At 65.7% G+C, this 55258-nt stretch carries 54 protein-coding genes and 1 other RNA gene (1 of these 55 only partly in view); 22 read left to right on the top strand and 33 right to left on the bottom strand.

Going from position 1 to position 55258, the window contains the following annotated elements:
• Nucleotides 1-40 precede the first annotated feature (40 nt).
• The 4 genes from ADAD_RS0104775 to ADAD_RS0104790 are packed head-to-tail and all read right to left on the bottom strand — an operon-like array spanning nucleotide 41 to nucleotide 4294.
• Nucleotides 41-955: a GNAT family N-acetyltransferase gene (locus ADAD_RS0104775; protein ID WP_010410374.1), complete on the bottom strand. Its 915-nt coding sequence runs from the start codon at nucleotides 953-955 to the stop codon at nucleotides 41-43.
• On the bottom strand, nucleotides 955-1932 hold the full coding sequence (locus tag ADAD_RS0104780; protein WP_010410377.1) for a polysaccharide deacetylase family protein: 978 nt from the start codon (nucleotides 1930-1932) through the stop codon (nucleotides 955-957). The genes ADAD_RS0104775 and ADAD_RS0104780 overlap by 1 nt, the downstream gene beginning before the upstream one ends.
• Before the next feature lie 59 nt (nucleotides 1933-1991).
• The gene (locus ADAD_RS0104785) at nucleotides 1992-2750 is read right to left on the bottom strand and encodes a competence/damage-inducible protein A (RefSeq protein WP_010410380.1); all 759 of its coding nucleotides are present in this window, start codon (nucleotides 2748-2750) and stop codon (nucleotides 1992-1994) included.
• Between the two features lie 20 nt (nucleotides 2751-2770).
• Nucleotides 2771-4294: a flavin-containing monooxygenase gene (locus tag ADAD_RS0104790; protein ID WP_033193207.1), complete on the bottom strand. Its 1524-nt coding sequence runs from the start codon at nucleotides 4292-4294 to the stop codon at nucleotides 2771-2773.
• 126 nt (nucleotides 4295-4420) lie between these two features.
• Here ADAD_RS0104790 and ADAD_RS0104795 point away from each other — a divergent pair, with 126 nt between their 5' ends.
• Nucleotides 4421-6439, top strand: coding sequence for a TonB-dependent receptor (locus ADAD_RS0104795; protein ID WP_050803698.1), 2019 nt, complete (start codon nucleotides 4421-4423; stop codon nucleotides 6437-6439).
• On the opposite strand, the gene ADAD_RS0104800 is transcribed toward ADAD_RS0104795, so the two are convergent.
• From ADAD_RS0104800 to tsaD, 11 genes are all read right to left on the bottom strand, one after another.
• Nucleotides 6436-6969 (bottom strand): DUF421 domain-containing protein, encoded by a 534-nt coding sequence (locus ADAD_RS0104800; protein ID WP_010410388.1) that lies wholly within the window; start codon nucleotides 6967-6969, stop codon nucleotides 6436-6438. The two genes, ADAD_RS0104795 and ADAD_RS0104800, sit on opposite strands and share 4 nt — an antisense overlap.
• A gap of 115 nt (nucleotides 6970-7084) precedes the next feature.
• Complete coding sequence (locus ADAD_RS0104805; RefSeq protein WP_010410391.1) at nucleotides 7085-8095, bottom strand: fumarylacetoacetate hydrolase family protein; 1011 nt, start codon at nucleotides 8093-8095, stop codon at nucleotides 7085-7087.
• Nucleotides 8092-8742: a maleylacetoacetate isomerase gene (gene maiA / locus ADAD_RS0104810; protein ID WP_010410393.1), complete on the bottom strand. Its 651-nt coding sequence runs from the start codon at nucleotides 8740-8742 to the stop codon at nucleotides 8092-8094. The genes ADAD_RS0104805 and maiA overlap by 4 nt, the downstream gene beginning before the upstream one ends.
• A gap of 180 nt (nucleotides 8743-8922) precedes the next feature.
• On the bottom strand, nucleotides 8923-10098 hold the full coding sequence (locus ADAD_RS0104815) for an acyl-CoA dehydrogenase (RefSeq protein WP_010410397.1): 1176 nt from the start codon (nucleotides 10096-10098) through the stop codon (nucleotides 8923-8925).
• Between the two features lie 101 nt (nucleotides 10099-10199).
• The gene (locus tag ADAD_RS0104820; protein WP_010410401.1) at nucleotides 10200-10622 is read right to left on the bottom strand and encodes a response regulator; all 423 of its coding nucleotides are present in this window, start codon (nucleotides 10620-10622) and stop codon (nucleotides 10200-10202) included.
• A gap of 99 nt (nucleotides 10623-10721) precedes the next feature.
• The gene (locus tag ADAD_RS0104825; protein WP_010410404.1) at nucleotides 10722-11351 is read right to left on the bottom strand and encodes a hypothetical protein; all 630 of its coding nucleotides are present in this window, start codon (nucleotides 11349-11351) and stop codon (nucleotides 10722-10724) included.
• A 156-nt stretch (nucleotides 11352-11507) separates the two neighbouring features.
• A complete protein-coding gene (locus tag ADAD_RS0104830; protein ID WP_010410407.1) occupies nucleotides 11508-12200 on the bottom strand; it encodes an OmpA family protein in 693 nt (230 codons plus the stop codon).
• Nucleotides 12201-12297: 97 nt separating this feature from the next.
• Nucleotides 12298-13998: a vWA domain-containing protein gene (locus ADAD_RS0104835; RefSeq protein WP_033193190.1), complete on the bottom strand. Its 1701-nt coding sequence runs from the start codon at nucleotides 13996-13998 to the stop codon at nucleotides 12298-12300.
• Between the two features lie 109 nt (nucleotides 13999-14107).
• A complete protein-coding gene (locus tag ADAD_RS0104845; protein ID WP_010410412.1) occupies nucleotides 14108-15631 on the bottom strand; it encodes a polysaccharide biosynthesis protein in 1524 nt (507 codons plus the stop codon).
• Nucleotides 15628-16632 (bottom strand): NAD(P)H-dependent glycerol-3-phosphate dehydrogenase, encoded by a 1005-nt coding sequence (locus ADAD_RS0104850; RefSeq protein ID WP_010410415.1) that lies wholly within the window; start codon nucleotides 16630-16632, stop codon nucleotides 15628-15630. The genes ADAD_RS0104845 and ADAD_RS0104850 overlap by 4 nt, the downstream gene beginning before the upstream one ends.
• On the bottom strand, nucleotides 16632-17660 hold the full coding sequence (gene tsaD / locus ADAD_RS0104855) for a tRNA (adenosine(37)-N6)-threonylcarbamoyltransferase complex transferase subunit TsaD (protein WP_010410416.1): 1029 nt from the start codon (nucleotides 17658-17660) through the stop codon (nucleotides 16632-16634). The genes ADAD_RS0104850 and tsaD overlap by 1 nt, the downstream gene beginning before the upstream one ends.
• Before the next feature lie 45 nt (nucleotides 17661-17705).
• Here tsaD and hemC point away from each other — a divergent pair, with 45 nt between their 5' ends.
• The 3 genes from hemC to ADAD_RS0104870 are packed head-to-tail and all read left to right on the top strand — an operon-like array spanning nucleotide 17706 to nucleotide 20367.
• Nucleotides 17706-18647: a hydroxymethylbilane synthase gene (gene hemC / locus ADAD_RS0104860; protein WP_010410417.1), complete on the top strand. Its 942-nt coding sequence runs from the start codon at nucleotides 17706-17708 to the stop codon at nucleotides 18645-18647.
• Nucleotides 18648-18654: 7 nt separating this feature from the next.
• Nucleotides 18655-19335: a uroporphyrinogen-III synthase gene (locus ADAD_RS0104865; protein ID WP_010410418.1), complete on the top strand. Its 681-nt coding sequence runs from the start codon at nucleotides 18655-18657 to the stop codon at nucleotides 19333-19335.
• A 57-nt stretch (nucleotides 19336-19392) separates the two neighbouring features.
• A complete protein-coding gene (locus ADAD_RS0104870; protein WP_010410419.1) occupies nucleotides 19393-20367 on the top strand; it encodes a hypothetical protein in 975 nt (324 codons plus the stop codon).
• Nucleotides 20368-20406: 39 nt separating this feature from the next.
• Here the strand turns inward: ADAD_RS0104870 and ADAD_RS0104875 are convergent, their stop codons facing one another.
• Nucleotides 20407-21639 carry an FAD-dependent monooxygenase gene (locus ADAD_RS0104875; RefSeq protein ID WP_010410420.1) on the bottom strand — a complete coding sequence of 411 codons (1233 nt, stop codon included), beginning with the start codon at nucleotides 21637-21639 and terminating at the stop codon, nucleotides 20407-20409.
• Nucleotides 21640-21695: 56 nt separating this feature from the next.
• On the opposite strand from ADAD_RS0104875, the gene ADAD_RS15550 reads away from it, so the two are divergent.
• Entirely contained in the window at nucleotides 21696-23762 is a 2067-nt protein-coding gene (locus tag ADAD_RS15550) for a protein-disulfide reductase DsbD family protein (protein ID WP_010410422.1), read from the top strand.
• On the opposite strand, the gene ADAD_RS0104885 is transcribed toward ADAD_RS15550, so the two are convergent.
• The 4 genes from ADAD_RS0104885 to uvrB form a co-directional block, all read right to left on the bottom strand.
• Complete coding sequence (locus tag ADAD_RS0104885; RefSeq protein WP_029139920.1) at nucleotides 23698-24276, bottom strand: hypothetical protein; 579 nt, start codon at nucleotides 24274-24276, stop codon at nucleotides 23698-23700. The genes ADAD_RS15550 and ADAD_RS0104885 overlap by 65 nt on opposite strands.
• A gap of 95 nt (nucleotides 24277-24371) precedes the next feature.
• Nucleotides 24372-24920, bottom strand: a complete 549-nt coding sequence (locus ADAD_RS0104890) for a CIA30 family protein (RefSeq protein WP_139020344.1) — start codon at nucleotides 24918-24920, stop codon at nucleotides 24372-24374.
• A gap of 92 nt (nucleotides 24921-25012) precedes the next feature.
• Nucleotides 25013-26347, bottom strand: a complete 1335-nt coding sequence (locus ADAD_RS16295) for a pentapeptide repeat-containing protein (RefSeq protein WP_010410427.1) — start codon at nucleotides 26345-26347, stop codon at nucleotides 25013-25015.
• A 477-nt stretch (nucleotides 26348-26824) separates the two neighbouring features.
• Nucleotides 26825-28999 carry an excinuclease ABC subunit UvrB gene (gene uvrB, locus ADAD_RS0104905; protein WP_029139921.1) on the bottom strand — a complete coding sequence of 725 codons (2175 nt, stop codon included), beginning with the start codon at nucleotides 28997-28999 and terminating at the stop codon, nucleotides 26825-26827.
• A gap of 121 nt (nucleotides 29000-29120) precedes the next feature.
• Between uvrB and ADAD_RS0104910 the strand changes: the two genes are divergently transcribed.
• The 3 genes from ADAD_RS0104910 to ADAD_RS0104920 all read left to right on the top strand — a co-directional run bounded on the left by ADAD_RS0104910 (nucleotide 29121) and on the right by ADAD_RS0104920 (nucleotide 31148).
• Nucleotides 29121-29672, top strand: coding sequence for a DUF3617 domain-containing protein (locus ADAD_RS0104910; RefSeq protein WP_010410434.1), 552 nt, complete (start codon nucleotides 29121-29123; stop codon nucleotides 29670-29672).
• Nucleotides 29673-29733: 61 nt separating this feature from the next.
• Nucleotides 29734-30219: a DUF3617 domain-containing protein gene (locus ADAD_RS0104915; RefSeq protein ID WP_010410436.1), complete on the top strand. Its 486-nt coding sequence runs from the start codon at nucleotides 29734-29736 to the stop codon at nucleotides 30217-30219.
• 104 nt (nucleotides 30220-30323) lie between these two features.
• Nucleotides 30324-31148, top strand: coding sequence for an esterase/lipase family protein (locus ADAD_RS0104920; RefSeq protein ID WP_010410438.1), 825 nt, complete (start codon nucleotides 30324-30326; stop codon nucleotides 31146-31148).
• On the opposite strand, the gene ADAD_RS0104925 is transcribed toward ADAD_RS0104920, so the two are convergent.
• Entirely contained in the window at nucleotides 31149-31841 is a 693-nt protein-coding gene (locus ADAD_RS0104925) for an extensin family protein (RefSeq protein ID WP_010410440.1), read from the bottom strand.
• Between the two features lie 131 nt (nucleotides 31842-31972).
• On the opposite strand from ADAD_RS0104925, the gene ADAD_RS0104930 reads away from it, so the two are divergent.
• Together ADAD_RS0104930 and ADAD_RS0104935 are read left to right on the top strand one after the other, a co-directional pair.
• On the top strand, nucleotides 31973-32758 hold the full coding sequence (locus tag ADAD_RS0104930) for an SDR family NAD(P)-dependent oxidoreductase (protein ID WP_010410444.1): 786 nt from the start codon (nucleotides 31973-31975) through the stop codon (nucleotides 32756-32758).
• A 13-nt stretch (nucleotides 32759-32771) separates the two neighbouring features.
• Nucleotides 32772-33530, top strand: a complete 759-nt coding sequence (locus tag ADAD_RS0104935; RefSeq protein ID WP_010410447.1) for a hypothetical protein — start codon at nucleotides 32772-32774, stop codon at nucleotides 33528-33530.
• Here the strand turns inward: ADAD_RS0104935 and ADAD_RS0104940 are convergent.
• Nucleotides 33518-34549, bottom strand: a complete 1032-nt coding sequence (locus ADAD_RS0104940; protein WP_010410450.1) for a DUF4424 family protein — start codon at nucleotides 34547-34549, stop codon at nucleotides 33518-33520. The two genes, ADAD_RS0104935 and ADAD_RS0104940, sit on opposite strands and share 13 nt — an antisense overlap.
• A 72-nt stretch (nucleotides 34550-34621) precedes the next feature.
• Nucleotides 34622-35008, bottom strand: a complete 387-nt coding sequence (locus ADAD_RS0104945) for a VOC family protein (RefSeq protein ID WP_033193191.1) — start codon at nucleotides 35006-35008, stop codon at nucleotides 34622-34624.
• 89 nt (nucleotides 35009-35097) lie between these two features.
• Between ADAD_RS0104945 and ADAD_RS0104950 the strand changes: the two genes are divergently transcribed.
• Nucleotides 35098-35409, top strand: a complete 312-nt coding sequence (locus ADAD_RS0104950; RefSeq protein WP_010410456.1) for a metalloregulator ArsR/SmtB family transcription factor — start codon at nucleotides 35098-35100, stop codon at nucleotides 35407-35409.
• Complete coding sequence (locus ADAD_RS0104955) at nucleotides 35406-36074, top strand: SdpI family protein (protein ID WP_010410459.1); 669 nt, start codon at nucleotides 35406-35408, stop codon at nucleotides 36072-36074. The genes ADAD_RS0104950 and ADAD_RS0104955 overlap by 4 nt, the downstream gene beginning before the upstream one ends.
• Nucleotides 36075-36377: 303 nt before the next feature.
• Here ADAD_RS0104955 and putP read toward each other — a convergent pair whose 3' ends face one another.
• On the bottom strand, nucleotides 36378-37859 hold the full coding sequence (putP, locus tag ADAD_RS0104960; RefSeq protein WP_010410462.1) for a sodium/proline symporter PutP: 1482 nt from the start codon (nucleotides 37857-37859) through the stop codon (nucleotides 36378-36380).
• A gap of 85 nt (nucleotides 37860-37944) precedes the next feature.
• Entirely contained in the window at nucleotides 37945-38664 is a 720-nt protein-coding gene (locus tag ADAD_RS0104965; protein WP_010410464.1) for a hypothetical protein, read from the bottom strand.
• Between the two features lie 451 nt (nucleotides 38665-39115).
• Between ADAD_RS0104965 and dcm the strand changes: the two genes are divergently transcribed.
• The 3 genes from dcm to ADAD_RS16585 are packed head-to-tail and all read left to right on the top strand — an operon-like array spanning nucleotide 39116 to nucleotide 42063.
• Nucleotides 39116-40375, top strand: coding sequence for a DNA (cytosine-5-)-methyltransferase (gene dcm / locus ADAD_RS0104970; RefSeq protein WP_010410467.1), 1260 nt, complete (start codon nucleotides 39116-39118; stop codon nucleotides 40373-40375).
• On the top strand, nucleotides 40368-40850 hold the full coding sequence (locus ADAD_RS16580; protein ID WP_010410470.1) for a very short patch repair endonuclease: 483 nt from the start codon (nucleotides 40368-40370) through the stop codon (nucleotides 40848-40850). Before dcm ends, ADAD_RS16580 begins: the two co-directional genes overlap by 8 nt.
• Nucleotides 40825-42063 carry a type II restriction endonuclease gene (locus tag ADAD_RS16585; RefSeq protein WP_202796486.1) on the top strand — a complete coding sequence of 413 codons (1239 nt, stop codon included), beginning with the start codon at nucleotides 40825-40827 and terminating at the stop codon, nucleotides 42061-42063. The genes ADAD_RS16580 and ADAD_RS16585 overlap by 26 nt, the downstream gene beginning before the upstream one ends.
• Here the strand turns inward: ADAD_RS16585 and typA are convergent.
• Nucleotides 42060-43886: a translational GTPase TypA gene (gene typA, locus ADAD_RS0104985; RefSeq protein ID WP_010410479.1), complete on the bottom strand. Its 1827-nt coding sequence runs from the start codon at nucleotides 43884-43886 to the stop codon at nucleotides 42060-42062. The genes ADAD_RS16585 and typA overlap by 4 nt on opposite strands.
• A 290-nt stretch (nucleotides 43887-44176) precedes the next feature.
• Between typA and ADAD_RS0104990 the strand changes: the two genes are divergently transcribed.
• A complete protein-coding gene (locus ADAD_RS0104990; protein ID WP_010410483.1) occupies nucleotides 44177-46855 on the top strand; it encodes a TonB-dependent receptor in 2679 nt (892 codons plus the stop codon).
• A 208-nt stretch (nucleotides 46856-47063) separates the two neighbouring features.
• Complete coding sequence (locus ADAD_RS0104995; RefSeq protein WP_010410486.1) at nucleotides 47064-47522, top strand: DUF805 domain-containing protein; 459 nt, start codon at nucleotides 47064-47066, stop codon at nucleotides 47520-47522.
• 48 nt (nucleotides 47523-47570) lie between these two features.
• Here ADAD_RS0104995 and recF read toward each other — a convergent pair whose 3' ends face one another.
• The gene (recF, locus tag ADAD_RS0105000) at nucleotides 47571-48656 is read right to left on the bottom strand and encodes a DNA replication/repair protein RecF (RefSeq protein ID WP_010410489.1); all 1086 of its coding nucleotides are present in this window, start codon (nucleotides 48654-48656) and stop codon (nucleotides 47571-47573) included.
• Nucleotides 48657-48899: 243 nt separating this feature from the next.
• Here recF and ADAD_RS17075 point away from each other — a divergent pair, with 243 nt between their 5' ends.
• Nucleotides 48900-49019 (top strand): hypothetical protein, encoded by a 120-nt coding sequence (locus tag ADAD_RS17075; RefSeq protein WP_010410495.1) that lies wholly within the window; start codon nucleotides 48900-48902, stop codon nucleotides 49017-49019.
• 163 nt (nucleotides 49020-49182) lie between these two features.
• Complete coding sequence (locus tag ADAD_RS0105015) at nucleotides 49183-49398, top strand: PspC domain-containing protein (protein WP_010410499.1); 216 nt, start codon at nucleotides 49183-49185, stop codon at nucleotides 49396-49398.
• A gap of 73 nt (nucleotides 49399-49471) precedes the next feature.
• Here ADAD_RS0105015 and ADAD_RS0105020 read toward each other — a convergent pair whose 3' ends face one another.
• The 6 genes from ADAD_RS0105020 to ADAD_RS0105045 all read right to left on the bottom strand — a co-directional run bounded on the left by ADAD_RS0105020 (nucleotide 49472) and on the right by ADAD_RS0105045 (nucleotide 53603).
• Nucleotides 49472-50254, bottom strand: coding sequence for an SDR family oxidoreductase (locus ADAD_RS0105020; protein WP_010410503.1), 783 nt, complete (start codon nucleotides 50252-50254; stop codon nucleotides 49472-49474).
• On the bottom strand, nucleotides 50239-50787 hold the full coding sequence (locus ADAD_RS0105025) for an NUDIX hydrolase (RefSeq protein WP_010410507.1): 549 nt from the start codon (nucleotides 50785-50787) through the stop codon (nucleotides 50239-50241). The genes ADAD_RS0105020 and ADAD_RS0105025 overlap by 16 nt, the downstream gene beginning before the upstream one ends.
• A 128-nt stretch (nucleotides 50788-50915) precedes the next feature.
• Nucleotides 50916-51587 (bottom strand): TPM domain-containing protein, encoded by a 672-nt coding sequence (locus ADAD_RS0105030; protein ID WP_010410510.1) that lies wholly within the window; start codon nucleotides 51585-51587, stop codon nucleotides 50916-50918.
• Nucleotides 51587-52411, bottom strand: a complete 825-nt coding sequence (locus ADAD_RS0105035; protein WP_010410513.1) for a TPM domain-containing protein — start codon at nucleotides 52409-52411, stop codon at nucleotides 51587-51589. The genes ADAD_RS0105030 and ADAD_RS0105035 overlap by 1 nt, the downstream gene beginning before the upstream one ends.
• The gene (locus ADAD_RS0105040; RefSeq protein ID WP_237700767.1) at nucleotides 52408-52935 is read right to left on the bottom strand and encodes a TPM domain-containing protein; all 528 of its coding nucleotides are present in this window, start codon (nucleotides 52933-52935) and stop codon (nucleotides 52408-52410) included. Before ADAD_RS0105040 ends, ADAD_RS0105035 begins: the two co-directional genes overlap by 4 nt.
• Complete coding sequence (locus tag ADAD_RS0105045; protein WP_010410519.1) at nucleotides 52932-53603, bottom strand: LemA family protein; 672 nt, start codon at nucleotides 53601-53603, stop codon at nucleotides 52932-52934. The genes ADAD_RS0105040 and ADAD_RS0105045 overlap by 4 nt, the downstream gene beginning before the upstream one ends.
• Before the next feature lie 140 nt (nucleotides 53604-53743).
• Between ADAD_RS0105045 and mscL the strand changes: the two genes are divergently transcribed.
• The 3 genes from mscL to ADAD_RS0105055 form a co-directional block, all read left to right on the top strand.
• Nucleotides 53744-54208, top strand: coding sequence for a large conductance mechanosensitive channel protein MscL (gene mscL, locus ADAD_RS0105050; protein WP_010410522.1), 465 nt, complete (start codon nucleotides 53744-53746; stop codon nucleotides 54206-54208).
• 113 nt (nucleotides 54209-54321) lie between these two features.
• Nucleotides 54322-54676, top strand: a transfer-messenger RNA (tmRNA) gene (gene ssrA, locus ADAD_RS16590).
• A gap of 104 nt (nucleotides 54677-54780) precedes the next feature.
• A protein-coding gene (locus ADAD_RS0105055; protein WP_139020345.1) for a hypothetical protein crosses the window boundary here: on the top strand, nucleotides 54781-55258 show its 5' portion. 32 nt of this gene lie beyond the right edge of the window; 478 of the gene's 510 nt are visible here — the first part of the coding sequence; it begins with the start codon at nucleotides 54781-54783; its stop codon lies beyond the right edge, outside the window.

Genomic DNA, 55258 nt, shown 5'->3' on the forward strand with positions numbered 1-55258 from the left:
AAATTTCAAGGGGCCGGGGCGGAAACGCTCCGGCCTTTTGCTATGCCCTGAGCAGCCTGCGCGCCGAAGCGAGCGAGCGATTGCCCTGCACCAGCGCCTTGCCCCGGGCCACGCCCGCATCGAAGCCCGCCCGCGCGCCAAGCAGCACCCGGTTGGCCAGCGTCCGGCGCAGTAGCACGAACGAACAGCACGCGACGCTGTGCGTGCCGAACAGCGCCTTGTGCGCGCCATCGCCCTCGGTGAAATCGAAGAAGCGGAACCGCTCTTCCGCGAACAGCATGCGCAGCGCTTCCATCTGGAGGACGGTTCCGGGCGAAAGCTGCGCGTGGGCAGGGTCGTAGCCCAGATGCGCGTAGACCAGCGTCTTTCCGCGAACGGGCAGGGAGAGGTAGGCGACCGGTTCGCCCCCGAGGAACAGCAGGAAGCAGCGCATGCGCCCCGCCGCCGCCTCGGCCAGCATCTCATCGCGCGCGCAATCGCCGTCTGGCAGCCCGGCGTCGAGCAGGCGCGCCTGGTAGGTCTTTCCGGACAGCGGAAGCGCGAGCTGGAGGAAGCGCTCGACCTCCTCCGCCGCGGTGTAGGCGCGGATATCCAGCGCGCCGCCATCCGCCTGGGCGAACTTCCTCGCCTTGCGCCGCAACGTGCTGCGCGTCTTGCCGGAGAAGCGGGCCAGGTAATCCTCGAAGCTGCCGTCCATCGCGATATAGTGGCGGTGGAATTCCTCCCGCGCACCCGCGATGTGGCCCGGAAAGGCGGCGACAATCTGCCGCTCCATGGAGAGCGGGGCTGAAAGCACCCTGATCCCGTCGCAGTGCGAGCTATCCGGTGGTTGGGTTGGCGCAATGCCTGCCAGGGCTTCCTCCAGCGAGAACGCGAAGGGATCGAGCACCCGGTCGGTCGTGAACAGCCGGCGTGCCCCGATCGTGAACGCGATCTGGGTACTTTCGCCAGCCATTACAGCGCACCGTAAAGCGTGTTCGATACGGCCTGCTCGGCATACCGCAGGCCCACCGCAATCGTGCTGGCCGGCACCGGGCGCGGCATTTCGGCGCGGTTAAAAACCTTCACCGGTGGGGATTGTGCGAAGTCGGCGGTCCATATCCCGTCGATATCCTGCAAGGCCCTGCACAATCCCTCGAACCGCGCGCGGACCACCTTGTTCACGGCCAGGCTGCGGCGGTTGATGAGTTCGAAACTGTGCGAAACCAGCGTGAAGCAGGTCATTCGCCCGTCGCGCGCATGCAGCAGGGCCGCGCGCATTTCCTTGAGCGAGAGGGCCGTGATCTGGGCGTGGCGCAGACGCCCCCCAAGGTCGCCGACACACGATACGGGCACCTCGATGATGCCTTCGTACAGAAGGGGCTGGGTATCGGTGGCGCGCAGATCCAGCGCGCTGTCGCCGCCCACGATTCCGGGCGTGTGGCTGCTGTCGTAATACAGGCCGATTTCGCGCAGCGCCCGCAGCGTGTCTCTGTTTGCCCCGTAATTGCCTGCGCGAAAGGCGACCGGATCCGGCGCGCCGGCGGCAACCAGCGTATCGCGAGCCCATTCGAGGATGCGGCACTGCTCCTCGAAGGCAAAGTCCTTGATATTGCGGCCTTCGAGGCCGGCGAACGGGCCCCCCGGCGGTGCGAATTTGAGCCACTCGGTGTGGCAGTGGAGCTGCACGTCCTGCCCTGCCGCCAGTATTGGTGCGACGACATCCTCTATCGCGGCGACGCCCCAGACAAGCGCAGGCATCGGATCGACGAAGAACACCGCGCGCTGCCCGTAGCGTTTCAGCAGCTCGAGCTTGTGCGTGATACCCGCCGGGCCATCGGGCGTGAGGCAGGCGATAGAGCGCGCGAAGTTCTCCGCCCGGTCAACCGGGCAGGGGCTGTTCGCCAGGGCCGAGGAATACTCGGTATCAATGGTCAGGTAGACGCTCGTCATGACGCCGCAGCGGTAGCACTACTGAGTTAATACGCGGTTCGCCTCTGTCGCTGCCCTGCTCAGATGCCGCCCGGGACCGGCGAATAGCCGGCGTCTGTCAGCGCCTCGCGCAGGTCCTTCGCGCAGGCGGCCAGCGCGCTCGCGTCGGTCGACCGGATGACGAAATTCGCGCCGACCTTGCCTTCGCGGAAGAAGGGGTAGCTGCCGATCTGGCATTCGGAATTGCGCTTCACGACCTCGCGCAGGAGACCTGCCACCTCGCTCTCGGCGGTCCAGCAGCCCATCGTTTCGCTCTGCAAAGGCGCCCCGCCTTCCAGTGTGCCGGTCAGCGCGTCGAGCATGCCTGCCGTGATATGCGGCACACCCGCCATCAGGTAGATCGCACCGATGCGGATACCCGGCGCGCCGGACATGCGATTGGGGATCAGCTCTGCCCCTTCGGGAACGCGCGCCATGCGCAGGCGGTCTTCGGTCAATCCGCCCGGCTTGTCCGCATAATAGCGTTCCAGCGTGGCGCGCGCTTCGGGATGGACAACAACGCCCACGCCAAGCGCGGCGGCAACCGCGTCCACCGTGATGTCGTCGTGCGTGGGGCCGATGCCGCCGGTGGTGAAGAGGTAATCGTTGCGTTCGCGCAGCGTGTTCACCGCCTCAACGATCCGGTCTTCCTCGTCCGGTACGACGCGCACCTCGGCCAGGCGGATGCCCTGCACCTGCAGCCATTCGGCCACCTGCGCGATATTCTTGTCGTGCGTGCGGCCGGACAGGATTTCGTCGCCGATGACGACGAGCGCGGCGGTCCAGATACGATCGGTCATGGAAAAAAGGGCTCGCGTTCTCAGGTTGGGCTGCGCGCGGTGCTGGAAGGTGCCGGTGCCGCATGATCGTCCGGTGCGTGGCTCACGCCCTTGAAATGCAGGATGCCGTCGTCGATCGGGTCGCGCTTCATCTGCTTGCGGTCGACCCGGTAATCCTGGTTGAGCCGCCAGGGGAAGGAAACCGCGTTTCTCGGCATGATCGCCTTGGATCGCTGGATATACCCGGAGGAGAAATCGAAGATATCGTCCTCCTCCAGCGCGTTTTCTTCTGCCTGGCTGAGCGCGGGCACCGCGATATCGGCGCCTTTCTCGTCCATCAGGTTGAGCACTTCGCACACGTATGCCGCATTGAGGTCGGCCCGCAAAGTCCAGCTGGCATTGAGATAGCCGAACACTACCGCAAGGTTCGGCAGGTTCGAGAACATGCAGCCCTTGTAATAGAAGCGCTGCGCGAAATCGACCGGCTCTCCATCGACAGAGACCGCGATCTTGCCCGCTACGGCAAGCTTCAGGCCGGTGGCGGTGACGAGGATGTCGGCCGGTATCTCCCGCCCGTCCTCCAGCACGACCCTGTCTTTCGCAAAGCGCGCAATACGGCCCGTGACGACGTCTGCCTTGCCGCTCTTGATCGCTTCGAACAGGTCCGCATCGGGCACCAGGCACAGGCGCTGGTCCCACGGATCGTAGGGCGGGGTGAAGGCGGCCGCATCGTACTTGTCGCCCAGGTTCTCCCGCATCTTCTTGGTCAGGAAATCCTTCACCTTCTCGGGCCGGGTCTGCGCGCGTTTGAAGGCCACATCCTGCAACAGCACGTTCTTCCAGCGCGTGATCTTGTAGGCCACGCGTTCGGGCAGGATCTTGCGCAGGGTGTTGGCCATTCCATCGCGCGCAGGACGGCTGAACATCCAGGTGGGCGTGCGCTGAAGCATGGTGACCTTCGCCGCGTGCTTGGCCATCGAAGGCACGATGGTTACCGCGGTCGCGCCCGATCCGATCACCACGACGTTCTTGCCATCGTAGGCGAGGTCCTCGGGCCAGAATTGCGGGTGAACCACTTTCCCGGCGAACTCGCCCAGTTCAAAGCCCGGATCGTAGGGCTCGTCGTAGTCGTAGTAGCCCGAACCGAGATAGAGCCAGTTGGCGGTCAGCCGCTTGCGTTCGCCCTCGCCGGTTACGACGGTGACGATCCAGCGCGCGCTTGCGCTGTCGAAATCGGCGGTTTCGACGCACATGCCGAAGCGGATGTTCTCGCGGATGCCGCGTTCGTCCACGATGCGGTGGAGGTAGTCGAGGATCGCGGGCCCATCCGCGATGCTCTTTTCATGCCGCCAGGGTTCGAAGATGAAGCCCAGCGTGTGCATGTCGCTGTCCGACCGCACGCCGGGGTAGCGGAACAGGTCCCACGTGCCGCCGAGGTTGTCGCGCCTTTCCAGGATCGCGTAGCGCTTGCCAGGGCACATTTCCTCCATGTGGGCGGCCATGCCGATCCCCGAGATGCCCGCGCCGACAATCAGCACGTCGAAATCATTGTCTTTGTTGTCCATCATCGCCGCCTGTCCATCGGGCCACTCTCCGTATCGCATCGCAACCTATCGCAAGGCCGCGCCATTGGCGAGGGTGCCTTTCTCCTGTGGCTGACGCGCGGGCGAAGTCAGGCTAGGGCGGTGGACATGCATGCTCGTATCCCCCGTTTTTCCGTGATTTTCTGCCTGTGTATTCCCGCGCCGCTCTTGGCGCAGGGCCAGGAAGAACCCGCCGATCCACTGATAATCGTCACCGGGCAGGGGCTGCCCGATACGCCGGCGAGCCCTGCGTACGGCACCGTCGAGATCGATCGCGAGAGCGTGCTGACCGTGCCTTCCGGCCGGATCGAGGAGGCGTTGGCGGACGTCGCGGGCTTTCAGCAGTTCCGCCGGTCCGACAGCCGGTCCTCCAACCCGACCGCGCAGGGCGTGACGCTGCGCGCGCTTGGCGGCAATGCCACGAGCCGCGCGCTGGTGACGCTCGACGGCGTGCCGGTGGCGGACCCGTTCTTCGGCTATGTCCCCTTCGCGGCGCTGATCCCCGAGCAGGTCGGGCGGATCGCGGTGACGCGCGGCGGCGGTTCGGGTCCGTTCGGGGCGGGTGCATTGGCCGGGACCATCGCGATCGAGAGCCTGTCGCCCGAGATGCAGGCCCCGCTGGGGGCGAGCGTGCTGGTGAACGATCGCGGCGGGACGGAGGCTGCGAGCAGTTTCTCCGCTCCGCTCGGCCGTGGCTACGCCACCGGCGCGCTGCGCTGGGATCGCGGTCCGGGCTTCTACACCGCGCCCGAAAGTCAGCTCGTACCTGCCAGCGTGCCCGCGCGGTTCGACAGCGTGTCGGGCCAGCTGCGTGCCGTCGCTCCGCTGTCGGACGATCTGGAACTGCAGGCGCGCGTCCTCGCCTTCGACGATGCGCGCACGCTGCGTTTCGAGGGGGCGGAGAGCTCGGCCAGCGGGCAGGACTACAGCATCCGAGTGGTTGGGCGCGGGCGCTGGCAGGTCGATGCGCTGGCCTATGTGCAGGCGCGCAACTTCTCCAATATCGTCGTCAGCTCCAGCCGCTTCGTTCCGGTGCTCGACCAGCGAAACACACCTTCGACCGGGCTGGGCGGCAAGATCGAGGTGCGCCCTCCGGTGGGTGATGCGCACACCTTGCGGCTGGGCGTGGACTACCGCCGGGCGCAAGGCGAATTGCAGGAAGAACCGATCAGCTCCTTCACCGGACAGATCACCGCCCGGCGCCGTGCGGGGGGTGTCACCAGCGATCTGGGTCTTTTCATAGAGGACGACTGGCAGGTAGGACAGCTGATCCTGACCGGCGGTTTGCGCGCGGACCGGACCACCATCGCCGATGGCTTCTTCCGCGAGGCCGATGCGAACGGCGCCATCGTGATCGACAACCGCTTCGCCGACCGCAGCGACTGGTCGCTGACCTGGCGCGCGGGCGCGCTGCTGCGGGCCAGCCCCTCGCTCGACCTGCGCGCGGCCGCCTATAGCGGGCTGCGACTGCCGACCCTGAACGAGCTGTACCGCCCCTTCGTGGTCTTCCCCGTGGTGACGCAGGCCAATGCGGACTTGCGCAACGAGGAGCTGCGCGGGGTGGAGGCGGGGCTCGACTGGCGGCCGCTGGATGGCGTCGAACTCTCGCTCACCGCGTTCGACAACCGGCTGGAGAACGCCATCGCCAACGTCACGCTGGGGGCGAACCTGCGCCAGCGCCAGAACCTGCCTGCCATCGAGACGCGCGGGATCGAGGCGGGGTTGCGGGCGACGCGCGGCCCGATCCGGTTCATTGGCAGCCTGTCGTACTCCGACCCGCAGATCGAGGGGGCGGGGGCCTCGCTCGCGCTCGACGGCAATGCTCCGCCGCAAAGCCCGCGATGGATGGCGGCGGCGAGCCTGACCTACGAAATGGCGGAAAACGCACTGGTCTCGCTCTCGCTACGCCATGTCGGCGACCAGTTCGAGGACGATCAGGAAAGCGAAGTGCTGCCCGCCTTCACCACGCTGGGGGCCTACGCGCAGGTGCCGCTGGTAGGGAAGCTCGATCTCGTTCTGCGGGGCGAAAACCTGTTCGACGAAGAGATCGTCACGCGGGTTTCCGGCGGCGCTCTGGACCTCGGCGCACCGCGAACGCTGTGGGCCGGCGTGCGCTACGGCTTCTAGGTACGCTCCGGCTCGCGCAGGTCGCGCACCCCTTCGAGGATCGCAGGGTCGAGGTGCTCGCCGTGGAGTACCGAGATGTCGCCGGTGGTCTCCAGCACTACCGCGCGCACTTCGTCGAAATGCGTCGTGTTCGATTCGCGCAGCTTGGCGATGATGTCGGACGGGGCCACGCGCGTTTCGGCCATGGCCTCGGTGCAGAACCGGCCATCGACCATCAGCAGCACGGGATCGTTCTGGATCGTTTCCTCGAACGTCTCGGAGGTTTTGCGGAATTTCGCGATCACGAACTGCACCGCGAACAGCGCGAACATCACCAGCGCCGCCTGGGCGAAGCCCTGCCAGTCCGTCGCGCGGCCCATGCCCGCGAGCACCGTCCCGCTGGCGACGGTGATGACGAAGTCGAAATTCGTCATCTTGGAAAAACTGCGCAGGCCGACGACGCGGGTCAGCGCGATGACGTAGACGATCCCGATCGCGGTCAGGATCGTCCCGCGTGCGATCAGGTCGTAGGTCGTATCGTCGAAGAACATCGGTTGCTTAGGCTCCTAAAGGACTGCGTCGTTCGTCCTGAGCCTGTCGAAGGGCGAATGTGCGGTTCCGTCCGCGGTTCGACAGGCTCACCACGAACGGATTGAGGGGTCGGCGCTACGCCTCCACCACCTTCTGTTCGATCGCGCCGAAGATCGAATGGCCCTTATCGTCTTCCATCCAGATCTTCACCGTGTCGCCCGGGTGCATGAAGCGCGTCTTGGCTTCGCCGCTGGCGATGGTTTCGATCATGCGGATTTCCGCGATGCAGGAGTAACCCTTGCCCCCTTCGCTCACCGGCTTGCCGGGGTCGCCATCGGGCCCCTGGTTCGAGATGGTGCCCGAACCGATGATGCAGCCTGCGCCCAGATTGCGCGTCTTGGCCGCATGCGCGACCAGATCGGCGAGGCTGAAGGTCGCATCCTGGCCCACATCGGCGCGGCCGAAGGGATCGCCGTTGTAGTCGACCATCAGCGGCAACTGGATCACGGCGTCTTTCCACGCATCGCCCAGCTCGTCGGGCGTGATCGCGACGGGGCTGAACGCGGTCGCGGGCTTGGACTGGAAGAAGCCGAAGCCCTTGGCCAGTTCGCCGGGGATCAGGCCACGCAGCGAAACGTCGTTGACCAGCATCAGCAGCTTGATGTGGTCGGCTGCCTCGTCCGAGGACACGCCCATCGGCACATCGTCGGTGATGCAGGCGATCTCGCCTTCCATGTCGCAGCCCCAGCTGGTGTCCTTCAGCGGGATGTCGGCGCGCGGGGGCAGGAAGTCGTCGCTGCCGCCCTGGTACATCAGCGGATCGTGGTAGAAGCTCTCGGGCACCTCGGCGCCGCGCGCCTTTCGCACCAGTTCGACATGGTTGATGTACGCGCTGCCATCGGCCCACTGGTACGCACGCGGCAGCGGCGAATGGGCCTCGCGCTCGTGGAAGCGCTCGCACGGCACGGCTTCGTTGTTCACATCGCGGTAGAGCGCATCGAGCTTGGGCGCGATATTCGCCCAGTCGTCCAGCGCGTCCTGCATGGTCGCGGCGATGTTGTCCGCCGCGCAGTAGCGGGTGATGTCCTTGGAAACGACCACCAGTTTGCCGTCGCGCGTTCCATCGTTGAGGGTGGCGAGTTTCATTGGACTGTCTCTCCTTCGGGGGTGTCGTTCTGGTTATCGGGGTGCGCCCGCTGCACTTCATCCAATGCGAGGCAGGCGGCTTCGATCCGGGTTGTGTGCGGCGCGTCGCCAAAATCGTAGCCGAAGCGGCGCGCGTTGTAGATCTGCGGCATCAGCACGACTTCGAAGAAGCCGGGCTTGTCGAACAGGAAATCGCCGGTGTTCAGCTGCGCGAGGCGGCGTTCGATCGGCTGCAATGTGCGCGCCAGCCAGTGGCGATACCAGGTTTCCACGCCTGCCTGATCCTGCCCGTATTCGGTCTTGAGGTACTTGAGCACGGGCACGTTGAGCGGGGCATGCAGTTCGGTCGCGATGGCATAGGCCAGTTCGCGCGCGAGGTAGCGCTGTTCGATATCGGCGGGCAGCAGCGGCTTTTCCGGGTATGCTTCGTCCAGCCATTCGATGATCGCCATCGACTGGACGCGGTCCTTTCCGTCCACCTCCAGCATGGGAACCGTGGCGAAGGGGTTGCGGCCGGCGAAGGCTTCGCCCTTCTGCTCGGCTTCGAGCAGGTTGACCGGGCAATTCTCGTATTCGAGGCCCTTCAATTGCAGCGCGAGCCGCAGGCGGTAGCTGGTCGAGCTGCGGAAGTAGCCGTAGAGTTTCATGCGTAATTCCCGTGAATGGCGGCGCGGCCTGACACACCTGACACAGTGTCTAAAGGCGAAAAACCGGGCTGCCGTTCCACGCTCTGACAAGACATGTTCGGCGGGGGCGAGACGGAGCGCATTTGCGACCTATCGCACGGCCCAGCCGAGTAGGACAGCGCGGCCCTCAAAGCGCAGACCCTAGAACGCAGGAATCCCCGTGATCGCGCGCCCAAGGATCAGCGCGTGGACATCGTGCGTGCCCTCGTAGGTGTTGACCGTCTCGAGGTTAATCATGTGGCGCATGATCTGGTATTCCTCGCTGATCCCGTTGCCGCCGTGCATGTCGCGCGCGACGCGCGCGATGTTCAGCGCCTTGCCAACATTGTTGCGCTTCACGATCGAAACCATGTCGGGCGACCAGTTGCCCTCGTCCATCAGGCGGCCGACGCGCAAGCTGGCCTGCAGGCCCAGCGCGATTTCGGTCAGCATGTCGGCCAGCTTCAACTGGTAGAGCTGCTTGGAGGCGAGAGGCACGCCGAACTGCTGCCGGTCGAGCCCGTACTGGCGCGCGGCGTCCATGCAGAATTCCGCAGCGCCCATTGCGCCCCAGCTAATGCCGTAGCGCGCACGGTTGAGGCAGGAGAACGGACCTTTCAGGCCCTGAACTTCGGGGAACATGGCGGAGGAGGGCACGCGCACCTCGTCCATCATGATCATGCCCGTCGTGCTGGCGCGCAGCGAAAGCTTGCCCTCGATCTTGGGGGCGGAAAGGCCCTCCATCCCCTTTTCGAGCACGAAGCCGCGAATGGCTCCGCCGTGTTCCTCGCTCTTGGCCCAGACCACGAACACATCGGCGAAGGGCGAGTTGGAAATCCAGGTCTTGCTGCCCGAGATGACGTAATCGTCGCCGTCCTTCTTGGCATGGGTCTTCATCCCTGCCGGGTCCGAACCTGCATCGGGTTCGGTCAGGCCGAAGCAGCCGATCAGTTCGCCGCTGGCAAGGCCGGGGAGATACTTCTTCTTCTGCTCTTCGCTGCCGAAGGCCTGAATCGGGTACATCACCAGGCTCGACTGGACGCTGGCCATGGAGCGGTAGCCGCTATCGACCCGCTCGATCTCGCGCGCGACGAGGCCGTAGGCGACATAGCTGGCGCCGACGCCGCCATATTCTTCCGGCACGGTGACGCCCAGCATGCCTGCCTGCCCCATCAGCGGGAAGAGTTCGGGCGCGCTTGCTTCCTCGCGGAACGCGTCGATCACCCGCGGCTGGAGCTCGCTCTGCGCGAAGGCGTGCGCGGACTCGCGGATCATCCGCTCGTCCTCGGTCAGCTGGTCGTCGAGGCGGAAGGGGTCGGTGGCGTCGAAGGGGATCATGGGTGTCGGGCTCGCTTGTTTGGTTGCCCATGCCCATGGCAAATCGGGGGCCACCCCGGCAAGCCCCGCCGAAAGGCGGGGCCGCCTGGCGGAGATGGCGTTCAGGCCGTCTCTGGATCGCGCGCGGCCTGCGATGCGCGGGCCTGCTCGCCGTCGGCCCGGTTCTGATCGGGCTGAAGCGTCTGCTGGACCTGGGTGATGATATCGCCCGGCGGGCAGGGCTTCGCCAGTGCCAGCGCCTCGGGAAACCGGTTCGATACTTCTTCCAGCGGAAGGTGACCGGAATGGAAGATAATGGGCACGTCTTCGGCGATCAGCTTTTCCGCAAAGGGAAAGACCACCGTATCGTGCAGCCGAATGTCGAGAATCGCGAGATCGGGCTTGCGCTTCTGGAAGGCGAGCATGGCCGAATGCAGATCCCCGTGGGGGCCTTCGACCTCGTAGCCGGCCTCGGCGATCGTGTCGCTGAGATCCATGCCGACAATCGGTTCGTCTTCCGCGATGAGGATGACCGGTTGTTCCATGTGCTCTCCTTCAGCGGCCACGAATAGTGTAGAACGGACCCGGTACAGGTTCGTTCCCAAGTGGTTGCGATAAAGAGCAGTTTGTTGCCGGCGGGCTATCTACAACTTGCCGAAGCGCGCTTCATAGGCGGCGGTGTCGCCGCTGTTCAGCAACTTCGCCTGCTCGATCCAGTTGTCGCGCCGGATACGGCCCTTGAACCGGCCCAGCTGATCGTCGATCCGGTCGATATCGGCTTCGTCCCAGGCCGCGATCTGGGCGAAGGACGTCACGCCCAGGTCCTGCAGCTGCGCGGCGAGCTTGGGGCCCACCCCTTTGAGCCGCGTCAGGTCGTCTGCGCCTTCCGGGCGTTGCTGCGCGGCCTCGCTTTCTTCAGCGACGGCCGTGCCGACCGCTGCACCCGCGCCGCCGATGCTGGCAGCCGCTGCCGCCGGTTCGGCCCGGGGGGTCGGCACAGGGGCTGGTGCGGGAGCAGGGGCTGGTGCGGGAGCAGGGGCGGGGGCAGGCGTCGGCGCGGGTTCGGGCGCGGGCGCCGCAGCGGGTTCCTTCGCGGCGGCAGGAGGAGCGTCGATCAGCGCCTGGTTGCGCCTGGCGCCGGGCTTTTCCCCGGGCGTGTCGTCGCGCGTCACCTTGGTCTTGCGCGATCCGGACAGCAGAAACCAGGCGATCACGAAGCCGACCAGCACGGCCAGCAGGATCAGCAGCCAGTTGGCTTCGATCAGTTCAAGCATGAACGTGGAACCTCTCTAGTGTTTTCTTTCCCGCGCATTAACGCGAAAACGCTCCCACCGCAAAGGCCACAGGCTGGCAGCGCCCGCGCCAAGCCCCAGGCCAAGAGCATAGGCGGCGAGGGAGAGGACCACGAGTTCGATCGAAAGTGCCATGTCTTACCTCGCCGCCGGGGTGTCTATGGGAGTGGGCTTGGTGATCTCCGTCGACACCACGCGGAATTCGATCCGGCGGTTGGCCGGGTCCGCCGGGTCGATGCCGCTGACAGGGCGGGATGAACCGTAGCCGGTCGCGCGCAGGTTCTGCGCCGGAATGCCGCGCTCTATCAGTTCGCGGCGGACCATCTGTGCGCGGTCCTGCGACAGCGCAAGATTGACCTGCGGAGAGCCCGACGTGTCCGTATGGCCGGAAATCGCGACGATCGCGCCCACGCAAGGGCGCAGCACTGTGGCCAGTTCGTCGAGCAGTTCCTCGCTGCCGGGGATGAATTCGGCGGAGGATTCCTCGAACCGGATCGTGCGTTCGGCCAGCACGTCCAGCAGATCGCTCTCGCAGCGCAGCGATTCGATATCGGTGTCGCCTGCGGCCAGCATGGTGCCGTCGGTCCAGTGCACGCCGCCCACGCCGGGAATATCGGCGATGGCCTGCGCGATGCGTGCGCGCTCCAGTTCGGTAAGGTCGCGGTTGGGGGTCAGCATCGGGTGGCGGGTGGGCCAGCCGCGCGAGGTGACGAAGCGCACATCGACCGCCGGGTCGTCCCCCTGCGCAGGCAGTTCGCTGACCGCCTGCGACAACTGGCGCACGAGGCCGGTCGCGGTCTGGCTGGCGCTGACCAGAGCGGCTGCGCACACCAGCAGGGCACCGGCGCAAAGAACAAGGGCGGGGCGATCTCTCACCCCGCCCCGATAGACGGCGCCTGCCCACAAGGACAAGATGGCAAAGCGTGGATCAGGGCTGGTCGAGACTTTCGGCCACGCCGACCAGCTTGATGAACTCCTGCCGGTAGAAGTCGCTCTGCGTGCCCGCGAGGGAACGGATGGCGCCATAGCCGTAATCGTCCAGCAGCGTATCGCCGCGCAGCTTCTGCGCGAAGGCGGCAACGGCGGTGGCGAAGGCGAAGTCGCCGCCCGGTGCGGGTGCATTGGCCAGCCGTGCGGCAGGCAGGACCTGCGTGATCAGCGTGGAGGTGTCCCCATCGGGCTGCTTGTAGCGCAGCTTGACGAAGGCCGCCTCGCTCGCCTGACCACTCGCCGCCTGCGGAATCCGGTCCTGATACCGGCGTTCGGGAATCCACCCGTCGCCGCCTGCGGGCACGACCTCGTACAGAGCCGTCACCTGATGGCCGGAGCCGATATCGCCCGCATCCACTGCGTCATTGTCGAAATCCTCCTCGCGCAGGATGCGGTTCTCGTAGCCGATCAGGCGGTACTGGCTGATGACGGCGGGGTTGAATTCCACCTGGATCTTCACGTCCTTGGCGATGGTGAACAGCGTTGCGCCCAGCTGTTCGCCGAGCACCTTGCGTGCCTCAATCGCGCTGTCGATGTAGCCGTAATTGCCGTTACCCCGGTCCGCGATCTGCTCCATCAGCGCTTCGTTGATATTGCCGCGCCCGAAGCCCAGCACGCTCATCGCGATGCCGTTCTTGCGCTTGCCCTCGACATATTCGAGCAGCGCGTCGTTATCGCTCAGGCCGACGTTGAAATCGCCGTCGGTTGCCAGGATCACGCGGTTGATGCCGTCGACCTTGCTTGCCTCGGCCACGCGGTAGGCCAGTTCGAGCCCCGCGCCCCCGGCGGTCGAGCCGCCCGCCTGCAAGTCATCGAGCGCGGCGAGGATTTCGCGCGAGTCGCTGGTCGGTTCGAGCACCAGACCCGCCGCGCCCGCATAGACCACGATCGAGACGCGGTCTTCGGGCGTCAGGCGGCCGACCAGCGTCTTCATCGCGGTCTTCACCAGCGGCAGCTTGTCGGGCGAACCCATCGAGCCCGAAACGTCGAGCAGGAAGACCAGGTTTGCCGCCGGGCGCTCTTCTTTGGGGGCATCATATCCGGCGAGGCCGATCCGCACGAGGCGGGTGTCCGCATCCCACGGGGTGCGCGCGACATCCATGTTTACGGTGAAGGGCGCTTCGCCTGCACCGGGGCGCGGATAGTCGTAGCGGAAATAGTTCACGAACTCCTCGGTCCGCACCGCTGCCTCGCGCGGCATCTGCCCGTCGGTCAGCATGCGGCGGGCATTGGAATAGGAGCCCGTGTCGACATCGACCGAGAAGGTGGAGACCGGCTGTTCCAGCGTCACCGCGACTTCGGCGACCTCCTTGCCGTCGTAGCGTTCGCGGTCGGGCCGCGTGGGTACGACGATGGACGGGACGTAGCGCAGATCGGACGGGGTGCTCTGCTGCGTTTCCGGCGTGGCGGCCTGCTCTGCCGAGATGCGCGAGCCGGTCACGACGACCGTGCTGGGCGAGGCCATGGCCATCGCCGGGGGCGGCGGAGGAGGTGGTGGTGGTGGCGGCGGGGGAGGGGGCGGCGGGATCGGAACCGAGCTGGCGCGGTCCTGCGCGCTGCCGCCGGTATCGCCGGAAGTGGAACACCCCGCCAGGCCGATGCCGACCAGCGCGACGACTGCGAATTTACTGATCCCCATCACTCGCTTCCCCTTTATATTTATTTCCGGGCACTGCTGCACGAAACCTCGGGCGCTGGCCGTGAATGTCTTCTGAATATCCGCTTGCCTCCGACCCGGGGCGGTCCGGCTATCCATCCTCCTTGGTAATGTTGCGGCGGAACAGGATGCGGTCGTCCGCACGGAACCCGACGAACCAGATGATCGCGCCATAGGTCAGCAGGATGGCGGGAATGCCCACGACCAGCTCCAGCCATTCGGGGACCTGCGTGGCTGCCCAGCCGACCAGCGCGGCGGGTATCGCGGCGGCGAACAGCCCCCACCGGAAATTGTTCACCGTGGCCCCGAGGATACGGCCCAGCAGCACGCTCTTCGCGATGCTCGACACCGCCAGCGCGATGGCCAGCGCCAGGGCCGCAGCGGGCGCGCGCAGCGTTTCGGACAGGTCGTATTCGGTAATCGCGACCATCAGGGCGATGGTCAGCGCGGCCTGGAACAGGATCGTCGCAATGGAAATCAGCAGATTGCGCATCCGCGCGATGTAGATCAGCGCACTTTCGGAGACGACGGCCAGCGCGGCGACCACTTCGGCCACCAGCAGGATCGAAAGCGCGGCGGTGCCGCTGACGAAGTCCGGCCCCAGCAGGCCCATCACTGCCTCGCCGGGGATCGCCAGCGCCAGCGCCACGCCCGCCTGCATGGCGACGATCCAGAATCCCACTTGGCACACCTGCTTGGCGATGGCCGAACGGTCGCCCACTTTCAGCGCGGCGGTGATCACCGGGCCCAGGATGGGGTCGAAGCTGGTCTTGAGCTTCTGGGGCAGCGTGGCGACCTGCTGCACCGCGTAATAGACGCCGACCTGCGCGGGCGTGGCGAACTGCGCGAGGATGAAGAGATCGAGCTTGCGCGTGCCCCACTCGATGGCGTCCGCGCCCGCCAGCGGAAGGTTGCGCATGGCCAGCCGGAAGACGCGCGCGGGGTGCGGGCTCCAGCCATGGGGCAGGCCGTAATGGCGGATCACCGGCATGAAAGCCGCGACCGAAGCGGCAAGGATGGAGATCACATAGGCCAGCTCCAGCCCGCTATCCTTGACCACGAGGGCCAGCGCACCGGCTGCGATGGAGATCGTCCACGGTTCCACCACGGCGCGGCTGCGCACGGTTGCGCCGATATCGTAGCGATAGGCGCAGGCCGCCAGCGCAACCTCGGTCAGCGCATAGGGCAGGATGGTGAAGACCAGCAGCCAGGACAGATCCCCGTTCGCGCCATTGGGGAACATCGGACCCGGGAAGACGATCAGCAGCCCGGTGAACGCCAGCGAGGTAATGATGCTCAGCACCATGGCATCGGCCACGATGTGCGACGGCGGCCGGGCGTCGTCCTCGCTCAACTGTTTGGCGAGGCCACGCTTCTGTCCCAGCACCGCGACCTGGCTGGCCAGTTCGATCACCACCACGGCGGCTGCGAACCGCCCCAGCATGTCGTCGCCGTACATGCGCCCGGCGATGAACAGGAAGGGGATGCGCGCGGCCAGCCGGATCAGGAAGCCGAAGAAATTGGTCCGCCCGCCACGGGCCAGTGCTGCCATGTCGGCATTGGCATCCCTGGCGTCGCGGCTGGCAGGTGGTGCGGCGGAGCCCGGATCGCTCAAGCGGGGCGGCTTTCGGTCGTGAGCGGCCGGGCGAGCAGCGCGTCCGCGACATCGTCGGCGCGTGCCCCATCGAGCAGTGCGACCACCGCGTCTACGATGGGCATGTCGATGCCTTCCGCGCGGGCAAGACGCTGGAGCACGGGGGCGGTGTGCGCCCCTTCGGCCACGGTCTGGCGGTTGGCCATCAGATCGGCAGCGTTCTGGCCTTCGCCGATCGCCTTGCCGAGCGAGAAGTTGCGGCTGGAGGTGGAGGAACAGGTCAGCACCAGATCGCCCAGCCCGCACAGGCCCGTCATCGTATCGAAGCTGGCCCCGCGCGCTGCGCCGAACCGCGCCATCTCGGCGAAGCCGCGCGTGATGAGCGCGTTGCGCGCATTCTGGCCCAGCGCCAGCCCGTCGACCACGCCGCAGGCGATGGCGAGCACGTTCTTGACCGCGCCGCCGATCTCCGCGCCTATCAGATCGTCGGAATAATAGGGGCGGAAGTGGGGCCGGGCGATAACGGGGGAAAGCCGTTCCCACTGTGCCTTGCCCCCTCCGCATGCCAGCGTCACCGCAGCGGGCAATCCGTCCGCGACTTCGTGCGCGAAGGTGGGGCCGGACAGCGCGGCGAGAGTGGCCTGCGGGCTGGCTTCGGCCGCCACGTCGCTCATCAGCGCGCCGGTCGACTGTTCGATTCCCTTGGCGCAGATGACGAGATCGCCGGAAAAGCCGGGCAGATCGGACAGCACGCTGCGCAGGTGCTGCGCGGGCACCACGGCCAGGATCGTGCCGGCGTCCGCCACCTCTTTCAGATCGCCGGTCGCCCGGATGTTCGGCGCCAGTTGAGCGCTCGGCAGGAAACGGCTGTTGCGGTGGTTCGTGTTGATATCCTCGACCACTTCGGGCTCCAGCGCCCACAGCAGCACATCGCGCGCGTTTCCGTCATCGAAGGGGCTCGCCAGCATCTGCGCGAGCGCGGTGCCCCAGGCCCCGCCACCAAGTACTGCAACCTGCGCCATTACGCCTTCACTCCCGCTCCGCGCGCGGGCTCTGCCTCGGGGTCGAGCGGCCAGCGCGGGCGTGCCTTGTAGTCCAGCGGATCGCTCTGGCCCAGCCGTTCGCACCCAGCCCAGGCGATCATCGCAGCATTATCGGTGCACAATTTCGGCGGCGGCGCGACGAAACGCATCGCGTGCTTCGCGGCAAGCGCTTCGAGCGCGGCGCGCACGCCGGCATTGGCGGCGACACCGCCCGCGACCACCAGCGCCGGGGCGTGGCCATCGTTTGCGATGGCGCGTTCCAGCCGGTCCGTCAGGCAGTCGATGGCCGCCTGCTGGAAGCTCGCGGCAATATCGGCATTCGAATACCGGCCGCTATCCTTTGCCCGCAACACCGCGCTTTTCAGCCCGGCGAAGGAGAAATGCGGCTCCTTCCCGCCGACCAGCGGGCGCGGCAGCGGGACGGCTTTGGGGTCACCCTCGCGCGCGAGTTTCTCGACCGCTGGCCCGCCGGGAAAGCCGAGGCCCAGAATCTTGGCCGTCTTGTCGAAGGCTTCGCCCACCGCATCGTCGATCGTGGTGGCGAGGCGCCGATACTGACCCACGCCCTCGCAGCGCAGGATCTGGCAGTGCCCGCCCGATACCAGCAGCAGGAGGTAGGGAAATTCGAGGGTTTCATCGACCAGCCGGGGGCTGAGCGCGTGGCCTTCCAGATGGTTGATTGCGATCAGCGGCACATCGCCCGCCATCGCCAGCGCCTTCGCGCTGACCAGGCCGACCATCACGCCGCCGATCAGCCCCGGCCCGGCGGTGGCTGCGATGGCGGAAAGGTCCGCCAGCTCGATCCCGGCCTCTTCCATCACTTCGGCGACCATCGGGGCGATCCGTTCCGCATGCGCGCGCGCGGCGATTTCCGGCACCACGCCGCCATAGGGGCGGTGCGCATCGTCCTGCGAGGCAACGCGCTGCGCGATGATCCGACGGTCCGCCGCCACCAGCGCGACTGCGGTCTCGTCGCAGCTGGATTCGATCCCTAGTACGGTCTGCATGGTCCTTTCCCTTAAAGCAGCGCGAAGGTAGGGCAAGGAAAGCCTATGACCACCAGCCTGCAGAACAATCCGCTCATCCGTCTCGGCACGCGCCGCTCCCCGCTTGCGATGGCGCAGGCGCACGAGGCGCGCGCGCGCCTGTGTTCCGCCCACGGGTGGGATGAAGGCGCGGTGGAACTGGTGCCGGTGGTCGCCGGCGGGGACAAGGTGCAGGACCGCCCGCTGGCCGATCTGGGCGGCAAGGCGCTGTGGACGCGCGAACTCGATGCCTGGCTGGCCGAAGGCCGGATCGACGCGGCGGTCCATTCGCTCAAGGATGTGGAGACCATCCGCCCGCCAGAGATCGCGCTGGGGGCGATCCTGCAGCGCGCGGACCGGCGCGATGTGCTGCTGGGCGCATCATCGGTGGCCGCGATCCCGCAGGGCGCGCGGTTGGGCACCAGCGCGCCGCGCCGCGCCGCGCAGATGCAGAACCTGCGGCCCGACATCGAGGTGGTGCTGTTTCGCGGCAATGTCGCCACGCGCATGGCCAAGCTGCAGGCGGGCGAGGCGGATGTGACGCTGCTCGCCGCGGCCGGGCTGGAACGGCTGGGCGAGGATGGCGTGGGCACGCCGCTGGAGCTGGAGGACTGGCTCCCCGCGCCTTCGCAGGGCGCCATCGGGATCGAATGTCGATCCGGCGATGCGCAGACGCGCGAGATGCTCGCCGCCATCGACCACGCGCCGAGTGCCGCCGAAGTCATGGCCGAGCGGATGCTGCTCGAAGCGCTGGACGGCACCTGCCACAGCCCGGTCGGGATGCTGGCGCAGCTGGATGGCGGGCGGATCGCCCTCAAGGCCGCGCTGTTCAGTGCCGACGGGGGCGAGCGGGTCGACGGATCGGTCGCGGTCGCACCCGACGACGCGCAAACGATCCGCGCTTTCGGAGCCGACCTGCTGGGCCGGGCGACACCGGGGATCGCAGCGCTGTTCTCCGGCAAGGCCTGAGCGCGCGATGGGGCGCAGCGTTTTCGTCCTCCGGCCCGAACCCGGCCTTTCCGCCACGATGGACCGTGGCCACGCGTTGGGCCTGCCGATGGAGGCCATGCCGCTATCGGGGGCCGAGCCGGTCGGCTGGACGCTGCCCGAAGGCGCTTTCGACGGTATCCTGCTGGGCAGCGCCAACGGCCTGCGCCATGCGGGGGAGGGGCTGGAGAAACTGACCGGCCTGCCCGTCTACGCGGTGGGCGCGGCGACCGCGCGCGAGGCGCAGGAGCGCGGCTTCCCGATCGCGCAGGTGGGCAAGGGCGGATTGCAGAAACTGGTCGATGCCTTGCCACCCGACCGGCCCCTGCGCCTGCTGCGGCTCGCGGGCGAAGAGCATCTGCCGCTCCACGCACCCGCCCATGTCCACATCACAACCGCCACGACCTATCGCATCGTTCACCATACGCTGGCCGAGCGCGAGGCCGCGCGGCTGGGGCAAGGCGGGATCGTGCTGCTCCACTCCGGTGCCGTCGCCAGCCATTTCGCCGCCGAGTGCGATCGCACGGGGGTGGATCGCGGCGCTATCGCGCTCGCCGCGCTGGCTCCGCGTATCGCGCGAAGTGTTTCAGATGGCTGGCAAAGCGTGGCCGTGGCAGCGGAGCCGGATGATGCAGCCCTGCTTTCCCTGGCTGCGGATATGTGCCATTAACCACTTACCGCTAAGCTCCGTTGCGGGATCTCGGGGCGACACGGGACTGGATATATAATGGATTTGGATGAAGCCTCGCAGGATCGTACGCGGTTTTCGCGCGCGTTGCTGGGCATAGCGCTGGTGATTGTTCTGCTGGTCGCGGCGGGGGCCCTGTTCCTCGTCTGGCGGCCGGATACCTATACGGATGCCGTCGCCGCGCTGACCGATAATACACAGGAAGACAGCCAGGCGCTGGTCGGCGCGGGCGCAACCCCTGCCGCGACCGGGGACAAGTCCGGCGATGTGCAGGCGGTGGCCGTTCCCACGCCGCGCGCATCGAGAGGGCAGGCCAAGGGTTCGCCCGGCGCCGCTGCGTCCAACGCCAGCGTGGAACGGGTGGAACAGCAGCAGGGCGGCCTCGAACAGCGGCTTGCCGCGGCAGAGCGGCGCCTTGCCCGGCTTGACCTGCAGGCGGAGGCGGCGGCGGGCAATGCGGCGCGCGCCGAAGGCCTGCTGATCTCCTTCGCCACCCGCCGCTCGATCGAGCGCGGCGTCGAACTCGGCTATCTGGCGGACCAGTTGCGCCTGCGCTTCGGCGACGCACTGCCCAATGCCGTGCGCACGCTGGTGCAGATGTCGCGCGATCCGGTCACCATCGACCAGCTGCTAGCGCGGCTCGAAGGTCTCGAACCGGCGTTGCGTGCGTCTCCGCAGGAGCCGAGCCTGCAACGCCTGCGGCGCGAGCTTTCCAACCTGTTCGTGATCCGCCGCCAGACCGCCCCTTCGCCGCAGCCCAAGCGGCGGCTGGAACGGGCGCGCATGTTCCTCGAAACCGGGCGCTACGAAGCGGCGATCGAGGAGGTGCAGAACATGCCCGGGTCCGACGCAGCGGAAGACTGGATTTCCGATGTGCGCCGCTATGCCGCCGCGCAGCGCGCGCTCGACCTGATCGAGACCGCCGCCGTGCTCGAACCGCGCCGTTTGCGCGATGGTTCGGGTGAGCGGATCGATCAGCCCAGCCCGGTGGTCTCGCCTACGCCCGAAAACTGATTGCGCCGCACCGACCAGCGGATCTGCGCAAGCTACCGGTCAGCCCTGCATCAGCGCAGGCACGTCTCCGCTGACGCCGCGCGCTTCGTCCATGAACCAGCGTTTGAGCGGATCGAGCCGCTGCACGCCCACCATGCCGAAGCGGCGGATGGCAGAGGCGCCGGGGCCGGATACGCCGAACAGGCGCGTCAGCCCGTCGGTCGCGAGCGAGACCATGAAGCTATCGAGCCCGCGCCAGCTCTCGTAGCGCTTGAGCAGCTGCGCATCGCCGGGATCGAGGCCCAGCCGCTTGCCTTCCGCGATCACCTCCACCAGAGCGCCCGCATCGCGCAGGCCAAGGTTCAGGCCCTGTCCCGCGATGGGGTGGATGCCGTGCGCCGCATCGCCCACCAGCGCCAGCCGGTGGTCGACGATCCTGGCGGTGTGATGGAAGCCCAGCGGATAGGAGCTGCGCGGGCCATTCGCTTCGAGATCGCCGAACAGGCGGCCCATCCGCTTTTCGACCTCGGCGATGAAGGCACGGTCGCCCATCGCCAGAACGCCGTCGCCGTCTTCCTCGTCAACCGTCCACACCAGCGCGCTGCGGTGCCTGCCCTGCTCGTCGTCGAGCATGGGAAGCAGCGCGAAGGGGCCTTCGGGGTAGAAGATTTCCCAGGCCACATTCTCGTGCGGCCTGGAATGGATCAGGCCGGCAATGATCGCGCGGTGGTCGTATTGCCAGTTGGCGATGGTGAACCCGGCTTCCTCGCGCGTGGGCGAACGGCGCCCTTCTGCCGCGACCATCAGCCGCGCGGCCAGCACGGTGCCATCGGCCAGCGTCGCCGACACGCCATGATTGCCCCGCTCGCGCAGGGTAACGTCCGCGGGCGCATGCCACGCAATCAGCGGTTCTGCCTTCGCCGCTTCGAACAGCGCGACCCGCAGCTGGCGGTTGGCGAACATGCGGCCCAGCGAACCCTCGCCCTCTTCGGGCTGGAAGTCGATCCGCCCGGGCTTGAGCTGGTCGGACACCGCGATCTTCTCGATCGGGCAGCCATGCGCCTCCAGCGCGTCGGCCAGGCCGATATTGGTGAACAGGTTCCAGCTGGCGGTGGAGATGGCGGAAGCGCGCCCGTCGAACCCTTCGGCAGTCAGGCTCGCCGGATCGGCCCGGTCCACCACATGGCTGGAGATGCCCTTCTTCGCCGCAGCCAGTGCCAGCGTCATGCCGACCAGACCTCCGCCCAGGATGAGCAGGTCGCGCGTGTCGGACGGTTTGGCTTTGGTGGACATGGAAGAGGGCGCTCGCTCGCTTGTTTTGGCAGTCTCTCAGCACTAGGCCGCTGGCGATGATCCGCGCAACCCTCCCTTCGGTCCGCCATGTGGTCGGTGCCCTGCTGGCGGCGCTTGCGGCGCTGCTGCTGCCGGGCGTGGCGAGCGCGCAGGAGACCTTCATTGATGCGCGGCTGCTGGTCGAAGGTCCGGTCCAGCCCGGCGGCGAAACGCGGATCGCGATTGCGTTCACGCCAGTCTCCGAGGAATGGCACGGCTACTGGTCCAACCCCGGCGATGCGGGGCTGGGGATGCAGGTCGAGTGGGATCTGCCAGCTGGCGTGTCGATCGGCGCATTTCGCTACCCCGCGCCAGAGCGGCTGCTGATCGGCGAGCTGATGAACCACGTGTTCGAAGGCGACTACGCGGTGGTGGCCCCGCTGCGGATGGCGCAGGGCGCCGCGCCCGACGGCCCGTTCACGCTGCGCGGCACCGCCACCTACCTCGCCTGCACCGATGCGGTCTGCGTGCCGCAAGAGGCGCAGCTGCGTGCGGTCGTCGCGGTGGGCGAGGGGGAACGCGCGGATGCACGCTTCGCTGCATTCCAGAGCGCGCTCGCCGCCCCGCTGGACAGGCCCGCGCGCTTTGCCGTCGAGGGCGACAGGCTGCGGCTCGCCATCCCGCTGCCTGCCACCCTCGATGTGGGCAGTCCGCATGTCTTCATCGAAAACCGCGAGCTGGTGGATTACGCCGCGCCGCAGGTGTTTCGCCGCAATGGCGACATGCTGACGGCGGCGATCCCGCTGGCGCGCGACGCGCAACGGCCCGGGCGGCTTGCCGGGATCGTGCGGCTGGGCGATGGCACGGGATTGTCGTTCGAAGCGGCGCCGGGCGCCGTGCCCACGGGTGGCGCGCCCATCCGCACGGGCGGCGAACTGCCCGCATGGTGGATGCTGATCGGCGCCGCTCTGCTGGGCGGGCTGGTGCTCAACATCATGCCGTGCGTCTTCCCGATCCTGTCCCTGAAAGCCCTGTCGCTGGCGAAGGCGGGCGGGGCAGAGCACACCGCGCGTACCGATGCGCTGGCCTATGCTGGCGGTGTGGTGATCGCCTGCGTGGCGCTGGGCGCGGTGTTGCTGGCCCTGCGCGCCAGTGGAGAGGCGATCGGCTGGGCGTTCCAGCTGCAGGAGCCGGGCGTGGTCGTCGCGCTGTTCCTGCTGGCCGTGGCGCTGACGGCCAATTTTCTCGGAGCGTTCGAGATACCGGGCATGGCGATCACGGGCGGTGGCACAAGCAGGCGCGGCTCTTTCGCCACCGGCCTGCTCGCGGCTTTCGTGGCGACCCCGTGCACGGGCCCGTTCATGGCGGCGGCGCTGGGTGCGGCGCTGGTGCTGCCGTGGCCGCTGGCGCTGGGCCTGTTTGCCGCGCTTGGATTGGGGCTGGCGCTGCCTTTTCTCCTGATCGGCTTCGTGCCCGCGCTGCGCACCCGGTTGCCCAAACCGGGGCAATGGATGGAGACGTTCCGCCGCTGGATGGCGCTGCCCATGGGGCTGACCGCGCTGGCGCTGGGCTGGCTGCTCTGGCGGATCGGCGGATTGACCTGGGTTACGATCTCGGTCGGCCTGGCGCTGATCGTCATAGGTGCGCTGATCCGGATAGGGGAGGCACAGCGGCAGTCACGCCGGGCCCTGCTGCCCGGTCTGGCACTGGTTGCGGCAGCCGGTCTCGCATTCCTCCTGTTCCCCGAGCCGCAGGCTCCGAATAGCGAAGCAGGTGTCCTCGACACGCAGCCCTTCAGCGAGGCCGCGCTGGCCGAGGCGCGCGCGGCCAATCGTCCCGTGTTCGTCTATTTCACCGCCGACTGGTGCGTGACCTGCAAGGTGAACGAAGGCGTCGCGATCGAGACCGAGGGGACCGCGCAGGCGCTGGAGCAGGCCGGCGCGGTGGTTCTGCGCGGCGACTGGACGCGGCGCGATCCGGCCATCACGGCTTTCCTCACGCAGCAGGGCGTGGCGGGCGTGCCGCTTTACCTGTGGTACGCGCCCGGCGCCGCACGGCCCGAACGCCTGCCGCAGGTGCTTACCCCGCGTTCGATCCGGGATCTTGCGACTGCTTCCGCACGGCAAGACGGCAGGATTCGATAAGGTCGCGCGGGGCCTCGCTGGCATTGAGCGCCAGCGTGCCCGCTCCCGGAACGGTCAGCTGCACGCCGCGCAGGCCCGTGAGCGCGTCGAGCTTTTCCGAGGCGAGCGGGATGGCGCCCTCCCAGATGAACGCGCGGCCGTTGTCCACGGCTTCCACCGGCAAGCGTTCCTTGTGGCCGTTGCCGACCAGCGCCAGCAAGGCCTGCGCCCCTTCGTCCGCCCGGGCGAAGCGGGTAATGCGCAGTTTCGGTTCGCTTGCCGTGCCTTGCTCCCCGATCTCGCAGGCGATGGCGGCGAGCGGCTGCTGGCCGGGAATGCCGTAGAGCAGGCGCAAGGGGGTAGTGCTGGGCGCCCACACCGCGCCTTCGGCATCGGGCGAGGGCTGCGGCTCGCTGGCGTAGCTTTGCGTATCGGGCGGATCGGCGCGGCCTTCGTAGCGGTCCGCGGCGGGCGGCTGGCAGGCCGCCAGAGCCAGCGGCAGCGAGACGAGGATGGCAAGGCTGCGGCGCGTCATCGGCTCGCGAAACGACTGGACGGGCGAAAGATCATCGCGGCGCTATGCCAGCCCTTCGCTCAGGGGTAAATCCACCTGAGCCCAGCGCCTCACCGCTATGCGCAGGCTTCGATCCGCTTGAGTTGCATCGCGAAATCGCCGTCGATCCCGTCGGCGATAATCAGGCCGATGCTGTGCGCTTTCTCGGTTGCGAAAGCAGGCGCATCGACCTGCTGCCCGAACAGCGAGGTTTCCAGCCGGGCAAGATCGATCACGGCCACGGACCAGCCTTCGGCGCTTTCCCCGGGCGTCAGGGTCGCACGGTAGGCAATGCGCCGCCCGCGCTCCCTCGCATCGGAGCGCAGCGTCACCTCATAGGTGCGCGCATCGCCCGAATAGACGATGCGAAGCGCCCGCGCCCCGGCCATCGCGCCCTCGGGCAAGGGCCGCCGCAGAGAGGTGAACCCGCCGCCATTGGTGTTGATCGTCCCGGTGAAGGAAAGCGCGCCCTCGACCTGCTCGATATGGCCCTTGGAGAGGCCACCCATGACGCCGTCGTTGATGACTTCCCAGCGCGCGAATTCGTCCGCGTCGCTGAAGTCGACCAGCGTGCGGCAGGTGCCGGGTTCGATGGCGGCGATGCTCATGGCGAGGGCGTATAGCATGGTGGCGGGTTATGCGTATCGCCCGCCGACGTCACTTCGGGCTTTGGGGAGGGGGCCGTGGCGAAGTTCGCAGCTTGCATGGGAAAGCGCGCTCACTTCGGGTCGTTCGCATTCCGGTCGTTCACATGGATCAGGCCGCGCTCGATCCAGGGCGCGCGGGCTCGGTCCTTTTCGTCTTTCGTCAGTCCGGACCAATCGAATGCGAAGCGCGTTCGGTCATCGAAAATCGCGCGATCGAGTTCGGTCTTATCGTCGAGATGCGGGTCCGCCAGATCGGCGCCTTCGAGATGCGCGTACCGGAGATCGGCGCCTTCGAGATGCGCGCGCCCCAGATCGGCGCCTTCGAGATGCGCGGCAAACAGATTGGCGCCTTCGAGATGCGCGGCAAACAGACTGGCGCATTTGAGATGCGCGTTCCCCAGGAAGGCGCCTTCGAGATGCGCGCCCCGCAGACTGGCGCCTTCGAGATGCGCGTTCCCCAGGGAGCTGCCTTCGAGATGTGCGCCCCACAGCTCGGCACCTTCGAGATGCGCGTCCCACAGATGCACGCCGATAAATGAACACCGCGATAGATCGCACGTTGCGAGCAACGCTCCTGGCGGCAGAGCAATCCCGTCAAAAACGGTATCGGGCAGTGGCAGGCGCGAGCTGAAAATGGTTCGCCATTCGTCGCGCACCGCGTCGCGTTGCGACTTGCCCGTGTTGTCTTGTGTGATCTGTTTCGCAGCCTTGCGAACATTTCCGCCTAACTGCTTGGCCGACTGCCTCTCCCCGGGATCGGCCCTCCGCCAGTCTTCGATCTGGGCCAAGATGGCCCGGTATCCCATCCGCTCCGAACTTGCGAGGAGACGCGCCCTCAGCAATTCCCAGGCCGGTCGTTGAAAGCTGACACCATATTCGCCGCGCAGGAATCCGGCCAATTGGTGCGTGGCGGCGATCTGCGAGGTCTCTCTTGCGCTCGCAGGCAGTTTCTCGTCCATCGCGCCTGCGGCACGCATCTGGATTTCCTGAAACTCCTTCAGGTTCACATCCTTGCGCTGGTTTTCCAGCACGGCATTGGTGTGGATGTCACGGAAGAGCCACAGCAGAAATGCGATGGGCAGTCCGACCAGGACGAGCAGCAACTGCGTTGCCTCGCGCCAGTTCATCTTGACTGTCTCATACGACAACAGGCGATCGAGCTTCATCAGAAGCCCGCCGGATTGGTTGCCGAAGAACGTGAAGACGACCCACGCGACGAGGGCGGCGGTCAGGATGATAATCGCCGGCCTAGGCCAGTGTCGTCGCAACGCCCTGAACTTGGGTTCGCGCAGCCATTGTCTGAATTTCAGCCATCGCACCCGCGCCCAGATACGAAAGCGAAAGCGGCGGGGATGCCGCCAGCTCCAGAACTCTTCCTTCCAGAACTGAAAGCCTCGCCACTCCATCCATCAAGAATGTCGCAATTCCTGCCTGCTAGCAAGTAAAGTGCGACATGAGCACTTGCCGCGCTTCTTGTGCCCCCAACGCAATCGTCACCCCGAATTCGTTTCGGGGGCCAGTCTTAGGCCCGTGATAATCGGATCAGGTGGAGGGCTGGATGCCGGACGCGAAGCTGACCGAAGCTCTACCAAGTTCGGCATGATGGCGGAGGGCAAGGTGCTCATTTCTTCTCGCCGAGCGCCTTGCCGATCTGGATGCCTGCATAGGTGAAGGTGCCTGCGAGCATAATAATGGCGACGATCAGGGAGACGATTTCGAAGGGGGTCATTTGGCACTCCGATTGCGGGCGTAACTTGCCCAAGAAAAATCGAGGTGCCTCCCCGTTGCCCCAAAACTTCCGCTGATTTCTAGCAAGTGTCAAGCGTAGGGCTCTCGAGTTCTTGACAGTTCGCCTGTGGATACGGTGAACAGTCGATCCTGCCTCACCGCATCTTCTTCTGCGTCCGACCGTACCGCAGCTTCCGCGTCCCCGGCTTGCCCTCATTGCTGCGCCCAACGCGCGCCGCTTTCTGCTCACCCTCCGGCAAGCCAAGCTCGTCCGCCTCCAGCGAACGAATCTCGTCACGCAAACGCCCTGCCTCCTCGAACTCGAGGTTCGCGGCGGCTTCGCGCATTTTCTTTTCGAGGTCTTCGATGTAGGCGCGCAGGTTGTGGCCCACGAGCGGCGCGGCTTCGTCCTCGGGTTCGCCATCCTCGCCCTTGGTCGCGTGGGCGGTGATGTCGGCGATGGCGCGGCGGATGGTGGTCGGGGTGATCCCGTGTTCCTCGTTATAGGCGCGCTGTTTCTCGCGCCGCCGCTCGGTCTCCGCCATCGCGCGTTCCATCGATCCGGTGATCCGGTCGGCATACAAAATCACGCGGCCATCGACGTTGCGCGCCGCGCGACCGATGGTCTGGATCAGCGAGGTTTCGGAGCGCAGGAAGCCTTCCTTGTCCGCGTCCAGAATGCACACCAGCCCGCATTCGGGAATGTCGAGGCCTTCGCGCAGCAGGTTGATGCCGACCAGCACATCGTACACGCCCAGCCGCAGGTCGCGGATCAGCTCGATACGTTCGAGCGTCTCGACGTCGGAGTGCATGTAGCGGACCTTCACGCCCGCCTCGTGCATGAACTCGGTCAGGTCTTCGGCCATCCGCTTGGTCAGCGTGGTGACGAGCGTGCGGTAGCCTTTGGCGGCGGTCGCCTTACACTCTTCGATACAGTCCTGGACCTGGTCCTCGACCGGGCGGATTTCGACCGGCGGGTCGATGAGCCCGGTGGGGCGGATGACCTGCTCGGCGAAGACGCCGCCGGTCTGCTCCAGCTCCCACCCGCCGGGCGTGGCGGAGACCGCGAAGGTCTGCGGGCGCATCGCGTCCCATTCGTTGAAGCGCAGCGGGCGGTTGTCGATGCACGAGGGCAGGCGGAAGCCGTATTCGGCGAGCGTGATCTTGCGGCGGTGGTCCCCGCGCGCCATCGCGCCGATCTGCGGCACGGTCTGGTGGCTTTCATCGACGAACAGCAGCGCGTTTTCGGGAAGGTATTCGAACAGCGTGGGCGGCGGCTCGCCCGGCAGGCGGCCGGTGAGGAAGCGCGAATAGTTCTCGATCCCGTTGCAGCTGCCGGTCGCGGCGATCATCTCGAGGTCGAAATTGGTGCGCTGTTCCAGCCGCTGGTGTTCGAGCAGCTTGCCCTCGGCTTCCAGCTCCTTGAGCCGTTCGGCCAGCTCGAATTTGATCGCTTCGGTGGCCTGCTTCATCGTCGGGCCGGGCGTGACGTAGTGCGAGTTCGCGTAGACGCGCACCTTTTCGAGCTTCCGGCCGGGCTTGCCGGTCAGCGGATCGAATTCGACGATCTCTTCGATTTCGTCGCCGAAGAAGCTGATCCGCCATGCCGTGTCTTCGTAATGCGAAGGGAAGATTTCGAGATTGTCGCCGCGCACGCGGAAGTTGCCGCGCGCGAAGGCATGGTCGTTGCGCTTGTACTGCAGCGCGACCAGCTTGCGGATCAGCTCGCGCTGGTCGACGCTCTCGCCCTCCTTGATATCGAAGATCATCGCCGAATAGGTCTCGACCGAGCCGATCCCGTAGAGGCAGCTGACCGACGCGACGATGATAACGTCGTCCCGCTCCAGCAATGCGCGCGTGGCCGAGTGGCGCATCCGGTCGATTGCCTCGTTCACCGAGCTTTCCTTCTCGATGTAGGTGTCCGACCGGGGCACGTAGGCTTCGGGCTGGTAGTAGTCGTAGTAGCTGACGAAATACTCGACCGCGTTGTTCGGGAAGAAGCTCTTGAATTCGCCATAGAGCTGTGCGGCGAGGATCTTGTTGGGCGCGAGGATCAGCGCGGGCCGCTGCAGTTCCTCGATCACCTTGGCCATGGTGAAGGTCTTGCCCGATCCGGTCACGCCGAGGAGCACCTGCGTCTTCTCGCCACCCTCCGCCTCGCGCACCAGTTCCTCGATCGCGGTCGGCTGGTCGCCCGCAGGCTCATAATCGCTGACAAGCTCGAACTTCTTGCCCGGCATAGACTTTTCGGGTCGCGCGGGCTTGTGCGGTGTGAATTCGCCGGTGGTGTCGGGCTCGTCGAGCCCGCGTCGGATGATGAGTTCGGCCATGTCGTCCATATTGGCGCATGGGCCGTTCGCCGCAATGGCGGTTGTCGGTCTGGTGGTGCCTGCCTAGGGTGCCTCATCGCGGGTCATGGCCCGCCCACGCAGTTTTACCGGAGCAAAGACCATGCGCATCATCATCGCCGCTACCGCCAGCCTCGCCCTGCTCACCGCCTGTTCGGACGGCGGCGCCGAAGCAGATGCGGGTGCGGATGAGGATGTCGCGATCGCCGAAGAGGACGCCGTTGTCGACGCCGCCACGGACGATGCCGTGCAGTTGCGCGCGGGCCAGTGGGAAAACACGATCGAATTCACCGAGTTCGATGTTCCCGGCGTTCCGCAGAGCATGAAGGACATGCTGGCCAAGCAGATGGGCCGGTCCATCACGACCAAGGCCTGCATCACGCAGGACCAGGCCGAAAAGCCGGATGCAGGTTTCTTCGGCGGTGAGAAGAACGAGAATTGCACCTACGATACGTTCGACCGCACGGGCAACAACCTCAGCCTCCGGATGACCTGCGATGCGGGCAATGGCGGCACTGCCCGGTTCTCCATGGATGGCGAGTACGACGCGGACAGTTTCATCCTGCGAATGGACAACGTCATCTCGGGCACCGAAGCGGGCGATGTGACCATGAAGGGCACGATCACCGGCAAGCGGATCGGCGAGTGTTCCTGAAGACGCGGGCCGGGATGGCCCCCGCCACTGCACACCCCGACCGGCAGGATAGATAACCGACATGCGTTTTGTTCTGGTGGGCGCCACCGCGCTCGCGCTGGCTGCCTGCGGCGATTATCCCGGCGCGTACGAGGAAGCGGAGGCGGGTCCTCCCGCCGGTGACGTGCGGATCGAGCCCGGGCTCTACCGCATGCAGATCACCATCGGCGGCGGCCCGGACGGTTCCGGCATGCAGTACGCGGACGAAAACCAGTGTCTGGCCGAGGAAGACGTCAGCGGCGGCTACCGCGAAATGCTGCTCGACCTGCAGGGACGCGACAGCTGCCGGTTCGAGACCTACGATCTTGCAGACGGGCAACTCGATGCCGTGATGGTGTGCGCGGGCGACGCGTTCCAGCCGGAAACCAGGGCGCGGATCGCCGGGACGGTGACGCCCGAAGCGACCGACCTCCAGATGACGGTCGCCGGGTTCGAGGAAGGCGGCAAGGGTGTGGACATGCGCGTCACCAGCGAACGGATCGGCGATTGCGACGGTCAGGACGCCTGAGCCCGGCGGAATCGTCTTTCCACGACGCCCGAGAACCAACATAGATCGGTTTGGAAACTCCCCGCCTTCTGCCGCATTATGAGGGTATGCGAGGAATTTCGAGAATGCCGCAAGCTGCAAACCAGCAGGCGATGACGACCGGAATCTACGGCTTCACCGCGCTCGCCGACAGCGAGTGGGCGCGGCGCATAGAACTCGCCCGCGAGCCTGATCCTGACGGGCCGGGCGGCCCGCGCATCTGGCTGCTCTTGCGTGAGCTGGGATACCTGTTCGAGCCGGTCCGCCGCCTCTATCGCAGCCTGTTCAACCCGTTTCGCCTGGCCAAGGCCAGAACCCCGCGCATGGTGATGATCCTGCCCGGTTTCGGCAGCAACCCGATCAAGATGCGCTACTTCGCGCGGCGGCTGGAAGATGCCGGCCACACGGTCAAGCGCTGGGGCTGCGGCTATAACTGGGGCTTTTCGGACGAACTCTTCGGGCAACTGGAGGAACGCCTGCTCGACCTGCGACAGCGCGCAGGCGCGCCCGTGGTGCTGGTCGGGTGGAGCCTCGGCGGGCTCTACGCGCGCGAGCTTGCCAAGCGCCAGCCGGACGCCGTGGCCAAGGTCATTTCGATGGGGTCGCCCTTTTCGGGCTCTCTGCGCGCCAACAATGTCTGGCGCATCTATCAGGCGATAGCGGGGCACCGTGTGGACGAGCCGAAGCTTTCCGCCGAACTTTCCCGCAAGCCGCCGGTGGAAACCATCGCCCTGTGGAGCCCGCGCGACGGTGCCATCCGTCCACGCTGTGCCGCAGGCTATCCCGGAGAGCGCGACCGGGCCGTGGCGCTGCGTTGCAGCCACATGGGATTTTCCTATTCGCCCGAGGCCATCAGGGCCGTCGCGCGCGAGATAGACAGGCCCCCGATAGACAGGCCCACGCGCGGCTAGTCAGCGACAGAAGGAACTGTCGCCCACTTCAAGATGAAGATGGTCTGCGTGGGCGGCATCATATTCGGGGCTCAGAACCGTGCCGAAGCGCTTGCAGGCGCTGTCCCGCACCACGCGCAGAAACGCGCGCTCGCCCGGTGTGCCGCCGTTCCAGTCTCCTTTGACGGCGATGCGGCGCCCGTCTTCCAGGATGAACGCCGAAACATCGATCGCCTCGGCCCGCGCATGCGCCGAGCGCTTGTTGCTGCCCGCGACATTGCGGCAGGCATAGCTTCCCATGGTCTCGATGCGCGCCAGCTTGCTGCCGAGATGGACCCGCGCCGCGCGGTCCACCCCGAAACGCGCCCAGCCCGCAAAGGTGCTGGCGGTTGCGCAGGTGACGGGGCCCAGATTGGCAATGGCGAAGCGGCTTGCGTCGCCCTGCAGCCCGGCGAGCGAGACCGTGTCGATCCGCGTGCAGCCGGGCGCGTCATTGGCATTGGGCAGCGGTGAGTAGTTCGCGCCGGTTGCGCTGAGCTGCGCGAAACACTGCTGGCCGGTAACGCTGGGCGTGAATGCGCCGGTCTGGCTGGTGCCGCGCGGAATGGGGGGCAGCGTGCGGCTGTCGCTGGCGCGGTTGCCCGAAGGCAATAGCTGGCAGCCTGACAGGATGATCGCCAGCAGCAGGACAGAGGAAGGTTTCGCTCCACGCATCACGGCCTCATGTATGGCGGATCATCGCTGAACGTTTCCCTAAACGTGCGAACCTATCGGGAAACAATACGCGCGCGCACCTGTTCCCAAGGCATCCCCCCCAAGCCGAACACAGTCAAAAGGCATTTCTTATGCAGCGCTTCAGCAACCGCACCGTAATCGTCACCGGGTCGTCCTCCGGCATCGGTGAGGCCATCGCCCGCCGCTTCGCCGCCGAGGGTGCGAATGTGGTGCTCAACGCCCGCAGCCGGGAGAATCTGCAGAAGGTCGCCGCCGATCTGGACGACGAACGCACGCTGCTGGTCGATGGCGATGTTTCGGATGCGGCCTTTGCGAAGGATCTGGTGGCGCGCACGGTGGAGCGGTTCGGCGGGCTGGATTGCCTCGTCAACAATGCCGGCACGGCCACCGCAGGTCCGCTGGCAGAAGCGAGCGACGAGGACATCGACAAGGTGATCGACGTCAACGTGAAGGGCGTGATGTATCTTTGCCGCGCTGCGATCCCGCATCTGGCCAAGAGCGATGCGCCCGGCGGCGGCTCCATCGTCAACACCTCCAGCGTCTCGGGCACGGGCGGCGACTGGACCATGCCGATCTACAACGCCAGCAAGGGTGCGGTGACCAACCTTACCCGCGCGCTCGCGCTGCAGCTGGGCGAACAGGGCGTGCGGGTGAACGCGGTGTGTCCCTCCATGACGAAGACCGCCATGAGCGAGGGCATCCGTGAGGATGACCAGCTGCTCGAGGCATTCCTGCGCCGCATCCCGCTGGGCCGACCGGGCGAGCCGGAGGATGTCGCCAGCGTGGTCGCCTTCCTCGCCAGCGATGACGCCCGCTTCGTGACGGGCGCGAACCTGCCGGTGGATGGCGGCGTGAGCGCATCGAACGGCCAGCCCAACTTCATGGCCTTCGACTAGGGCCGGGCGCGGCATGGACGCAGTGCCGATGGCATTGGTGACGCTGCTGATGGCACTGGCCTTTTCGGCGGTGCACCTGTTCGTCGGCCGCCTGCGCTTCCTCGACGCGACGCCTCGCAGCCGGTGGCTGAGTTTTTCCGGCGGCGTCGCTGTCGGGTACGTCTTCCTGCATGTCATGCCGGAACTGGCGGCGCACGCGGGCACCTTCCGGCAGGCCACCGGGCTGGACGAGGCGGCAGCGGAAGCCACGGTCTATGTGCTGGCGCTGATCGGCCTCGCGCTGTTCTACGGCGTGGAGCGGGCGATCGTTGCGAGCCGGGGTGGGCGCCAGACGCAGGAAAACCCGCAGAGCCGGACTTTCTGGCTCCATATCGGGGCGAGCGCGCTGCTGGTCGGCATCATCGCCTATCTGCTCAACAATCGAGAGGATACGGGCTGGATCGGGCTGGCGCTGTTCTTCGGCGCGATGATGCTGCACTTCGTGACCGCCGATTTCGGGGCGCGCAGCGATCACGCGCAGATCTACGACAGGCGCGGGCGCTGGGTCCTTGCCGCCGCCACGATGGCGGGCTGGGCAGCCGGGCTGCTGCTGGACCTGCCCGAACTGGCGATCGGCGGCCTGTTCGCCTTCGTGGGCGGCGGGATCATCCTGCTGGTCATGAAAGAGGAACTGCCCGAAGAACGGCGCAGCCGCTTCCTGCCCTTCGCGCTGGGCGCGGCGCTATACGCGCTGCTGGTGGTCGGTGAACTGATCGTGCGTCAGTCCTCGTAGGAGGCGAATTTCACGATCAGGATATCGAGATCGCGCGTCGGTTCGAAATCGGTCTTGACCACTTCGAACTGCGTCGGGCCGATCTTCGTCACCCCGTTCATGCAGAAGCTGACCAGGTTTTCGGTCGAACCCTTGTCCACCACCAGCCGGAAGGTCCCGATCGGGCCGTTCCAGTTCGCGCCGGAGGAGAGGACGTAGCCGATCCAGGTTTCGTGCATCCAGGCCTGCACGTTCTCACCCGAAGCTTTTGCGGCCAGCCGCCGGTCCACTCCGGCGAGGAAGTGGTCGTCCACGCAATAGCGCGCCCGGTATTCGGACAGGCTGCTGTCCTCGCCATTATTCCTGTATTGCGGGTAAAGCGCGCCGCCCACGCTTCCGCCCACCATGGGCGCATATTCATGGCTGACGCGCACCTTCGAACGCGGCGCGAAGCTCTGTTCGCGCACGAAGTAGGTCACCCCCTCCCACGCGGGCACAACGCGGCCTTCGAACTGCGGATCGTCACGCCGGGCCAGCCCCTTTTCCAGCGCTTCGGCCACCCGCTGCGGCGATGCGCCGTCGAACGGATTGCCCTCTTCCGTGGCGGTCCAGTAGACCGGGAAGCCGTGGGCGATCACCTCTTCGGTCACGTCCCGATCGCCGATCATCGCGCGGTCGTATTGCAGCAGGCGAACCGGGCGCCCATCGACGCGGGTGGCGAAATCGAAGCCTGACCAGTCCTGGCTTTCGTCGTAGTACGCGTAACTCGTGTCGATCAGGCCGCGCGGCTGGCCGGGCATGGGAAAGGCAATGGTGGTTTCGACATAATCGTCGGTCGGGTTTTCGAACACGTAGTCGACCGTCACCTTCTCTTCGGAGATGAACAGGTCTTCGCTGAGCAGCCTGAGATCGCTCGAGGGTTTGAGGACGATCCCGCCGAGGCCGATCTCCGCTTCGGAATCGTTCGCGGCAATCGGGCTGGCAAGCAGGAAGCCGGCTGCTGCCAGCAGGGCGAGTCTTGGCAGAATGGTGGCAGGCATGGTGGCGATTCCCCATCAATCGCGCGACCCTGCGTTGCTGTTAGCACGGCACGCGCCGCGAATGCAGAGGTTTCAGCTAGGCGAAACGTCGTCCGGCGTCTCGACCTGTTCCCACAACTCGATCTTCACGCCGTCGGGATCGAGCAGCCAGGCGAACTTGCCGTAGCCCTCGTCGACATGCCCGACGATCTCGACGCCCCTGGCCTTCAACTGCTCGACCATGCCGTCGCAGTCGTCGACGCGCAGGTTGATCATGAAGCCGCCCGTTCCGGGCCTTATGTATTCCTCGTCCGGAAAGTGGCTGATGAGCGAGTAGGGCGCTTCGTGCGGTTCGTCCGCCCATGCCAGCTGCGGTCCGTACTCGCCGGTAAGGCCCAGCACCTCTGCGTACCACCTGCGGGTCTTTGCGGGGTCTTTCACCACGTAGAAGACGCCGCCCAATCCCGTCACTTTCGCCATGTCCCGTTCCCCTCGCTCTCCTCGCGCCCCTCGTACGGACCCTACACCCGGCCTTGACGAATGCAATTTAGGCATTTAGCTAAATACCTATGAGCAAGGTTTTCGACGCCCTTTCCCACCCCATCCGGCGCGAGGTGCTGGAACTGCTCAAGGGCGGCGGGATGACCGCAGGCGACATTGCGGATCACTTTCCCGTGTCGAAGCCGACGATGTCGGGCCACTTCGCAAAGCTGAAGGAGGCCGGCCTGATCCATGGCGAGAACCGCAGAGGATCGGTGGTCTACACTCTCAACATGTCGACGCTGGAAGAGGCGCTGCATACGTTCATGGGCCGCATGGGGCTGGGCCGTGCGGAGGGCGAAGCGCGCCCGGGCACAAAACCGCAAGGAGAAACGCAATGAAGGTCAGGCCGCTGTTGATCGGCACCATCCTGCTGGCCGCCCTGATGGCGGCCTTCGCGCTATGGGCGGCGGGTCAGGTGCCTGCCGGGGCAGAGCTCCCGGTGCACTGGAATGCGGCGGGCGAGATCGACGATACGATGCCCGCACTCCCGGCGCTGCTGATGCCCGCCGGGCTGGTGCTGGCCCTCGGTCTGCTTTTTGCGATCATCCCCGCTATCGAACCATTGCAGGACAGGCTCGAAGGCTCGGCTCCGCTGCTGCGCGCCTCATGGCTCGGAACGCTGGGCCTGCTGGTCGCCGTGCAGTGTTTCATCGCCGCGCCCATTCTTGGCCTGGAGCCTGGGCCGGGCGCCATCGTCGTCCTTGTAGGCATCCTCTTCCTGGTGCTGGGCAACATGATGCCCAAGTCCCGCCCCGGGTTCTTCGTGGGTATTCGCACGCCCTGGACGATCACCGATGCCGACAACTGGATCGCCACGCATCGCCTTGCCGGGAAGCTGTTCCTTGCCGCCGGGCTGGCGATGATCGCGGCCGGTCTGATCGACATGCCGAGCGAACTGCGGATGGTTCTGGTACTGGGCGCTGCCCTTGGTGCTGGCCTGATCCCGGCGGTCTACAGCTGGCACCTCTGGAGAACCGGCCAGCACGGACAAGGTGCAAATTGACCATGCGTGTGTTGTCGTCCCTGGCAGCGTCGCTTGCTCTTGCCCCCGCCACCCAAGCGTGCAGACCGAGCGCTTAGGTATCGACCCGCCGCTGCCCGGCACGATCTGGCGCAAGGGACGCCCGCAGTCCTGATCATCCCCGGCTCCGGCGCGACCGATGGCGACGGGCACTGCACCCTCCGGCTGAAGCCGGCGCCCGAAGGCGGCCGCGCCCCCAATCTGGCATCCCGTGGCGATCCGGACCTCCGCTCACCCCCGGAGTGGCCGAGGCGGTCGCCGGGTTCGTGCCGGCAGAACGCCAGCTTACGCTTTGGCGGCGTGGTGGCTCAGATCTTCGGGCTGGGTCACAAGGCTCACGATCACGATGGCGATTGTGGCGGCGATAAAGCCCGGGATGATCTCGTACACGCCCGGCCCACCCAGGAATTCGCTGTTCCAGCCCTGCGCGATCCAGAAGCCGACCGTGCCAGCCCCCACGACGAGCCCGGCCAGCGCACCCGCGCCGGTCATCCGGGGCCAGGTGAGCGACAGCAGGATCAGCGGGCCGAAGGCGGCGCCGAAGCCCGCCCATGCGTTGGAGACAAGGCCCAGCACTTCGCTTTCCGGGTCGCTTGCCACCCAGATCGCCGCCAGCGCCACCACCAGCACGCTCAGCCGCCCGACATTGACCGCCTCGCGCTCGCTCGCATTGCGGCGCAGGAACAGGCGGTAGAAATCCTCTGTCAGCGAGCTGGAGGAGACCAGCAGCTGCGAGGAGATCGTGCTCATGATCGCGGCCAGCAGCGCGGCCAGCAGGAAGCCGGTGACGAGCGGGTGGAACAGAAGGTCCGCCAGCACGATGAAGATGGTTTCGGGGTCGTCCACCACCACGCCGTTACGCTCGGCATAGGCGCGGCCAGCAAGCCCGACGCCCAGCGAACCGAGCAGGCAGACGAACATCCATGCAAGCCCGATATTGCGCGCATTGGCGACCTCGGGAACGCTGCGGATCGCCATGAAGCGCACGATGATGTGCGGTTGCCCGAAATAGCCCAGGCCCCATGTTACCGCGCTGAGGAAGCCAATCGCGGTCAGCCCTTCGGTCAGGCTGAGGAAACCGGGCTGGATGTCGGACAGGCTGTCGCCCGCGCTTCCGCCGGGGCCGAACATCACCACCAGCGGCATGACGACCAGCGCCAGCAGCATGATGACGCCCTGCACGAAGTCGGTCAGGCTGACGGCGAGGAACCCGCCCACCATCGTGTAGGCCAGCACCACGCCCGCCGTGATCCAGATGCCAAGCATGTAGTCGCTCATCCCCACATCGGGCAGCAGCGCGGGGAAGGCGGTTTCGAACAGCTTGCCGCCGCCGACCAGACCTGCGGCGGAATAGACCATGAAGAACACCACGATCACGATCGCCGAAACCACGCGCAGCGCGGTCGCCTGGCTGGGGAAGCGGTTGGCCATGAACTCGGGAATGGTCAGCGCGTTGCCCATCCGCTCGGTCTGTTCGCGCAGGCGGGGTGCGACGATGGTCCAGTTGACGACCGCGCCTGCGAACAGTCCGATGCCGATCCACGCCTCGACCAGCCCGGCGGCATACAGCGCGCCCGGCAGGCCCAGCAGCAGCCAGCCCGACATGTCCGAAGCGCCAGCGGAAAGCGCCGCCACGCCCGGTGAAAGGCCGCGCCCGGCGAGGAGGTATCCCTCGGACGTGTCGGTCGATTTCTTCCATGCGAAAAGGCCGATCCCCAGCATGAGGATGAAGTAGGCCGCGAGTGAGATGAGTACGCCTGTCTGCATGGGCGGGATGCCTAACGCCTCCTAACCGGTTTGACCACAGTAAGCCGGGAAGTGTCTCACACAGGGCGACACGAGTGCTGCCGCCCTAGTCCCACGCCACGTCGAGGTGGGCATGGTTGCCCTTCGCGCCATCTTCGCCGTCGCCCTGCTTCCCGCCCTTCCTGGCGAGCGTATCGGGATCCTCGCAGCACCTGGCCAGTTCATCGACCCGCTCGAACCGGTCGCGGCGTTTGCCGATCCGCCTGCTGGCCCGGTCGGAGAAGGGCAGCGCGATGTTGGCCGCGTGGCGCATCAGCTGCAGGAAGTCGCTCTCCGCCTCGCGCGCGAGGCCTTGCGCCGCCGTCACCGCATCGCCCGCGCCCACCAGCTCCGCCGCGCGGATCGAGGTCGGGTCGTCGGCATCGGCCAGCACCAGCGCGCTGCTGCGGAAGCCCTCCTTCTCCCCGGTGGAGAGGTCGCCGCGGCGGTTCACGCTCTCTATCAGAGCCTGCGCCCTGCGGCGGCGCTGCGCCTTGGGATCGGGCGGCGGCGGCTCTCCCGCCATGGACAGCACCCAGGCCAGCGCCATCACGCCCGCGCCCAGCACGGCAAAGCCGACGAAGGCGAGGGTCAGCCACAGGCTGCCGACCGGCCAGGCGCGTTCGTGCAGCTGGCCGTATTCGCCGTACCAGTAGCCGCCGTGGGCATGGCCGGAGCCCGCGCCCAGCGTGTCGGCAAACCAGTGCGCAAGGCCCGGCGCGAGAACCAGCGCGACGATCAGCGCCACGGCCCCCGCCGCCGCAAACCCGGGCAAAGCATATCTCATCGCAGCGAATCCCCTTCGCGGCGCGACCCGTTAACCATCATGTCAGCGCGCGATGGGGATGGGAAGGCCGGGGAAATGCCCCCCGGACCATTCGCGTGGAATTGCCCACACACATCGGCAGACCGGCGCGCCTGACACACCTGACACAGTGTCCTGGGCCTGAAATCCACTCGATCGAAAAGGCGCGATTGATCGAGCGGCCCGATCAGCCCGCGCGAGGGGGCGAGGGTCGGGGGCCGAACGAGGCGGACCGGGACGGACGGCGAGAAAGAGCGCACCCAGCCATAGCGCGGGGCGTGGGAGTAGGAAAATCGGATCGCTATCGGCAGCTCGATCCGCTTCAGTACCGGAGCTGGGCCGTGACTGTGGATGAACTCACAATGTTCCCTGTCCGTTCTTGCGCGCTGGGGGAAATTTTGGCATAGCGCGAGAAATTGACCCAGAGGTAGCCATGGCGAACATGTCTTTTACGGAATTGCGGCAGATGGCAGGCCTCTCGGTCGAGGATGCGGCGAGAGAACTCGATTATTGCCAGAGCACGATTTATCGCTGGGAACGTGGTGAGGCGAAGCCGAAGGCTTCCGTCTATCGTGCACTGGAGGTGCTGGCGCAGTTTGGCCCGGATCCTTCCGTGAGCGAACCCGACAGGGATCTGCATTTCCGGTTTATCGATCTGTTTGCGGGGATTGGTGGATTGCGCATCGGCTTCCAGGGCATTGGCGGCCATTGCGTGTTCACTTCGGAGTGGGACAGGTTCGCCCAGGAAACCTACCGCGTGAATTTCCGCGACAACCACAAATTGCATGGCGACGTACGCCAGTTTGCTGAAAACCCCGAGCTGATCCCCGAGCATGATGTGCTGCTAGGAGGGTTCCCCTGCCAGCCATTTTCGCTTGCGGGTGTGTCCAAGAAGAATGCGCTGGGACGCCCTCACGGTTTTATGTGTGATACCCAAGGAACCCTCTTCTTCGACACTGCGCAGATCATTGCCCATCATCAGCCCGCAGCTTTCGTGCTGGAAAACGTCAAGAATCTTGAGGGGCACGACAAGGGACGTACGTTTGCCACCATCATGCATGTTCTGGAGAACGAGCTAGGCTACCACGTGCAGGCGAGGGTGATCAGTTCGGCACCCTGGGTGCCGCAAAAGCGAGAGAGGATATTCATCGTCGGTTTTCGGGAGAAATCCGCATTCAACCTCAAAGAGCTTGAAATTCCGGCGGTTGCAGACGGGCCGAAGCTTGGCAGCATTCTTGACCCGAATGACCAGATCGACCCTAAATATACGCTCACACCCCGCCTCTGGGAATACCTCCAGGAATACCGGAAGAAGCACGAAGCCAAGGGTAACGGTTTTGGATACAGTCTGTTCGGTCCTGACGATGTGGCGAGGACCCTGTCGGCCCGGTATCACAAGGATGGCTCGGAAATTCTCATTGCGCAGGAAGGCAACCGGCCTCGCCGTCTGACCCCGCTGGAATGTGCGCGCCTCATGGGTTTTGACCGAGGGGAGCGCCGCTGGGCAATTCCTGTTTCGGATACCCAAGCCTACCGGCAGTTCGGAAACGCAGTTGTCGTGCCGGTGGTGGAGTTTCTGGCGAACGCCATGAGAGATCACCTGGCGACTGCATTGGGGGCGACCGGACCGGTGAAAGACCGGCAGACTGTTTCCATTTCCCGGCCTGACCGCAAGCTGGCTGCCATTGGCTGACATCGTTTCGCCGGAAGTTCGCAGCCGGATGATGGCGGGAATCCGGTCGAAAGATACGAAGCCGGAGATGGTGCTGAGGCGCGGCCTCCACCGCTTGGGTTTTCGTTACCGTCTTCATGACAGGAAGCTGCCGGGCAAGCCCGATCTCGTCTTTCCGAAATACAACGCTGCCATTTTTGTGAATGGGTGCTTCTGGCACGGGCACGACTGCCCGCTGTTCAAATGGCCGAAGACAAGAGAAGCCTTCTGGCGGGCAAAAATTGAGGCCAATCGCCAGAGAGACGATGCCGCACTTGCTGAGTTGACAGGCTCTGACTGGCGAGTGCTGACAGTGTGGGAATGCGCCTTCAAGGGGTCAGCGCGCATCGGTACTTTGGCCGCAATCTCGAGCACAGCTCGTTGGTTGCGATCAGATCGAAAAGTGGCGGAAGTAAGGGGAGGGAATGGTGATGATGGAACTGCCGGATTGGCTTGACCAATACGCAGTCGGAAACGTCCTCTGGTATGCCAAACGACTGTCAGGCAATGATACACTTGCCAACGATTCCCATCAGGCAGGCCCGTATGTGCCCAAAAACATTATCTTCTCCGTAGTCCCGTCAATCGATCGACGGGACATAAAGAACCCTGATTCCTGGCTCGATTTCTATATCGATTCACACTCAGATCATGTCCGTGCGCGCGCTGTCTATTATAATAACAAGTATCACGGCAGCATGGCCAAGAGTCCGCGTGATGAAGCGCGCTTCACTAACTTTGGCGGAATCGAATCCGTCTTGCTTAACCCCGAAAGTACCGGCGCGATTTCTGTCTTCGTATTTCGGCGCGACGACGAAGGCGTTGCCATCGACTGTCATGTGTGGGTTTGCAGAACTGAGTTGGAAGAAGAAATCGTCGAGGATCGGCTCGGCCCAATTGAGCCTGGCCGTTATCGGGTTTGGACGCCAGGAACGGTGCGAGACGGGGACCTTTTCGTCCAAATTGCTCCGCGGGCTAGTTGCTGGCTGTCCGATGACGAAATGCCAACCGACTGGCTGGCGAAGTTCCCAAGCGGACTGGAAATCGTCGAGAAAGCAGTGGCACTACGTCCCGACAATGGTCTCAGCCCAGACAACCGCATGTTGCGGCGCAGGGATTGCGAATTCGAGATTTTTCGAAGCGTAGAACAGGCGATAGAGCTACCCAATATCACGGCTGGATTTTCGAGCGTGGACGAATTCATCGTTCGGGCCCAGACCATCCTTCAGCGGCGCAAGGCGCGGTCAGGCCGTTCGCTGGAATTGCATGCTCGGGCAATTTTCATAGAGGAGCAGCTGGTCGAGAATACCCACTTCTCGCATCAGCCGGTTTCCGAACCGGGCAAGTCTCCTGACTTCCTGTTCCCGTCTCAAGAAGCCTATCAGGACAATTCGTTCCCGGCTGACCAGCTCCGGATGCTGGCTGTAAAAACTACTTGCCGCGACAGGTGGAGGCAGATTCTCAACGAGGCAGATCGCATCCCGCGCAAGCACCTCCTTACCCTGCAGGAGGGCGTGTCAGAAAACCAATTCAGAGAAATGACTTCAGCCGGTGTGACCTTGGTGGTGCCGGAAAAACTGCGGGAAAAGTTCCCGAAGCCCGTCCGGCCTCACCTGCAAAATCTCGAGAGCTTCATAGGAGACGTCCGCTCGCTCGCAGCGCGGACTTAGCTATCCATCTTGCGCTTGTGGCGCTTGCGCTCGTGGGGGTCGAGGTGGCGTTTGCGCAGGCGGATGTTCTGCGGGGTCACTTCGACCATCTCGTCGTCGTCGATATAGGCGATCGCCTGTTCCAGCGTCATCACGCGCGGCGGCGTCAGGCGGATCGAATCGTCCTTGCCGGTGCTGCGGAAGTTGGTCAGCTGCTTGGACTTCATCGGGTTGACTTCGAGATCGTCGGGCTTGGCGTTCTCGCCGATGATCATGCCTTCGTAGATCTTCGCGCCGCCGCCGATGAACAGCTCGCCGCGGTCCTCCAGCGCGTTGAGCGCGTAGGGCACGGCCTCGCCCGGCACCATCGAGATCAGCACGCCGTTCTGGCGGCCTTCGATCGGGCCCTTGTAGACGTCGTACTTCTCGAACAGGCGGTTCATGATCCCCGTGCCGCGCGTGTCGGACAGGAATTCGCCGTGGTAGCCGATCAGGCCGCGTGACGGGGCAGAGAAGGTGACGCGCGTCTTGCCCTGGCCCGAGGGGCGCATCTCGGTCAGCTCGGCCTTGCGGCGCTGCATCTTCTCGACGACCGTGCCGGAGAATTCGTCGTCCACGTCGATCACGACGGTTTCGTACGGCTCCATGCGCTGGCCATTCTCTTCCTTGAACAGCACGCGCGGGCGCGAGATGCCGAGTTCGAAGCCTTCGCGGCGCATCGTCTCGATCAGCACGCCCAGCTGCAGTTCGCCGCGACCGGCGACCTCGAAGCTGTCCTTGTCCTCGGCCTCGGTCACGCGGATGGCGACGTTGGTTTCCGCTTCACGCATCAGGCGGTCGCGGATCATGCGGCTGGTCACCTTGTCGCCCTCGCGGCCCGCGAGCGGGCTGTCGTTGACGGCGAAGCGCATGGCGAGCGTGGGCGGGTCGATCGGCTGCGCGGCGATCGGTTCCTTCACGCTCGGGTCGGCGATGGTGTTGGCGACGGTGGCCTTTTCGAGGCCGGCCATCGCGATGATGTCGCCCGCCTGCGCGCTTTCCACCGGCACGCGGTCGAGCCCGTCGAAGCTCATCAGCTTGGTCGCGCGGCCGACTTCGATCACCTTGCCGTCGCGGTCGAGCGCGTGGATCGGGTCGTTGACCTTGATCGTGCCCTGCTGGACGCGGCCGGTGAGCACGCGGCCCATGAAGTTGTCGCGGTCGAGCAGGGTGGCGAGGAAGGCGAAGGGGCCGTCGGTGTCGAGCCCGGGGGGTGGCACGTGGTCGACGATCAGCTTGAACAGCGGCTGGAGATCGCCTTCGCGGGCGTTCTCGTCCTCGCTCGCATAGCCGTCGCGGCCCGAGGCCCAAAGGCTGGGGAATTCGAGCTGCTCGTCGTTCGCGTCGAGATTGGCGAACAGGTCGAACACTTCGTCGAGCACTTCCTGCGGACGCGCATCGGGACGGTCGATCTTGTTGACCACGACGATCGGGCGCAGGCCCAGCGCAAGCGCCTTGCCGAGCACGAACTTGGTCTGCGGCATCGGGCCCTCGGCCGAATCGACCAGCAGGATGACGCCGTCGACCATGGAGAGGATCCGTTCCACCTCGCCGCCGAAGTCGGCGTGGCCGGGGGTGTCGACGATGTTGATCCGCGTCGTCTCGTCGCCGTGCTGCCACTCCACGCTGGTGCACTTGGCGAGGATGGTGATCCCGCGTTCCTTTTCGAGGTCGCCCGAGTCCATCGCGCGTTCGTCCACCCGCTGGTTTTCGCGGAAGGTGCCGGACTGGCGGAAGAGCTGGTCGACGAGGGTGGTCTTGCCGTGGTCGACGTGGGCGATGATCGCGATATTGCGTAGGGACACGGGTGATGCTGCTTTCGGGGAGAGAGTTGGGAGCGGCCCATGCGTTGTTCACGGGCGTTGCCGGTGCGCCTTAGCCGCCAGCCTGCTGCGCTGCAACACATCAGAAATGCGCGCAGACCCGTATCATTCCGCTACGGCATGCGTCGGGATGTGCCGTTTTGGTCACATATCGGACCAATGCCTCACGAATCCGGCATTTTCGCGGTTGAGCAGTGCCGGGACGCGCTTTATTACTCTCACATTAAGCGCAAAGAGTGCGCGGATCGTAATGACTTGAGAGGATGCACCCGATGGCTTATTCGCTGCCCGGCTTCGCCGGAACTTCGCGTTACGCACTTTACGCCGGCGTTGCCGCGCTGGCCCTTCCGGCAGCGGCCCACGCGCAGGACAATGCGCCCGCCGGCGTCTCCATCGACGGCGAAGATGTAGAGACCCAGCAGGAGCTGGAACGCGCTCTTGGCGGCAATAATGTCATCGTCGTGACCGCGACCAAGCGCGAGCAGACGCTGCAGGAAGCGCCCGTTTCGGTCAGCGTGACCACCGGCGAGACGCTGGAACGCGCCGAAATCCGCGACCTTATCGACGTGCAGACGGTCAGCCCGTCGCTCCGCGTCAGCCAGCTGCAGAACTCGGCCACGACCACCTTCATCATCCGCGGCTTCGGCAACGGCGACAACAATTTCGGGATCGAGCCTTCGGTCGGCGTCTTCATCGACGGTGTGTTCCGTTCGCGCTCGGCGGGCGCCATCGGCGACCTTGCGAACGTCAACCGCATCGAGGTCCTGCGCGGGCCGCAATCCACTTTGTTCGGCAAGAATGCCAGCGCGGGCGTTATCTCTGTCCTCACGCGCGAGCCGCAGTTCGAATTCGGCGGTTCGGTCAGCGCGACTTACGGCAACTACGACCAGATGGTGTTCAAGGGCGACATTACCGGCCCGATTACCGACAGCGTTGCCTTCTCGATAGACGGCGGCATCAACAAGCGTGACGGCTACGTGACCGAGCTCAATTCGGGCGAGGACATCAACGACCGTGACCGCTGGAATGTGCGCGGCCAGCTGCTGTTCGACAACAATGGCCCGCTGCGGGTGCGCGCCATCGGCGACTATTCGAAGATCGACGAGCTGTGCTGCCAGGTGAACAACCTGGTTGCCGGGCCGACCACGCCGCTGGTGCGGCTGGCAGGCGGCGACATCGTAACCAACGATTTCTTCAGCGACACCACCTACCTGAACTTCCTGCCCGTCAACGAGGTGGAAAGCTATGGCGGTTCGGTGCAGGCGGACCTTGAGCTGGGTGCGCTCAACCTGACGTCGATCACCGCCTATCGCGAACTGCACAACTTCCAGGATCAGGACGTCGACTTCACCGGTCTCGACTTCATCCGCGAAATTCGCGACCAGGACGTTGAAACCTTCACGCAGGAATTCCGCCTGACCTCGAACTTCGACGGTCCGCTGAACTTCCTGCTCGGCGGTTTCTATTTCAACGAAGACATCACCCAGGCCAGCAGCATCATCAACGGGCAGGATTCGCGCCTGTTCTTCGATCTGCTGGCGAGCGCGCTGGGCGGCGCCGCAGTGCCGACGCCTGGCACGCTGGCCTTCGCCGAAGGCCAGCTGGGCCTTCCGAACGGCTCGATCTTCGCCCCGGGGCCGAGCACGATCGAGAACTTCTCGCTCAGCAACGAAAGCTGGTCGATCTTCGGTACGGCGGACATCACGCTCCTCGATGACCGGCTGACTCTGACCGCCGGGTTCAACTACACCGACGACAAAAAGGACTTCGCGCTTTCGCAGCAGTCGCTCGACCCGCTGGCGAACATCAACCTCGCGGATGCCTACATCATCGGCGCGGCAGGCTCGGCCGCGAACTTCGCGGCGCTGCCCGCGGCGCAGCAGCAGGCGATCGGCCAGCTGGCTGTGACGCCGTGCCCGGCCGGGGTGAACAACCCCGCCGTGTGTAACCCGCTGCTGGGTCTGGCAGCCCTGCAGTTCCTCCCGCCGTTCCTCGAGATTCCGAACGCGGTGGAACCCGGCAGGACGCGGGACGACAATTTCAGCTACACGCTGCGGGCCTCGTTCGAGCTCACGCCGGAACTGAACACCTATTTCACCTATGCGACCGGCTTCAAGGCCAGCTCGGTGAACCTTTCGCGCGACAGCCGTCCGGTTCTGGGCGACTACATCCCCGCGACCGTTCCGGCGGGCGTGCGGGCGGTGGTTGCCGGAAGCCGGTTCCTTTCGCCATCCTCGCCGATCCGCGATGCCGGCGAAGACGTCACGAACCTGACCACCGGAACGCGCTTTGCCTCGCCTGAAGACGCGAAGGTCTACGAACTCGGCCTGAAGGGCAATTACCCGGGCATTTCGTTCAACCTCGCTCTGTTCGACCAGACGATCGAGAACTTCCAGTCGTTCCTGTTCACCGGCACCGGGTTCACCCTGCTCAACGCCGGGGAGCAGTCGACCCGTGGCTTCGAGTTCGATACGGTGATCACCCCGGCCGATCCGCTGGCGTTCACCTTCGCGCTGACCTATCTCGACGCGACCTACGACGAGTTCGTCGGTTCGGTGGTCGGCAATCTGACGGGGGAGCGCCCGGGCGGCATTCCCGAGTTCTCGATTGCCACGTCGGCCACCTACACCCACGATTTCGGCGCGAGCGGCAATTCGCTGATCGGCCGTGTCGATTACAGCCACGAAAGCAACGTGGAAGTGAACAATGGCCTGCCGACCTACAATGCACGGCTCGGCAATTCGGAGATCTTCCGGCGCGAAGTGAACCTCGTGAACGCCTCGCTCACGCTGGCGCTGGCGAACGGCCTCGAAGTCACCGGCTTTGTCCGCAACGCCTTCAACGAACGCTATATCCTGACCGTGTTCGACAGCGTGGCGCAGGAAGGTTCGGTTTCGGGCTATCCCAACGCGCCGCGCACCTATGGCGGCACGGTGCGGTTCAAGTTCTGATCGCTTCGATCATTGCGAAACAGGGAAAGGGGGCCTTCGCGGGCCCCCTTTTTCGTGCGCGGGCCGATCATTTTCGGCAAAGCCGACGCCACATGGGGGGGCAGAGCCGCGCAAAGCGCTTGCGACGGCCTGAAACCTGTGGCTTCCTGCCGCAGCGCCGGGCGAGGCCAGCGGGCCTGCGACGGATAACCGAGGGGGTGCTTTTCCGATGGAATGGATGATCTTGCCGCTGAAGCGGTATTTCGATTTTCAGGGCCGTTCGCGCAGACTCGAATTCTGGATGTTTTCGCTCCTGAACGTGATCGTGTTTTCCGTGCTGGGCCTCATCACCTTCGGCACCGGCAGCACGCTCGGCCAGATCCAAGCGGCCGATCCGAACGACATCGGCGCCATGTACGCCAGTATGTTGAGCGGCGTCGGCATTCTGCTGGTGGTCTGGTGGCTGGTCATTCTGATCCCGAGCATCGCAGTATCGGTGCGTCGCCTTCACGACCGCGAGATGACCGGATGGTGGTTCCTGGGCTTCATCGTGCTCAGCGTGATCCCGCTGATCGGGTTCGTCGCCACCATCGCCTTCATTGTGGTGATGGCGCTGCCGGGCACGCCGGGGCCGAACAAGTACGGGCCGAGCCCCAAGGAAGGCGTGACCGCCGAGACCTTCGAATAAGGCCGGGCGCCCGCGTTGCTCTGCCGTGGCGGAGCGATGCGGGGCCTCCTATAGCCGCTGCAAGGCGCCGCCCGACACGTCCCACACCGCGGCCTGGGCAAGGATCGCGTCGAACGGGGCGCGCTCCGTGCCCGTCATCCACACCTGCTCGCCATTGGCGGCCAGCCGCGCGAACAGCGCCGCGCGCCTGTCCGGGTCGAGATGGGCGGCAACCTCGTCCATCAGCAGCACGCCCGCGCGGCCTTTCGCTGCGATGGCCCCATGTGCCAGCACGATGGCGATCAGCATCGCCTTCTGCTCCCCGGTGGAGGCGGTGGCTGCGGGCACGCCCTTGTCTGCCAGCGTAACCGCCAGTTCCACCCGGTGCGGCCCGATAAGGGTGCGGCCTGCGCGCCGGTCTGTCGGCCGGTTGTCGCGTAGCGCGCGGGCCAGCGCCTCCTGCTCTTCGGGGCCGACCGGTTCGAGCGCGAGCGAGGGGCGCGGGAAGGGGGTGTCGGTTTCCGCCAGCAGTGCGGCGTTGAGCCGCTCCACCAGCAGACGGCGATTGGCGGCAAGCTGTGCGCCGTGCTCCGCCAGCTGCGCTTCGAGGGCATCCAGCCAGCGCGGATCGGGCTCCACCTCGTCCGCCAGCAGGCGGTTGCGGTTGCGCAGCGCGGTCTCGTAGCGGTTTGAAAGCGTCGCGTGGGCGGGGCTGATGGCCAGCACCAGCCGGTCGAGAAAGCGCCGCCGTGCCCCGGCGCTGTCGGTGAACAGGCCGTCCATCGCCGGGGTCAGCCAGCGGACCGAGAGCCATTCGGACAGGCCGAGCGCGCTTGCCTCGGCCCCGTTGACCCGCACCCGCCGCCGGGTGGGCTGTGCGGGATCGATCATCGTGCCCAGCGGCACCGGCTCCGCGCCGTCCGCCGGGTGCAGCCTTGCGCCGATGGCGAAGCCGCCCGGGCCGCCGATCCGCGCCATGTCCGGCAGCCTGGCACGCCGCAGCCCGCGGCCGGGTGCCAGCAGCGAAAGCGCTTCGAGCACGTTCGTCTTGCCCGCGCCATTGGCGCCCACAAGCAGGTTGAACCGCGCGGTATCGTCCAGCGCGGTGGCAGCATGGTTGCGGAAATTGGTGATCGAGATGCGGTCGAGCGCCATTGGTAAGAGGCCTTTGTCCGGCGCCTAGCGCGGCAACCTGTCACGCGCCAGCCCGGCGGGCCGGTGGGCGTAATCCAACACTTGGTGAAAATTCCCAAGCTTTCGGATTGGTGAACAGATCAGGCGAAGGCGCGACCTTCGGAAAGCCCGGAAATCTCCCGTTTTCTCAAACTGGCACGGGTCCTGCAAAGTATCCGGTATCCGGCGGGATGGTCCCCCGGAGAGTTAAATGGAGACCCAAACATGACCACCACCGACATCCGCACCCGCCTCTTCGCAGCCGTTTTCGCCCTGGGCGTTTCGGCCGTCTTCATGGCCACTGCGATCGTTCCTGCCAGCCCCAACGGCCTCGTGATCGCCTGATCGCAATCGCCGACCTTCCATCAATCACGCACAGAAAGGATTATCCCACCATGTCTTCGTTCGTTCGTCAGCTGATCGCCGGTACCGGAGCTCTCGCTTTCACCGGCCTCGCCTTTGCCTTCGCCATCGCGCCCGTGATGGTCGACACCGCCGGGATGGTCGCATGAGCCAGCTCGACGAGAACCGCCCCGGCGGGCAGCCGACCCGCCAGTTCCGCCTCGGCAAGAGCCGCGCCATGCTGGCCGGCGTATGCTCCGGCATCGCCGACTACACGGGATGGGACGTGACGCTGATCCGCCTGGCCGCAGTGCTGACGACCGTCTTCCTGACCGGCACGCCGATCCTGCTGTACCTGATCATCTGGGCCATCGCAGACTGACCCGGCCGGAGGCCCCCTCCGGCCACAATCCCCGGTCGGGGGCGACACGGATCGCCCCCGTACCAGACCTTCCTCACATCGCGGAAATCCCGCCGTCCAGCTTCAGCTCCGCCGCGGTCATGAAGCTGCTCTCGTCACTGGCGAGGAACAGCACGCCATTGGCGATTTCCTGCGGCTTGCCGACCCGCCCGAGCGGGATCTGCCGCGCCAGCTTGCCCATCACCACATCCTTCTCGATCCCGGCATTCTTGCCGATCCCGTCCAGAATGGGCGTATCGACGAAGGTCGGGTGGACCGAGTTGCAGCGGATATTCCAGCCCATCTTCGAACAGTAGAGCGCGACCGACTTGGTCAGCATCCATACCGCCGCCTTGCTCGCATTGTAGCCGGGCATCGTATCGCTCGCGATCAGGCCCGCGATGGAACTGATGTTGACGATCGACCCGGGCTGGTTGTCCTTCAGCAGCCGCAACGCCTTCTGGCAGCCCAGGAAGGGGCCATCGACATTGATTGCAAAGCCCGCGCGCCAGTCTTCCAGCGTGCAGGTCTCGATATTGCCGCGCACGCCGACGCCCGCGTTGTTGACCAGCACGCTGAGCCCGCCCAGCTTGTCTTCGGCCATGTCGATCGCGGCATCCCACTGATCGGGCTGCGTCACGTCATGCGCCATGCCGAAGGCGGTGTCCGCGCCGCATTCCTCGTTGATCGCCGCCGCGCTCGCATCGGCCCCCTCGCCGTTGATGTCGGTGCACAGCACCCGCGCGCCCTCGCGCGCCAGCGTGAGCGCCGCCTGCGCGCCCAGGCCCTGCGCCGCGCCCGTTACCAGGGCCAGCTTGCCCGTTACCCGTCCAGCCATCCGTTCTCTCCGATCTTTTGTGTCATCAATATCATGGCGATGCGCACGTCGATGCCGACGCCCGCCGCGCGCTTCGCTTCTACGAATTGTGCGAGATGTTTCAGCGCCACGCGATGGACGGTGATGTCTTCGCCCTCGGTCCCGCCGCCTTCGCCGACCCTGGTCAGCCCTTCGGCCCGCAGCAGCGAGAAGCCTTCGGAGACCATGCCCGGGCTGGAGAAAAACATGCCGAGATCGGTGATCGTCTCGGCCCTGTAGCCGGTTTCCTCTTCCAGCTCCCGGTGCGCGGCGGTGATCGCGCTCTCGTCGCTCGCCCCGTCATCGTCTCCGACGAGGCCCGCCGGGATTTCGAGGCAGGGGCGCCCCAGCGGCACGCGGTACTGTTCCACCAGGATGACGTGCCCGTCATCGATCGCGAGGATCGCTGCGGCGCGGATGCCGCGCGAGCGGCTGGCATATTCCCAGCGGCCACGCTGCTTGGCGGTGATGAACTTGCCCTGCCAGCGGATCACTTCGGGTTCGTCTTGATTCATCGGTCCCAGTTCCGCTCATGCTGAGCTTGTCGAAGCGTCGTCCTGCTTTTTCAGACGCGGCCGAAAAAGAAAGTGCGGCCCTTCGACAGGCTCAGGGCGAGCGGGTCAAGTGGGTGCGGGCGATACCGTCACAGCTGGATCAGCCGGTCGGGCAGTTCGTTCTCGTCGTCGTCCGCACGCGGGAAATGGGGGCTGAGGATTTCGCCCACATCGCGCACGCCCGCCGCGATGCCTGCGCCCAGCCGGCCCGCCTTGATCTCGCGCAGCATGTCGACCATCGCATCGCCCCACACCTCTGGCGGGACCTGCTCCGCAATCGCGGAATCGGCAATGATCTGCGCGCGGTGTTCGCGCAGGCTCACGAAGATCAGCACGCCGGTGCGCCCATGCGTGCGGCGTTCCGCGCCGACCTTGAAGTGGCGGACCGCGGCGTCTTCCACGCGCAGCGTCCGCACCTTGCCGGGCAGGATGGCGAAGCGCACCGCCGGGATCAGCGTGAGCGCGAAGGTCAGCAGGAACAGCGCGATGCCGATCCCGCCGGCGAGGCCGAACAGGCCTGATGGCGTCCACTCGGTGTTCCACCCGCCGGACAGCGCATCGAACAGGCTCAGCACCGGATCGGGGAAGAACGCCAGCAGCACGAGGCCGGTAAAGGCAACCAGCGCGGAAAATGCGAGGGCAACGTCGGTATAGCCGTCGCTTTCGTTCGCCACGACCGTGACGATTTCGCCCGAAGTGGTGAGCTCCGCCGCCGCGACCGCGTCCGTCACGAGCTTGTGATCGGTTTGGGTAATCTGCATCACCAGCCTCCGCTCGCACCGCCGCCGCCGGACATGCCGCCGCCGAAGCCGCCGAAACCGCCGCCTCCGCCACCGCCGAAGCCGCCACCTCCGCCGCCCCAGCCGCCGCCGTCACCGTCATTGAGCATGGAGCCGATAGCGGACCACAGCAGCACATCGCCCACCGCGTCGCCCGCGCCGTAGCGCCGGCGCCTGCGGCCCTTCTTGCCGCGCCCAAAGACCAGCGCGAACAGGAGAATTAGCCCGATCCATACCGCTGCACCGATCACGGTCGCGCCGCTGATTTCGCTTTCCTCTGCACGCGCGGCAGCCTCCGCCTCCTCGATCGCGCGGGCGGTGGCCGGGTCCATGTCCAGCGCTTCGATCATCTGTGCGACGCCCGCGACGATCCCGCCGGTATAGTCGTCCTGCTTGAAGGCAGGGGTGATCGTGTTGCGGATGATCCGGCCCGATGCCGCATCGGTCAGCGTAGGGGTGGAGCCGTAGCCGACCTCGATGCGGATCTTGCGCTCCTCCTGCGCAACCAGCAGCAGAGCGCCCTCGTCGGTATCCTCGCCGCCGATCCCCCAGGTTTCGTAGAGTTCGACCGCGTAGCCTTCCACCGTCTCGCCATCGAGGCTGGGCACGGTCGCCACGATCACCGAACGGCCCGTTTCCCGGTTATAGGCACGCAGTCGCTCGTCGAGCTGCGCTTCGACCGCATCGTCGATCATGTTCGCGCCGTCGTAGACCGGTCCGTCCGGGCGCGGCGGCAGCTCCTGCGCCGCTGCCGGAAGCGCCAGCAGCGCGATGGCGAGAACGATCAGGGTTCTAATCAGGGTCACGTCGGGGCACCTTCACGGCATTGCGGGGGATGGGGGGCGGCGCGCTTGAGTTCCTCGACCCCGGCGAGCGTGCCCCCGGCAAGGTCGCCAGCACGATAGAGCGGGATCATCGCATTCTCGATAATGCGCTTGGCCCGAACATCGCTGACATCGTTTTCCAGTCCGTAGCCCACTTCGATCCGCACGCTGCGCTCTGCGGGCGCCACCAGGACGAGCAGACCGCACTGCGTTGTCTCGTCGCCGATGCCCCATTCCTCGAACGTCTCGTTCGCCACGTGTTCGATCGTCTGGCCGTCGAGCGAGGCATCGGTGACAACCACCAGTGCTACGCCCGACGCACGCCAGTATTCGGTCAGGTCCTGGTCCAGCGCGGCTTCGGCGGCGGGCGCGAAGATATCGGCCTCGTCCAGCACCGGGCCCTCGGGCCGCTGCGCCAACGGCGTCGCCGCGCTCTCCAGCGAACAGGCGGCCAGCAGCAACGGCAGAAGGGCGGCGAGGCAGGCGGGGGAGCGCCTTGCGATCAATTGTCGGTGCCGGTCGCGGCCTGGTTGTCTGCCGAATTGTCGTTCGCAGGGGCCGTGGCGCTGCCCGTGCCCATGTCGTCGAAATTGACTTCCGGCGCGACTTCGCTGCCCGCTTCGGCCTGGAAGGGTTCCATCCGTTCCGCGCCGTAGATCACATTCGCGGCGATGGTGGCGGGGAAGGTGCGGATGGTGGTGTTATAGTTCTGCACCGCCTCGTTGTAGCGGTTGCGCGCCACTTCGATGCGGTTTTCCGTGCCTTCGAGCTGGGTCATCAGGTCTGCGAAACGCGCCTGGCTCTGCAGTTCGGGATAGCGCTCCACCGTGACGAGCAGGCGCGACAGCGCGCTGCCGAGCTGGCCTTGCGCCTGATCGAAACGCTGGATTGCGGCCGGATCGCTCAGATCGTCGGTGGTCAGCTGGGTCTGCGTGGCGCTGGCGCGCGCTTCGATCACCTGCGTCAGGATCGCTTCTTCGGAAGACGCGGCGGCGCGCACGGTGTTGACCAGATTGGGGACCAGGTCCGCGCGGCGCTGGTAGGCGCTCTGCACATCGGCCCAGCGGGCCTTGGCCTCTTCCTCTGCGGTGGGGACCGAGTTGATGCCGCAGCCCGACAGCGCGACAAGGCCGAGCGCGAGCAGGATCGAACGGACGAAATTGCGGAACGCCATCGAATTATCTCTCCGGAAAACTGGTGTATTGCCAATATACAACACGGGCGGGTGCGCGCAAGGATTCGTGGTGCAGATTGTCTCGCCATGGGCGCTGTGCCAATCGGCGCGGGATAACTGGCAAGAAGGGGCTTTTGCGCATGTTCAAGGAATTCAAAAAGTTCATCGCGCGCGGCAATGTGATCGATCTGGCGGTCGGCGTGGTGATCGGCGCGGCGTTCAGCGGGATCGTCACCCAGCTGACCGATGCTGTGCTGATGCCGCTGATCGGCTGGTTGTTCGGCGATATCGACTTTTCCAACTGGTTCCTGCTGCTGGGCGAGGTGCCCGAGGGCTACGAGGGCGCGCTCGACAATTACGCGCAGCTGAAAGAGGCGGGTGTGGCGATGATCGGCTACGGCGCGCTGATCACCGCGATTATCAACTTCCTGATCGTCGCCTTCGCGCTGTTCGTACTGGTGCGCGGCGTCAACCGCGTGACCGAGGAAATGCAGCGCAAGCAGGCCGAGGTGGAGGACAGCTCGAAAAGCGACGAGGTGCCGACCGATCCGCAGCTGGATGTGCTCAAGAAGATTCTGGCGGAACTGAAGGCGGAGCGGGGCTAGAGCGTCCCTCCCGTCATCCCCGCGAAGGCGGGGATCCCGCTTCTGCCTGTTGCTGAAACAGCGGGACCCCCGCCTGCGCGGGGGTGACGAGGATCGGAAAATCCCGGTCCCATCCACTTCACATTAAGCTGCAAACGCCTATATGGGTCGGTGCCGGTTTCGACCGGCTATGGTGATAAACTGCGGTGTATAATAGACGCAATGGACCCGGGGGCAGTACCCGGCGGCTCCACCAAAAGGCCCGGTCCCGATAGCGAGAGGGGCGGGCTTCCTGATGGGGCCGAACCAGGATCGACATGCGTTGAAAGGCATCGTTTTTGCCCGGAATGAGCACTCCGTAAAAAGCTCTTTTCACAAGTGCCAACGATAACGAAGCACTCGCTCTCGCTGCGTAATTTGACGGGCTAACGCCCTGAATTTACAAAGCTAAAGCGCGGTTGGACCGACCGGGCAACAGAACGGATACCGGGGGCCCGGGGGAGCCTAGCAACAGAATCCCCCACCTTTCCCACCTTTCCCAGCTTGAAATGATCGTATTCCTCCGTCAGCCTGGCCTGAACAGGGGGATGACCATGCTTTCTGCGATTGTTCTTGCCGCCGCCGCCTCGGCCCAGTCGGATCAGGCTGTCAGCTGGACCGTCAACGATTATACGGACTACGGGATCTGCGCGGCCCGGCGCATCGTGAACGGGAAGACCCTGTTCGAATTGCGCATGTGGCCGGATGGCAAGGTCAGCATCGTCATACCCGCCGACAATCCGAGACCTTTCGGGCCTGAAAAGGAAAACTTCAGGGTCGCCTTCTTCGCAGGGCCGGACCAGGGCGAGCGGATCGCCCGGTACTATGCCGAAGGATATACCGGCGAAGGCCTCGTCGGGTACAAGCTGGTCACTGCCGCCGACGGGCGAACGGACAAGGGCCTCACGGATCGGTTCCTGCGCTATTTTTCGCAGGCCGACCGCATCACCTTCAGTCTGGATGGAGAGCAGTTCCTGACGATTCCAGTCCACGAATCACGGCGGGCCGCGGCGGGGCAGATGTCCTCGTGCC

Source organism: Citromicrobium sp. JLT1363, assembly GCF_000186705.1.
Lineage (GTDB): Bacteria > Pseudomonadota > Alphaproteobacteria > Sphingomonadales > Sphingomonadaceae > Alteriqipengyuania.

Coding starts and splice junctions, on each gene's coding strand:
- ADAD_RS0104775 (WP_010410374.1), bottom strand. CDS start 955: ATGGCTGGCGAAAGTACCCAGATCGCGTTCACGATCGGGGCACGCCGG.
- ADAD_RS0104780 (WP_010410377.1), bottom strand. CDS start 1,932: ATGACGAGCGTCTACCTGACCATTGATACCGAGTATTCCTCGGCCCTG.
- ADAD_RS0104785 (WP_010410380.1), bottom strand. CDS start 2,750: ATGACCGATCGTATCTGGACCGCCGCGCTCGTCGTCATCGGCGACGAA.
- ADAD_RS0104790 (WP_033193207.1), bottom strand. CDS start 4,294: ATGGACAACAAAGACAATGATTTCGACGTGCTGATTGTCGGCGCGGGC.
- ADAD_RS0104795 (WP_050803698.1), top strand. CDS start 4,421: ATGCATGCTCGTATCCCCCGTTTTTCCGTGATTTTCTGCCTGTGTATT.
- ADAD_RS0104800 (WP_010410388.1), bottom strand. CDS start 6,969: ATGTTCTTCGACGATACGACCTACGACCTGATCGCACGCGGGACGATC.
- ADAD_RS0104805 (WP_010410391.1), bottom strand. CDS start 8,095: ATGAAACTCGCCACCCTCAACGATGGAACGCGCGACGGCAAACTGGTG.
- maiA (WP_010410393.1), bottom strand. CDS start 8,742: ATGAAACTCTACGGCTACTTCCGCAGCTCGACCAGCTACCGCCTGCGG.
- ADAD_RS0104815 (WP_010410397.1), bottom strand. CDS start 10,098: ATGATCCCCTTCGACGCCACCGACCCCTTCCGCCTCGACGACCAGCTG.
- ADAD_RS0104820 (WP_010410401.1), bottom strand. CDS start 10,622: ATGGAACAACCGGTCATCCTCATCGCGGAAGACGAACCGATTGTCGGC.
- ADAD_RS0104825 (WP_010410404.1), bottom strand. CDS start 11,351: ATGCTTGAACTGATCGAAGCCAACTGGCTGCTGATCCTGCTGGCCGTG.
- ADAD_RS0104835 (WP_033193190.1), bottom strand. CDS start 13,998: ATGGGGATCAGTAAATTCGCAGTCGTCGCGCTGGTCGGCATCGGCCTG.
- ADAD_RS0104850 (WP_010410415.1), bottom strand. CDS start 16,632: ATGGCGCAGGTTGCAGTACTTGGTGGCGGGGCCTGGGGCACCGCGCTC.
- tsaD (WP_010410416.1), bottom strand. CDS start 17,660: ATGCAGACCGTACTAGGGATCGAATCCAGCTGCGACGAGACCGCAGTC.
- hemC (WP_010410417.1), top strand. CDS start 17,706: ATGACCACCAGCCTGCAGAACAATCCGCTCATCCGTCTCGGCACGCGC.
- ADAD_RS0104865 (WP_010410418.1), top strand. CDS start 18,655: ATGGGGCGCAGCGTTTTCGTCCTCCGGCCCGAACCCGGCCTTTCCGCC.
- ADAD_RS0104870 (WP_010410419.1), top strand. CDS start 19,393: ATGGATTTGGATGAAGCCTCGCAGGATCGTACGCGGTTTTCGCGCGCG.
- ADAD_RS0104875 (WP_010410420.1), bottom strand. CDS start 21,639: ATGTCCACCAAAGCCAAACCGTCCGACACGCGCGACCTGCTCATCCTG.
- ADAD_RS15550 (WP_010410422.1), top strand. CDS start 21,696: ATGATCCGCGCAACCCTCCCTTCGGTCCGCCATGTGGTCGGTGCCCTG.
- ADAD_RS0104885 (WP_029139920.1), bottom strand. CDS start 24,276: ATGACGCGCCGCAGCCTTGCCATCCTCGTCTCGCTGCCGCTGGCTCTG.
- ADAD_RS0104890 (WP_139020344.1), bottom strand. CDS start 24,920: ATGCTATACGCCCTCGCCATGAGCATCGCCGCCATCGAACCCGGCACC.
- ADAD_RS16295 (WP_010410427.1), bottom strand. CDS start 26,347: ATGGAGTGGCGAGGCTTTCAGTTCTGGAAGGAAGAGTTCTGGAGCTGG.
- uvrB (WP_029139921.1), bottom strand. CDS start 28,999: ATGGCCGAACTCATCATCCGACGCGGGCTCGACGAGCCCGACACCACC.
- ADAD_RS0104910 (WP_010410434.1), top strand. CDS start 29,121: ATGCGCATCATCATCGCCGCTACCGCCAGCCTCGCCCTGCTCACCGCC.
- ADAD_RS0104915 (WP_010410436.1), top strand. CDS start 29,734: ATGCGTTTTGTTCTGGTGGGCGCCACCGCGCTCGCGCTGGCTGCCTGC.
- ADAD_RS0104920 (WP_010410438.1), top strand. CDS start 30,324: ATGCCGCAAGCTGCAAACCAGCAGGCGATGACGACCGGAATCTACGGC.
- ADAD_RS0104925 (WP_010410440.1), bottom strand. CDS start 31,841: ATGCGTGGAGCGAAACCTTCCTCTGTCCTGCTGCTGGCGATCATCCTG.
- ADAD_RS0104930 (WP_010410444.1), top strand. CDS start 31,973: ATGCAGCGCTTCAGCAACCGCACCGTAATCGTCACCGGGTCGTCCTCC.
- ADAD_RS0104935 (WP_010410447.1), top strand. CDS start 32,772: ATGGACGCAGTGCCGATGGCATTGGTGACGCTGCTGATGGCACTGGCC.
- ADAD_RS0104940 (WP_010410450.1), bottom strand. CDS start 34,549: ATGCCTGCCACCATTCTGCCAAGACTCGCCCTGCTGGCAGCAGCCGGC.
- ADAD_RS0104945 (WP_033193191.1), bottom strand. CDS start 35,008: ATGGCGAAAGTGACGGGATTGGGCGGCGTCTTCTACGTGGTGAAAGAC.
- ADAD_RS0104950 (WP_010410456.1), top strand. CDS start 35,098: ATGAGCAAGGTTTTCGACGCCCTTTCCCACCCCATCCGGCGCGAGGTG.
- ADAD_RS0104955 (WP_010410459.1), top strand. CDS start 35,406: ATGAAGGTCAGGCCGCTGTTGATCGGCACCATCCTGCTGGCCGCCCTG.
- putP (WP_010410462.1), bottom strand. CDS start 37,859: ATGCAGACAGGCGTACTCATCTCACTCGCGGCCTACTTCATCCTCATG.
- ADAD_RS0104965 (WP_010410464.1), bottom strand. CDS start 38,664: ATGAGATATGCTTTGCCCGGGTTTGCGGCGGCGGGGGCCGTGGCGCTG.
- dcm (WP_010410467.1), top strand. CDS start 39,116: ATGGCGAACATGTCTTTTACGGAATTGCGGCAGATGGCAGGCCTCTCG.
- ADAD_RS16585 (WP_202796486.1), top strand. CDS start 40,825: ATGATGGAACTGCCGGATTGGCTTGACCAATACGCAGTCGGAAACGTC.
- ADAD_RS0104990 (WP_010410483.1), top strand. CDS start 44,177: ATGGCTTATTCGCTGCCCGGCTTCGCCGGAACTTCGCGTTACGCACTT.
- ADAD_RS0104995 (WP_010410486.1), top strand. CDS start 47,064: ATGGAATGGATGATCTTGCCGCTGAAGCGGTATTTCGATTTTCAGGGC.
- recF (WP_010410489.1), bottom strand. CDS start 48,656: ATGGCGCTCGACCGCATCTCGATCACCAATTTCCGCAACCATGCTGCC.
- ADAD_RS17075 (WP_010410495.1), top strand. CDS start 48,900: ATGACCACCACCGACATCCGCACCCGCCTCTTCGCAGCCGTTTTCGCC.
- ADAD_RS0105015 (WP_010410499.1), top strand. CDS start 49,183: ATGAGCCAGCTCGACGAGAACCGCCCCGGCGGGCAGCCGACCCGCCAG.
- ADAD_RS0105020 (WP_010410503.1), bottom strand. CDS start 50,254: ATGGCTGGACGGGTAACGGGCAAGCTGGCCCTGGTAACGGGCGCGGCG.
- ADAD_RS0105025 (WP_010410507.1), bottom strand. CDS start 50,787: ATGAATCAAGACGAACCCGAAGTGATCCGCTGGCAGGGCAAGTTCATC.
- ADAD_RS0105030 (WP_010410510.1), bottom strand. CDS start 51,587: ATGCAGATTACCCAAACCGATCACAAGCTCGTGACGGACGCGGTCGCG.
- ADAD_RS0105045 (WP_010410519.1), bottom strand. CDS start 53,603: ATGGCGTTCCGCAATTTCGTCCGTTCGATCCTGCTCGCGCTCGGCCTT.
- mscL (WP_010410522.1), top strand. CDS start 53,744: ATGTTCAAGGAATTCAAAAAGTTCATCGCGCGCGGCAATGTGATCGAT.